Annotated in this window: 50 protein-coding genes and 1 pseudogene (1 of these 51 running past the window's edge); 16 read left to right on the top strand and 35 right to left on the bottom strand. The window is 43.7% G+C overall.

Annotation, left to right across the window (positions count from 1 at the left end):
• From pknB to BK127_RS17525, 15 genes are all read right to left on the bottom strand, one after another.
• Positions 1-1,798 carry the 5' portion of a Stk1 family PASTA domain-containing Ser/Thr kinase gene (gene pknB, locus BK127_RS17595; RefSeq protein ID WP_076232596.1) on the bottom strand. Its footprint begins 500 nt before the window's first position, so 1,798 of the gene's 2,298 nt are visible here — the first part of the coding sequence; it begins with the start codon at positions 1,796-1,798; the stop codon falls past the left edge of the window.
• 6 nt (positions 1,799-1,804) lie between these two features.
• Complete coding sequence (locus BK127_RS17590; RefSeq protein ID WP_076232594.1) at positions 1,805-2,587, bottom strand: Stp1/IreP family PP2C-type Ser/Thr phosphatase; 783 nt, start codon at positions 2,585-2,587, stop codon at positions 1,805-1,807.
• Positions 2,588-2,595: 8 nt separating this feature from the next.
• A complete protein-coding gene (gene rlmN, locus BK127_RS17585) occupies positions 2,596-3,678 on the bottom strand; it encodes a dual-specificity RNA methyltransferase RlmN (protein ID WP_076232592.1) in 1,083 nt (360 codons plus the stop codon).
• Between the two features lie 88 nt (positions 3,679-3,766).
• Positions 3,767-5,131: a 16S rRNA (cytosine(967)-C(5))-methyltransferase RsmB gene (gene rsmB / locus BK127_RS17580; RefSeq protein ID WP_076233006.1), complete on the bottom strand. Its 1,365-nt coding sequence runs from the start codon at positions 5,129-5,131 to the stop codon at positions 3,767-3,769.
• 149 nt (positions 5,132-5,280) lie between these two features.
• A complete protein-coding gene (gene fmt / locus BK127_RS17575; protein ID WP_076232590.1) occupies positions 5,281-6,216 on the bottom strand; it encodes a methionyl-tRNA formyltransferase in 936 nt (311 codons plus the stop codon).
• Positions 6,213-6,692: a peptide deformylase gene (gene def / locus BK127_RS17570; protein WP_076232587.1), complete on the bottom strand. Its 480-nt coding sequence runs from the start codon at positions 6,690-6,692 to the stop codon at positions 6,213-6,215. Before def ends, fmt begins: the two co-directional genes overlap by 4 nt.
• A gap of 92 nt (positions 6,693-6,784) precedes the next feature.
• Positions 6,785-9,295, bottom strand: a complete 2,511-nt coding sequence (priA, locus tag BK127_RS17565) for a primosomal protein N' (RefSeq protein ID WP_076232585.1) — start codon at positions 9,293-9,295, stop codon at positions 6,785-6,787.
• A complete protein-coding gene (coaBC, locus tag BK127_RS17560; protein ID WP_076232583.1) occupies positions 9,295-10,506 on the bottom strand; it encodes a bifunctional phosphopantothenoylcysteine decarboxylase/phosphopantothenate--cysteine ligase CoaBC in 1,212 nt (403 codons plus the stop codon). The genes priA and coaBC overlap by 1 nt, the downstream gene beginning before the upstream one ends.
• 66 nt (positions 10,507-10,572) lie before the next feature.
• Complete coding sequence (gene rpoZ, locus BK127_RS17555) at positions 10,573-10,779, bottom strand: DNA-directed RNA polymerase subunit omega (RefSeq protein ID WP_076232580.1); 207 nt, start codon at positions 10,777-10,779, stop codon at positions 10,573-10,575.
• Between the two features lies 1 nt (position 10,780).
• Positions 10,781-11,401: a guanylate kinase gene (gmk, locus tag BK127_RS17550; RefSeq protein WP_076232578.1), complete on the bottom strand. Its 621-nt coding sequence runs from the start codon at positions 11,399-11,401 to the stop codon at positions 10,781-10,783.
• Positions 11,391-11,651 carry an extracellular matrix/biofilm regulator RemA gene (remA, locus tag BK127_RS17545; protein WP_009672664.1) on the bottom strand — a complete coding sequence of 87 codons (261 nt, stop codon included), beginning with the start codon at positions 11,649-11,651 and terminating at the stop codon, positions 11,391-11,393. Before remA ends, gmk begins: the two co-directional genes overlap by 11 nt.
• A 105-nt stretch (positions 11,652-11,756) precedes the next feature.
• Positions 11,757-12,638: a YicC/YloC family endoribonuclease gene (locus BK127_RS17540; protein WP_076232575.1), complete on the bottom strand. Its 882-nt coding sequence runs from the start codon at positions 12,636-12,638 to the stop codon at positions 11,757-11,759.
• A 37-nt stretch (positions 12,639-12,675) separates the two neighbouring features.
• Entirely contained in the window at positions 12,676-14,604 is a 1,929-nt protein-coding gene (locus tag BK127_RS17535) for a bifunctional homocysteine S-methyltransferase/methylenetetrahydrofolate reductase (protein ID WP_076232572.1), read from the bottom strand.
• A 65-nt stretch (positions 14,605-14,669) separates the two neighbouring features.
• Complete coding sequence (gene dapF, locus BK127_RS17530; protein ID WP_076232570.1) at positions 14,670-15,512, bottom strand: diaminopimelate epimerase; 843 nt, start codon at positions 15,510-15,512, stop codon at positions 14,670-14,672.
• 170 nt (positions 15,513-15,682) lie between these two features.
• Positions 15,683-18,469 carry a calcium-translocating P-type ATPase, SERCA-type gene (locus BK127_RS17525; RefSeq protein WP_076232567.1) on the bottom strand — a complete coding sequence of 929 codons (2,787 nt, stop codon included), beginning with the start codon at positions 18,467-18,469 and terminating at the stop codon, positions 15,683-15,685.
• A 423-nt stretch (positions 18,470-18,892) separates the two neighbouring features.
• On the opposite strand from BK127_RS17525, the gene BK127_RS17520 reads away from it, so the two are divergent.
• On the top strand, positions 18,893-20,707 hold the full coding sequence (locus BK127_RS17520; RefSeq protein WP_076232565.1) for an Rqc2 family fibronectin-binding protein: 1,815 nt from the start codon (positions 18,893-18,895) through the stop codon (positions 20,705-20,707).
• Between the two features lie 214 nt (positions 20,708-20,921).
• Here BK127_RS17520 and galU read toward each other — a convergent pair whose 3' ends face one another.
• The 5 genes from galU to BK127_RS17495 form a co-directional block, all read right to left on the bottom strand.
• Positions 20,922-21,800, bottom strand: a complete 879-nt coding sequence (galU, locus tag BK127_RS17515) for a UTP--glucose-1-phosphate uridylyltransferase GalU (RefSeq protein WP_076232562.1) — start codon at positions 21,798-21,800, stop codon at positions 20,922-20,924.
• A gap of 35 nt (positions 21,801-21,835) precedes the next feature.
• Positions 21,836-22,681, bottom strand: a complete 846-nt coding sequence (locus tag BK127_RS17510; RefSeq protein ID WP_076232559.1) for a PHP domain-containing protein — start codon at positions 22,679-22,681, stop codon at positions 21,836-21,838.
• An 85-nt stretch (positions 22,682-22,766) separates the two neighbouring features.
• On the bottom strand, positions 22,767-23,678 hold the full coding sequence (locus tag BK127_RS17505; RefSeq protein ID WP_076232557.1) for a selenium metabolism-associated LysR family transcriptional regulator: 912 nt from the start codon (positions 23,676-23,678) through the stop codon (positions 22,767-22,769).
• Between the two features lie 95 nt (positions 23,679-23,773).
• Positions 23,774-24,208 (bottom strand): hypothetical protein, encoded by a 435-nt coding sequence (locus BK127_RS17500; protein ID WP_076232555.1) that lies wholly within the window; start codon positions 24,206-24,208, stop codon positions 23,774-23,776.
• A 229-nt stretch (positions 24,209-24,437) separates the two neighbouring features.
• Positions 24,438-24,704: a YlbG family protein gene (locus BK127_RS17495; protein ID WP_076233005.1), complete on the bottom strand. Its 267-nt coding sequence runs from the start codon at positions 24,702-24,704 to the stop codon at positions 24,438-24,440.
• A gap of 46 nt (positions 24,705-24,750) precedes the next feature.
• Between BK127_RS17495 and BK127_RS17490 the strand changes: the two genes are divergently transcribed.
• Entirely contained in the window at positions 24,751-25,764 is a 1,014-nt protein-coding gene (locus BK127_RS17490; protein ID WP_076232552.1) for an asparaginase, read from the top strand.
• A gap of 59 nt (positions 25,765-25,823) precedes the next feature.
• Here the strand turns inward: BK127_RS17490 and BK127_RS17485 are convergent, their stop codons facing one another.
• The 3 genes from BK127_RS17485 to BK127_RS17475 all read right to left on the bottom strand — a co-directional run bounded on the left by BK127_RS17485 (position 25,824) and on the right by BK127_RS17475 (position 29,901).
• Positions 25,824-26,285, bottom strand: a complete 462-nt coding sequence (locus tag BK127_RS17485; protein ID WP_076233004.1) for a YlbF/YmcA family competence regulator — start codon at positions 26,283-26,285, stop codon at positions 25,824-25,826.
• A 77-nt stretch (positions 26,286-26,362) separates the two neighbouring features.
• The gene (locus BK127_RS17480) at positions 26,363-28,207 is read right to left on the bottom strand and encodes a helicase-associated domain-containing protein (protein ID WP_076232549.1); all 1,845 of its coding nucleotides are present in this window, start codon (positions 28,205-28,207) and stop codon (positions 26,363-26,365) included.
• The gene (locus tag BK127_RS17475) at positions 28,204-29,901 is read right to left on the bottom strand and encodes a DNA repair helicase XPB (RefSeq protein WP_076232546.1); all 1,698 of its coding nucleotides are present in this window, start codon (positions 29,899-29,901) and stop codon (positions 28,204-28,206) included. Before BK127_RS17475 ends, BK127_RS17480 begins: the two co-directional genes overlap by 4 nt.
• Positions 29,902-30,179: 278 nt before the next feature.
• Between BK127_RS17475 and BK127_RS17470 the strand changes: the two genes are divergently transcribed.
• The 8 genes from BK127_RS17470 (at position 30,180) to BK127_RS17440 (ending at position 38,494) form a co-directional block, all read left to right on the top strand.
• A complete protein-coding gene (locus tag BK127_RS17470) occupies positions 30,180-30,392 on the top strand; it encodes a thermonuclease family protein (protein WP_076232543.1) in 213 nt (70 codons plus the stop codon).
• Positions 30,393-30,655: 263 nt separating this feature from the next.
• Complete coding sequence (locus BK127_RS17465) at positions 30,656-30,901, top strand: hypothetical protein (RefSeq protein ID WP_076232541.1); 246 nt, start codon at positions 30,656-30,658, stop codon at positions 30,899-30,901.
• Between the two features lie 82 nt (positions 30,902-30,983).
• Positions 30,984-32,240 carry a site-specific integrase gene (locus BK127_RS17460; protein WP_256711357.1) on the top strand — a complete coding sequence of 419 codons (1,257 nt, stop codon included), beginning with the start codon at positions 30,984-30,986 and terminating at the stop codon, positions 32,238-32,240.
• A gap of 15 nt (positions 32,241-32,255) precedes the next feature.
• Positions 32,256-34,952, top strand: coding sequence for a helix-turn-helix domain-containing protein (locus tag BK127_RS17455; RefSeq protein ID WP_076232539.1), 2,697 nt, complete (start codon positions 32,256-32,258; stop codon positions 34,950-34,952).
• Positions 34,953-34,966: 14 nt separating this feature from the next.
• A complete protein-coding gene (locus tag BK127_RS17450; RefSeq protein WP_076232537.1) occupies positions 34,967-36,604 on the top strand; it encodes a hypothetical protein in 1,638 nt (545 codons plus the stop codon).
• Positions 36,579-37,322, top strand: coding sequence for a hypothetical protein (locus tag BK127_RS17445; RefSeq protein ID WP_076232535.1), 744 nt, complete (start codon positions 36,579-36,581; stop codon positions 37,320-37,322). Before BK127_RS17450 ends, BK127_RS17445 begins: the two co-directional genes overlap by 26 nt.
• Before the next feature lie 156 nt (positions 37,323-37,478).
• On the top strand, positions 37,479-37,655 hold the full coding sequence (locus BK127_RS43740) for a hypothetical protein (RefSeq protein ID WP_179097523.1): 177 nt from the start codon (positions 37,479-37,481) through the stop codon (positions 37,653-37,655).
• A gap of 146 nt (positions 37,656-37,801) precedes the next feature.
• Positions 37,802-38,494: a thermonuclease family protein gene (locus BK127_RS17440; protein WP_076232532.1), complete on the top strand. Its 693-nt coding sequence runs from the start codon at positions 37,802-37,804 to the stop codon at positions 38,492-38,494.
• Positions 38,495-38,621: 127 nt separating this feature from the next.
• Here the strand turns inward: BK127_RS17440 and BK127_RS44820 are convergent, their stop codons facing one another.
• From BK127_RS44820 to BK127_RS17390, 11 genes are all read right to left on the bottom strand, one after another.
• On the bottom strand, positions 38,622-39,638 hold the full coding sequence (locus BK127_RS44820) for a hypothetical protein (protein WP_256711356.1): 1,017 nt from the start codon (positions 39,636-39,638) through the stop codon (positions 38,622-38,624).
• 473 nt (positions 39,639-40,111) lie between these two features.
• Positions 40,112-40,771: a nuclease-related domain-containing protein gene (locus tag BK127_RS17430; protein WP_076232529.1), complete on the bottom strand. Its 660-nt coding sequence runs from the start codon at positions 40,769-40,771 to the stop codon at positions 40,112-40,114.
• Positions 40,772-40,910: 139 nt separating this feature from the next.
• Positions 40,911-41,072, bottom strand: coding sequence for a hypothetical protein (locus BK127_RS43735; RefSeq protein ID WP_179097522.1), 162 nt, complete (start codon positions 41,070-41,072; stop codon positions 40,911-40,913).
• Complete coding sequence (locus BK127_RS17425; RefSeq protein ID WP_144026490.1) at positions 41,069-41,692, bottom strand: hypothetical protein; 624 nt, start codon at positions 41,690-41,692, stop codon at positions 41,069-41,071. Before BK127_RS17425 ends, BK127_RS43735 begins: the two co-directional genes overlap by 4 nt.
• A 104-nt stretch (positions 41,693-41,796) precedes the next feature.
• Positions 41,797-42,096, bottom strand: a complete 300-nt coding sequence (locus BK127_RS17420; protein WP_179097521.1) for a hypothetical protein — start codon at positions 42,094-42,096, stop codon at positions 41,797-41,799.
• Positions 42,097-42,221: 125 nt separating this feature from the next.
• Positions 42,222-45,272, bottom strand: a complete 3,051-nt coding sequence (locus tag BK127_RS17415) for a type I restriction endonuclease subunit R (protein WP_256711355.1) — start codon at positions 45,270-45,272, stop codon at positions 42,222-42,224.
• Positions 45,265-46,473, bottom strand: coding sequence for a restriction endonuclease subunit S (locus tag BK127_RS17410; protein ID WP_179097520.1), 1,209 nt, complete (start codon positions 46,471-46,473; stop codon positions 45,265-45,267). Before BK127_RS17410 ends, BK127_RS17415 begins: the two co-directional genes overlap by 8 nt.
• Positions 46,474-46,490: 17 nt before the next feature.
• Positions 46,491-48,050, bottom strand: coding sequence for a type I restriction-modification system subunit M (locus BK127_RS17405; RefSeq protein ID WP_076232516.1), 1,560 nt, complete (start codon positions 48,048-48,050; stop codon positions 46,491-46,493).
• 634 nt (positions 48,051-48,684) lie between these two features.
• The gene (locus BK127_RS17400) at positions 48,685-49,440 is read right to left on the bottom strand and encodes a hypothetical protein (RefSeq protein ID WP_076232513.1); all 756 of its coding nucleotides are present in this window, start codon (positions 49,438-49,440) and stop codon (positions 48,685-48,687) included.
• Between the two features lie 591 nt (positions 49,441-50,031).
• Positions 50,032-50,223, bottom strand: a complete 192-nt coding sequence (locus BK127_RS17395; RefSeq protein ID WP_076232511.1) for a hypothetical protein — start codon at positions 50,221-50,223, stop codon at positions 50,032-50,034.
• Positions 50,224-50,484: 261 nt separating this feature from the next.
• Positions 50,485-50,847 (bottom strand): helix-turn-helix domain-containing protein, encoded by a 363-nt coding sequence (locus tag BK127_RS17390; protein WP_076232509.1) that lies wholly within the window; start codon positions 50,845-50,847, stop codon positions 50,485-50,487.
• Positions 50,848-50,979: 132 nt separating this feature from the next.
• Between BK127_RS17390 and BK127_RS17385 the strand changes: the two genes are divergently transcribed.
• The 6 genes from BK127_RS17385 (at position 50,980) to BK127_RS17360 (ending at position 55,768) form a co-directional block, all read left to right on the top strand.
• Entirely contained in the window at positions 50,980-51,459 is a 480-nt protein-coding gene (locus BK127_RS17385; protein ID WP_076232506.1) for a DUF6042 family protein, read from the top strand.
• Between the two features lie 33 nt (positions 51,460-51,492).
• Complete coding sequence (locus BK127_RS17380; protein ID WP_076232504.1) at positions 51,493-52,488, top strand: DGQHR domain-containing protein; 996 nt, start codon at positions 51,493-51,495, stop codon at positions 52,486-52,488.
• A gap of 277 nt (positions 52,489-52,765) precedes the next feature.
• On the top strand, positions 52,766-53,023 hold the full coding sequence (locus tag BK127_RS17375; protein WP_076232502.1) for an HTH domain-containing protein: 258 nt from the start codon (positions 52,766-52,768) through the stop codon (positions 53,021-53,023).
• The gene (locus BK127_RS17370) at positions 52,984-53,577 is read left to right on the top strand and encodes an IS3 family transposase (protein WP_083689386.1); all 594 of its coding nucleotides are present in this window, start codon (positions 52,984-52,986) and stop codon (positions 53,575-53,577) included. Before BK127_RS17375 ends, BK127_RS17370 begins: the two co-directional genes overlap by 40 nt.
• Positions 53,578-53,968: 391 nt before the next feature.
• Positions 53,969-54,844, top strand: coding sequence for a GyrI-like domain-containing protein (locus tag BK127_RS17365; protein WP_076232498.1), 876 nt, complete (start codon positions 53,969-53,971; stop codon positions 54,842-54,844).
• Positions 54,845-54,877: 33 nt separating this feature from the next.
• The gene (locus tag BK127_RS17360) at positions 54,878-55,768 is read left to right on the top strand and encodes an alpha/beta hydrolase family protein (RefSeq protein WP_076232495.1); all 891 of its coding nucleotides are present in this window, start codon (positions 54,878-54,880) and stop codon (positions 55,766-55,768) included.
• A gap of 289 nt (positions 55,769-56,057) precedes the next feature.
• Here the strand turns inward: BK127_RS17360 and BK127_RS17355 are convergent.
• A pseudogene (locus BK127_RS17355) lies at positions 56,058-57,278 on the bottom strand (IS110 family RNA-guided transposase).
• Positions 57,279-57,671 lie beyond the last annotated feature (393 nt).

Raw genomic sequence — 57,671 nt, 5'->3', positions numbered from 1 at the left:
CATCGGTCAAATTAATCTTGACCGTGCTCGCTTTCCCTTCGACAGCTGGCTTATACGGAATTTTAATGGTCATAGGACCCGCATTCTCAGGAAAACCTGAGGAAATAATCAATTGGGTGATCTCCGAACCCGGAGAAACCTCTTCATCATGCTCATAAGGGAACTGTCTGACAACTCTGCCTTTGGGCTGTTTATAGCTCGCTTCCGTCGTCACATTACTGGCTGCCAGCTTCAGCTTGTTAGCCGTAATCCAGGCTCTTGCTGCCTCCTCGGTTAAACCGATCAGGTCTTTCATCTTGAACGTTTCTTTGCCCTTGCTTATGACCAGTTTTACATTTACCTTCAGTGGATCGATCTGTTCATTAGATACCGGCGTCTGCTGTAGTACAGTTCCAGGGTCCTTTTCTTCAAATTGCTGCTCCACGGCAATTCGTTCTTGATTAATACCCATTGCCATTAAAGCTGTTTTGGCATCTGCTAAATTGGAGCTAACCAGATTAGGCATCTTCTGCAATTCAATACCTTTACTTACATGCAGTGTAATTTTGCTATTTATTAATTTTTTCATATTGCTGGAACTTTGGCTGATAACGACATCTTTGGGAACATCTTTGGAATCTTCCCTAATAACATCATTATCCAACTGAGCATCCTTTAGCATCTGTTGGGCTTCTGCCAGAGGCTTGCCTACTACATTAGGCACCATAACCTCTTGAACCTTCATACTGGCCTTGACATACCCCACCATATACCACATACCGCCCAATAATCCGATCAAGACAACTATCCAAATGACAGGCTTGACCCATACTCGTTTCTTTTTTTCATTGTATGAAGAATCCGCCTTGGAATAGCCCTCATCATCATCTTCTTCATTCATGGGTACATATTGACCCGGACGTATGGCTGGTATCACTCTTGTTTTTTCCTCATCCAGCTCATCAATATCTTTGAAAATCAGCTTGGCTTCATTCCGTCTATGCGGAAGCAAGCAGCTTTCCAGATCCTCAAGCATTTGGCTGGCTGAGCTATAACGATCGGATGGATCTTTACGTACTGCACGTAAGATCACATTTTCCACACTTTGCGGAATTAATGGATTAACGAGGCGTGGATCCTCTACATTTTCCTGCAGATGCTTGAGGGCTACGCTAATCGGGCTTTCTCCGATAAAAGGCAGCTTTCCGGTCAACATCTGATACATGACAATTCCAAGTGAATACAGGTCTGATTGCTCCCCTGTAAAGGTTCCCTTCGCATGCTCAGGGGAAAAATAATGAACAGAGCCCATGACGGAGCCTGTTTGTGTAATGGTAGACGAGGTAACAGCACGCGCGATTCCAAAATCCGTAACCTTCACCCTGCCATTTTTGCCGATAAGTATATTATGAGGTTTGATATCACGATGAATGATTTGATTATGATGGGCGTGCTCAAGAGCTTCACAAATTTGGCTGGCTATTCGAATCGCTTCCTCCACCTGAAGCGGAGCTTTATCTTTGATCAGATCGTTTAGCGTTGTACCTTCAATGTATTCCATCACAATATAATGGATTTCTTCCTCTTGTCCCACATCATAAATACTAACGATATTCGAGTGTGATAATGAAGCCGCTGCCTGTGCTTCCCGACGGAACCTTTCAATAAATTCCTCATCATGCACATATTGCAGACGGAGTATTTTAACGGCAACGTGCCGGTGCAGCAAAATATCCAGAGCCTTGTATACGATGGCCATTCCGCCTCCGCCTACGCGATCCAGAATTTCGTAACGGCCTCCCAGCTGCTTGCCCTTCATTCATCATCACCTCTTTTCATCATTAACATCATCTGCCGCTTTCTGGGTATCGGACTCATTACTGACAAGCACCACAGTAATGTTATCATCCCCGCCTGCTGTCAAAGCTTCATTAACAAGCTGCTGAGCAATTTCCTCCAACGATCCCGCTTCCTGCTGGATGGGCGCTACAATCTGCTCGCTGCTGATCAAGCTGCTAAGCCCGTCACTGCATAATAACAAAGTGTCTCCATGCTGCCAGCTCAGGTCCTGAATATCGATCTCAATCGTCGATTCTGTACCAAGTGCACGCGTTAACACGTTTCGACGCGGATGATGTCCGGCTTCTTCCCGTGTAATCTGACCGCTTTTCACAAGAACGTTGACCAAAGAATGGTCCTCTGTCAGCTGTTCAATCCCACTCTGGTTAATCCGATACACTCGACTGTCGCCGACGTGCCCGATCACAACCGTATCCTCGTCAGCCATAGCTACCACAACCGTGGTTCCCATGCCGTGGTAGTTTTCTCGTTGAGAGGCGAACTCAAAAATTTTCTCGTTAGCAAGCTCCACAGCATCTTTAAGGCATGATTTGCGTTCATGTACAGACGCCTCAGCCGCTAAGGACTGCAGGTGCTGGTGAATAATATCTACAGCCATCTGACTGGCAATATCACCAGCCTGATGTCCTCCCATACCATCCGCCAAAATAGCAAGCGCAACCCCATTTATATCCTCTTGAACAACCGCCCGGTCCTCATTAACCAAACGAACGCGTCCAACGTCTGTTAAAGCAGCTGTTTTTAACATCTTTCGCTTCACCTCGCACCTGACTCCATATGCTTCGCCCGCAATTGTCCGCAAGCCGCCGCGATATCGCTGCCTTGCTCTCTACGTATTGTGGCGTTAACCTTGTTTCGTTCCAAAATACGTTGAAACGTAAAGATATCATCCCTCGGAGTTCGTACATAATCACGCTCCGTTACAAAGTTGACAGGAATTAAATTCACGTGAGCCATGGGAAACGACTTAAGTACCTGTGCGAGTTCTTCTGCATGCTCTGGCTGATCATTGACTCCACCCATCAAGGCATATTCGAATGTAATCCGCCGTCCCGTCTTGGCTACATAGTATTGACAGGCTTCAATCAATTGAGCAAAAGGGAACCTCCGATTAACCGGCATCAGCTTCGAGCGGAGCGTATCGTTAGGTGCATGGATCGAAATCGCCAGATTTACCTGTGTTTGTTCATCAGCAAAACGATAAATATTCGGTACGATACCGCTCGTTGACACGGTAATGTGCCGCTGACCGATATTCAAGCCTTTGGGATGGATCATCACCTTCAAAAAGGTCATCATGGCGTCATAATTTTCAAATGGCTCGCCAATTCCCATAATAACGATACTGCTGACCCGTTCACCCGTTGCATCCAGCAGCTGTTGGGATTTCACAACCTGAGCAATGATCTCACCCGGTGTCAGATTCCGCTTTAATCCCGTCAGTGTTGATGCACAAAAGGTACAACCGATGCGACAGCCCACTTGGGTTGTCACACAAACACTGTTACCGTAGCTGTGCTTCATGATGACCGTTTCGATGGCATTTTTATCGGACAGCTCGAATAGAAATTTGACTGTACCATCCTTTGACGCATACTTGGCCACCTCGGTCATCGTCACAAAATCAAAATGCTGGCTGAGTTTATCCCGCAGCGTTTTCGGTAAATTGGACATTTCTTCGAAGCTTGAAATTCTTTTCACATAGAGCCAGTCAAAAATTTGTCCCGCACGAAATCCAGGCTCACCGTTCAATTTAATCCACTCTTGCCATTCCTCAAGACTTAAATCATATACATAAGGCTTGGTTCCGGCTTGTTTATCTCGATCTATTAATTTCATCCATCATCACGACCTGTTTGGTTAATTCGTGCTTGATTAAAGTACACAAACACGGCACATAGTTTTAATTTTAACATAGTTCCAGAACTTACGCTCGTTTCCGGAGCCTTGCAATAAAAAAACCATCCGATAAATGCTCATAAGGATAAATTTCGATCGGTTTGGGCAGATCCCACTCGAAATTAGGGTGATTGTCCAGAAACTCCCGAACCTGGCCTTCATTTTCGTTATATTCCAAAGTACATGTGCTGTAAATGAGTATGCCCCCGACTTTTAGCAAAGGATGAATGCTATTCAAAAGCTCTTTCTGGATCAGGCAAACCTCGTCTAAATCCTGTTCACGCTTATTCCACTTCATATCCGGCTTACGACGGATTACCCCTAGTCCAGAGCAAGGCGCGTCGAGCAAAATACGATCAAAGCTTTCTTGGGCCCAATGCTGCGGCAAATCCCGGGCATCGGAAACCAATGTATGCACTGAAGTTAATCCTAACCGTGTCGCCTGATCACGGATCAGCTTTTCTTTATGCTCGTGAATATCACAAGCCCATATTTCTCCATGGTTGCCCATTTTTTCTGCTATATGAGCCGTTTTGCCGCCAGGAGCTGCACAACAATCCAGAATTCTCTCGCCCGGCTTAGGCTGAAGCGTTTCGGCTACCAGCATGGAGCTCTCGTCCTGAACGGAAAACAGTCCGGCTTCATACCAAGGCGTCAAAGCCATATTGCCGCCGTTTTTGACCAAAATTCCATCGTCAGCAAGCTCCGAAGGAGCTGCGTCCACTCCTGCTTCATTCAGTATAATGATCAATTCATTCCGGCTCAGCTTCATCGTATTCGTGCGAATACTGACATGCGGTGGTTTGTTATTGGCTTCACAAAGCAATTCTGTTCGGGCTTCACCGATTTGATCCATCCAGCGTTTAACCATCCATTGTGGATGCGAGTGTGTCAAAGCAATACGTTCTACAGCAGGCAGATCGGCTGGAATCTGCAAGGTTTCTTTTTGACGAATCACGTTCCGTAGAACCCCGTTGACCATGCCGGAAATACCTGTATGACCCTTTTTTTTGGCCAAATTGACTGCTTCGTTCACTATAGCATGATCTGGTACCCTATCCAGGTAAAGCATTTGGTAAAAGCTTAGCCTTAGCAAGCTTCGAACCCAGGGTTCCAGTTTGGCGAGACCTTTGGCAACAAAACGATTCAAAAAATAATCGATCGTATTCAACCGTTGTATGGTGCCATAGACGATTTCAGTCGTTAATCCTGCATCCTGCTTGTCCAGATGATATTGCTGTAAGATTTGATTCAGGAGCAGATTGCTGTAGGAACGATCCTGTTCCGTACGTACCAACACCTCAAGCGCAGCCTCCCGAGCACTGCCTTTGGTCTTTGCTGTGCTTGTCTTGACTTGAGATTTTTTTGCAGATTGAGGATGCGTACCCGACATCTTTGAATGATGTTGGTTTGTATTCGAATTGCTTGTGCCACGATTGTTTCTCTTCGGTTTACCAGCATTTCCACTGCCGTTGTTCGTATGATCAAAACTTTGCTCCAATTGTTGTAGCCCCCATTATTAGATACCCTTAGCTACCGAGCTTACACAAACACAGTACCAACCACAAGTCGGCCACCAAGCACGAATTGCGCTGCCTGCATCGCCTTCTTGCCAGCTGGCTGCAGCTCTGTAATCGTCAATATACCAGTGCCTGTAGCCACCTGTATACCCTGCTCACTAATAGCAACAACCGTACCAGGTGTATTCGCAACCTCTGACTGATTAGGCTTGTCGCAGGACCAGATTTTCAAAACCTCTCCGTTCCATGTCGTATAAGCACCCGGTCTTGGATTTAGACCACGCACCTGATTCCATAAGGAGATAGCAGGTCTGCTCCAATCGATTCGCTCTTGTTCCCTGCTTACATTCGGTGAATAGACCGCTGCCTCATGATTTTGGGCAACGGCCTGAATACGACCAGCAAGCAGATCAGGTAATGTATCCAGAAGTAGTTGAGCACCTGCAGCACTCAACTTATTAAACATAGTGCCTGTCGTATCCGAATCCCTAATAGCAAGCTCGACGCTGCTGATCATGTCTCCGGTATCCAAGCCTTCTGCCATATACATAATCGTCACACCTGTAGACGTGTCTCCATTCATCACGGCATGATGAATGGGAGCCCCACCACGATAACGTGGCAGCAGCGAAGCATGAATATTGATGCAGCCGAGCCGCGGAATCGCGAGTACTGACTTTGGCAATATTTGTCCGTAGGCGGCTGTCACGATCAAATCAGGCTGAAGCTCCCGCAGTTCCTCCACCGACTCAGGTCGGCGCAGCTTTTCCGGTTGCAAGACTGGAATCCCATGCTTGATGGCCTCTTCTTTAACCGGAGTTGGCGTTAACAGCCGCTTCCTCCCAACCGGACGATCCGGCTGGGTAACCACCCCAACGACTTCAATCGCTGAATAGTTGACCAAAACTTGTAAAGCAGGCACGGCAAATTCGGGTGTGCCCATGAAAACGATTCTCATACTTCACCGCCCTGAGGCTCGTTACGATACATCTTTTCCGCTAAATCCGTGTATAATACCCCATTAAGGTGATCCACTTCATGCAGGATGCAGCGTGCCAGCAATTCCGTCCCCTCTACAACAATTTCTTTGCCGTCACGATCCAGGCCTTTGACCACGACTCGCATCGCGCGGCGAACATCTCCATTCATGCCAGGAATGCTCAAGCAGCCTTCGGACCCGAACTGCTCGCCTTCCTCTTCAATCACTTCTGGATTAATCAATTCAATCAAGCCCTGCTCATTGCCGACATCCATCACAATAACCCGCTTTAAGATACCGATCTGCGGCGCGGCCAAACCGACGCCTTGGGCATCATACATCGTATCAGCCATATCCTTGAGCAGCTTATGAATGTTAGGAGTAATTTTCTTAACTGGCTTGCATATTTCGCGCAGCACAGGGTCTGGATCTTTTACAATTAATTTAATGGCCATTGGATGAGCACACCTTTCGTTAATAGGGATAACCAATTTATATGGATTTTTCATCCAATTAGAAGACGGAATCAACTGCAGCGTATGTTGAATCACATCAACACCTGCGGATCCACATCTATACTGATCGTCAGCTTATGCTGCTTTACTACATCACCAAGTGTGGCCGCTGCTTGCTGAACAAGTCCCGCTATCGAAACTTCTTCACGATATTTTACCATGCATTGAAACCGATATCTATCCTTGATTCTCGAAATAGGTGAAGCTACCGGTCCAAGAATATCAATGGGCGTAGGCGCCATAGACTTGGCGAGCTCTTTCAATTTGGCAGCTAACGTCTCTGCCGAGCGCATGAGCAGTGGTATCTGTTCATGTGATAACGTTATTAGTATAAGTCTATGAAAAGGCGGATAATCATGGAATTTACGAAAAGTCATCTCTTTTTCCATAAAACTTTTATAATCATGATTGCTGGCACTAATTATACTATAATGCTCCGGCGTGTAGGTCTGAATAAAGACTTCACCTGGCAGCTCATGCCGTCCAGCACGTCCACCTACCTGAGTCATAAGCTGGAAGGTCCGTTCCGCTGCGCGAAAATCCGGTAAATTCAGTACCGTGTCCGCTGCCAGAGCACCAACCAGTGTAACCTGCGGAAAATCGAGGCCCTTGGCCACCATTTGTGTCCCAAGCAGCACATCCGCCTGCTGATTTCGAAAAAGAGTTAGCCATTTCTCATGAGAGCCCTTCTCCGTCGTCGTATCCACATCCATCCGAATCACACGAATGCCAGGGAACAGCTTGCCCAATTCTTCTTCTACTCGTTGGGTTCCGGTGCCAAAATGACGTATATGCTCGCTTCCACAGCTTGGACAAGTCGTCGCTTCACGTTCTGTGTACCCACAATAGTGGCAGCGCAGCGTTCGAGCGGACTGGTGATAAGTTAATGAAATATCACAGTGAGGACAACCTGCGACGAACCCACAGCTGCGGCACATCACAAATGTCGCATATCCGCGACGATTCAGCAGCAGTACAATCTGCTCTTTCTTTTCCAACCGGTCTTCGATCGCTTTATGTAAGCCGCGGCTGAACATCGATCGGTTGCCCTTGCTTAGCTCCTCACGCATATCAACAATGTGAACTTTAGGCAAAGGCCGCCCTTCAACCCGCTCTTTCATCGTTAAAAGCTCAATCGGTGCACGACCATCAGGTGTGTCCTGGGCCGCTTCGGGCAATGTGCCGTACATACTCTCAAGCGATGGAGTGGCAGAACCCAATATAACAACGGCTCCATGCTGCTTAGCTCTTGCTATAGAAACATCACGTGCGTGATATTTCGGACTTTCTTCTTGCTTGTAAGAGGATTCGTGCTCCTCGTCAATAATAACCAAACCAATCTTGGTAAATGGAGCAAAGATGGCAGAGCGGGCACCGATCACGACACTGACCTGCTTGAGCATGATTTTGCGCCACTCATCATAGCGCTCACCTTGTGACAGGCGACTGTGCAGCACTGCGACTTGATTGCCAAAACGGCCTTTGAACCGCTCGACCATCTGAGGTGTTAAAGAAATTTCCGGTACCAGCACAATGGCCTCTCTGTCTTGATCCAGACAGGTTTGAATCGACTGCAGGTAAACCTCAGTTTTCCCGCTTCCTGTCACCCCGTGCAGCAAGAATACCTGATGATTCCGCTCGTGAACAGCTTCGGAAATTCGATTAAATACTTGGCTCTGTTCCGGTGTTAAGATCAGCGGCTTGGTACGCGGAAAATTCCTTTCTGCATACGGGTCCCGAAAAACCTCAACTTCCTTAATCGTGAGATAATCCTTGTCCGCCAAGCTTTTGACCGTACTGGCGCTAATCCCCAGCTCATTAAGCAGATCCGTCAGCTTGATCGGATAATGCTGTTCCGCCAAGTACAGCAGCACTTCCTTCTGCTTCATGGATCTGGCTGCAAGCAGCTCAGCCCACTGTCTCAGCTGCTCCGGCTGCCCGGATGGAAAAACCGTGAGTACCTTTTTTGCTGACATCCGGTCTTTAATCATCTGTACTTCAACGAGCTGGCCTTGCGTGATCATCTGCTTAATCAGGCCGCCCTGATCCGTGTATTTTTCTAATAAAGCCCCAATCTCTACTGAGCCCTTATCGCGGATAAAAGCAGCGATTTCTTCCTGAATCGGCAGCAGCATCGTACGCTGACCTTGTAAAAGCAAATTACCATAATCCCCATTTGTATGAAAATCGCTCACCTTGACATGCCGTTCGTACTTGGCTTTCAAGGCACCTGGAATCATCGCCTGCAGCGCTGTAATTTCGTGACAAAGATAGGTTTTGCTTACCCACTGAGCGAGCTCCACCAAGTCGGGAGTTAATGGAGGATACAAGTCCATTACCTCTGAAATCGGCTTTAATTTCGCTGGATCAAAGTCCGGACGACCATGCAGCTCAACGACAAATCCCTGAAGCTTTCTTGGGCCAAAAGGGACGCCTACCCGACTTCCAATCGCAACCCACTCCCGCATCGATTCGGGTATCAGGTAATCAAAACCGCGGTTTGTGTGCTTGGATGGAACATCCACAATAACTTTTGCATACATCAGCGCGATTCTGCTCCTTTCGCCATCCGTTCTGCTATTCGTAACAACAGCTCACGTGCCACACCAAGCTTACTCATGAGCGGTAAAATATCGACCAAGCCAGCCGCATCATAAATTCTTACTACATTCGTATCCGTGCCAAAGCCTGCACCCTCCTGCGTAACATCGTTAGCGACAATCAAATCACAATGCTTCCGTCGCAGCTTATCCAGGGCGTGCTCTTCAACATTTTCGGTTTCCGCTGCAAATCCAACGATAAACTGCTTCGTTTTACGTTGACCGATAGTTTGTAAAATATCTGTATTTTTAATCAGAGTTAAAGTCATTTCTTCCGACTTTTTCTTGATCTTTTGTTGTGCACGCTCCAAAGGACGATAATCGGCAACCGCAGCTGCTTTAATAATCACATCGGAATCGTCAAACCGCTCCATGACGGCTTCCAGCATATCCTGTGCAGATTCAACTTTCACAACACGTATGCCTGAGGGGACAGGTACGGACGTTTTGCCCGCGATCAGCGTGACATCAGCACCCATGCTCTGAGCTACTTCCGCGAGGGCTATGCCCATTTTACCGGATGAATCATTCGTTAAATATCGCACAGGATCTATACGCTCCACGGTACCACCAGCTGTGATTACCATTTTCTTGCCTTCAAGTATTTTTTTTTCGCTAAAAAATCGAATAATGGCTGCAACTATATGCTCAGGTTCTTCTAATCTTCCCTTGCCTACATAACCACAAGCCAACTGGCCCGTACCTGGCTCAATAAACTGTACTCCACGAGCAGCAAGCACATCCAAATTGGACTGAACTGCAGGATGTGCATACATGTGAACATTCATTGCAGGAGCTATCCACACCGGTGCCATCGTTGCCAGCAATGTCGTGCTCAGCATATCGTCAGCAAGCCCATGGGCCATTTTGGCAATGATGTTAGCTGTTGCGGGGGCAACGATGATTAAATCTGCGCGATCTGCCAGATCAATATGGGAAACGACCGATGCATCTTTTTCATCGAATGTGTCAATAATAACGTCGTGTCGGGATAAGGTTTGAAAGGTCAAAGGTGCAATAAATTTGACTGCCGATTCCGTCATAATGACACGAACATCCGCTCCCGCCTGAACCAGCTTGCTGCAAATAGCAGCTGCCTTATAGGCTGCAATGCCTCCACTGACACCTAAAATAATCGTTTTACCCTGCAGCATAACCGATCCCTCCCCATTTATCGAGAAAAAAATAACAACCACAAGGGTTGTCGTTTAAAATGTTCCTTAGGTTTCTTTATACAGCTTCTCGTAAGAAATCAAATCTTCATAAATTTCTTCAAGTGCAAGACCTACCTGCTTGTAGGACTTTTTGTTACGAATTTCCGATTTAGCACCATCACGCAACATTCTTGCCCGCTTGGATGCCGCTACTACCAAGGAATACTTACTATCCACTTTCTCTAAAAGCTCATCAATCGAAGGATACAACATGTTATTTCACCTCAACCATCCACTGTTTTATTTTACTGAATACTCGATCCTTGCGACAGTGCTCGGCTACAATAATCGATTGAATACGCGAACAGGCATTTTCCACCTTATCGTTTACAATCGCATAGTCATAATAATCCATTAAACGGAATTCGTCCATAGCTACCGACATCCGACTCCTTATCGATTCCTCGGATTCGGTACCGCGGCCAACAATTCGGCTTTCCAATTCATCTAATGAAGGAGGAAGCAAAAATATGAATACGCCTTGAGGAAATTTTTGTTTAACTTGAAGCGCACCCTGCACTTCGATCTCAAGAATAATATCTTTACCGGAATTTAACGTTTCTTCCACAAACTGACGTGGGGTTCCATAGTAATTGCCTACATATTCCGCCCATTCCAGTATTTGATCGGTATCGATCAACTTCTTAAATTGTTCCCTAGTTTTGAAGAAATAATTCACACCATCCACTTCGCCCTCTCGAGGAACGCGAGTTGTAGCGGATACAGAGTATACCAGGTCAGGCGCACAGCCGCGCAAAGCTTTACAAACAGTTCCTTTGCCCACGCCAGAAGGCCCCGATAATACGATTAATATTCCTTTTTCCTTACTCGTCATGATCATCGTCCTTATTGGAAAGTCGATGGGCCACCGTCTCGGGCTGCACCGCAGATAAAATAACATGGTCGCTATCCGTAATGATAACCGCCCGTGTACGACGTCCATAGGTTGCGTCGATCAGCATATGCCGGTCGCGTGCTTCCTGAATAATTCTTTTGATTGGCGCCGATTCCGGACTAACAATGGAAATGATTCGGTTGGCAGACACAATGTTCCCGAAGCCAATATTGATAAGTTTGATAGCCATCTGGTTTCCTCCCACAAGCTTTGCTTTAGCAAAGCTACTTCGTAAGCACTTGATTATTAAACTTGCTCTCCTATGGAAAGCTGCTAACTGAGCATTAGCATATGACTACTCTATATTTTGAATCTGCTCTCTCAATTTTTCCATTTCAGCCTTCATCTCCACAACTATCGTGGTGAGTTCTGCATGATTCGCTTTCGATCCGATCGTATTCACTTCCCGATTCATTTCTTGCAGGAGGAAATCAAACTTTCTGCCGATCGGTTCTGACTCGCTTATAAGCTGAACGCATTGCTGAATATGGCTTTGCAAACGCACTAATTCTTCATCAATATTGGAACGATCCGCTAATAACGCCACTTCCATAGCCATGCGTGCTTCGTCCATTATTGGCTGCTGCTGCATCTCCTGAATTCGAGTACGAAGCTTGTGTGCATAATGGTGTACCACCTGCGGAGCCAACTTCTGCGATTGTCCCAAATAACGATTCATGGTATCGATCCGCTGTTCGATATCCACACATAAATGGGCACCTTCGGATTCACGCATCTGGGTGAGTTTCAGAACTGCCGCTTCTGCGCAAGTCAGTAATTCACTTTGAAACTCTTCATCCGTTACTAGAGCAGCTTCCTTGAAGGTAATCAAATCTGGAATAGACATATAATCCCGTACATCCATTGATGATTTCAAACCGAATCTTGTCACAAGCTGTTCAGCTGCTGCCTGATAGGCTTCCACTAGCTGCCAGTTCAGCTCTACCGTACGAGATGCCTCGACACTTCGCTCAATCGTCACAAACAAATCAGCTCTGCCGCGCTTCAAATGCTGCTGCACGGTTTTTTTGAGCAAATCCTCATATTTCATGTATTCTCGAGGGATTCGCACGTTGACCTCGCAATAGCGATGATTCACCGATTTCAGATCCATTTGCACGATATATCCGGCAAACCGACAGCTTGCTTGTCCGAACCCGGTCATACTTTTCATCAAGCTGTTCACATCCATTAGCTTATTTTAATTCATTTTGCTAGAGGGTACAAGTGGAAATCGCGCTTTCTGATTTCTCCCATACATATTTCGTCAGATCTGCTGTCATCTCATAGGATAAGAAAGGAGTCATCAAATATATTCCGTTAAAGTACGGCATCGCCGCATCCAAAAGCTCCTTCGCGATTTGCACGCCCATCGCCCGACCCGCTTCACCCTTCAAGTCGCTCATACGCTGACGCACGTTATCCGACAATTGAATCCCTGGAACCTCATTATGCAAATACTCTGCATTACCGCCGCTTGCAAGCGGCATGATACCGAGAAAAATCGGGATATTCAAATGCTTGGTAGTCTCATATATTCGCTCAATCAGCTTGGCATCATAAACCGGCTGCGTCATGATATAATCGGCACCTGCTTCGATTTTCCGTTCCAGACGCTGCACGGCCTTCTCCAAATATTTAACATTGGGATTAAAAGCTGCTCCAACAATAAAATTCGCCTTCTTCTTCAGCTGCTTACCTGAGAAAGCTACTCCTTCGTTCAACTGCTTGATCATTCGAATGATTTCAAAAGAAGTCAAATCGTAGACGGAGCTGGAGCCAGGAAGATCGCCAAAACGTGCCGGATCTCCAGTCACAGCCAACACATGGTCGATACCCAGAGCATGCAGCCCCATCATGTGCGATTGTGTACCAATCATGTTGCGGTCACGACATGCGATATGAATAAGAGGCCGTAGTCCGGTCTGCTCTTTCACCAGGTAGCCCAACGCCAAGTTGCTCATCCGTGTAACAGCCAATGAATTGTCAGCCATCGTCAAGGCATCAATACGCGCTTCCTTCAACGCATGTGCACCCTTCATGAATTTATCAATATCCAGATCACGAGGAGGATCCAGTTCAACAATAACGGTATGACGCTGTTTGACCAATTCAATGATATTCGGTTCAGCAGCAGGCGGTAATCCAGCAGTATCATTAGCTGCCGTAGACACCGATTCAGTAATCGATTCGACTGAAGCACCCTTTGCAACAGTTGGTAAGCCTGTATCCCTTATATCGGACTGCAGTTTGTCAATACGTGATGGGTCCGGCTTGTAGCCATTCAATGCTTTCGCCATAAAAGCGATATGCTCAGGTGTCGTCCCGCAGCAGCCACCGATGATTCTCGCACCCAAATCAGCAAACTTCAAAGCCGTCTCGGCAAAATATTCAGGTGTGGCTGCAAAAGTAAAGCGACCATCAACATAATCGGCGATTCCTGCATTCGGAAATACAGAATATGGAAGTTCAGGTCCAGACGCCGCAGCTTTTTCCAAGGAACGTAATAACCCATTGGGACCGCTGCGGCAGTTAAATCCAACCACGTCGGCTCCATAGTGTTTGAGTTTGGCAAAGGCTTCGTTCAGCAGAATACCATCCTCGGTAGTCCCTGCACCTTCAGTTGCAAACTGACAAATTACTGGAATATTGCTGAGCTTGCGTATGATTTTCAAAGCCAGCAGCATTTCTTCCAGATCCAGAAAGGATTCCAGCAGCAAACCATCCACCTGTGTATCCAGAAGAACCTCGATTTGTTGACGCAAATCTTCTTTAAGCTTGGTTGTACGCACATTTTTGCGCTTACCCGCACGGATAGATCCCATCGCCCCAACGACATAAGCATCGCTGCCCACCGCTCTGCGTGCTAATTCCACACCAGCACGGTTGATAGCTTCTACTTCCTGCTCCAAGCCGTATTTGGACAGCTTCTCACGGTTTGCCGAAAATGTATTCGTTTCGATCACGCGCGCGCCTGCCTCATAATAACGGCGATGCACATCGGCGATAACCTCCGGTTTGAGCAGATTCAACTCCTCATACGAAATCCCGACCGGAAATCCCATCTGATATAAAAATGTCCCCATCGCTCCATCACCGACCAAAATATCCTGATGGAGTGCTTCCCTTAAGTCAAGCTTCATTTGCTTTTGTCCGCCCTTTCCACTAAGCTGCGATCCTTCTATATTACTATCATCCGTTTATACATTTATATAGATAAGTTGCCTTCATAAACCTGCTCTGCAGGTCCTGTCATATATACATGATTGTCGGCCGAACTCCATTCAATGAACAAGTCGCCGCCTTTTAAGGAAACCGTCGCTGAACGATCCGATACTTCGTTTAACACCGAAGCTACCAGTGATGCACAAGCTCCGGTACCACAAGCTAGCGTGGGGCCTGCTCCACGTTCCCATACGCGCATATCTATCGCATTGCGAGCCTTGACTGTTGTAAATTCTACATTCACACGTCGCGGAAACATCGGATGCTTTTCCAGCTTTGGCCCCCACTCAGCCAAATCAAATCCCACTGCATCATCAACATAGATTACACAATGAGGATTGCCCATCGAAACGGCAGTGAAATGAAACTCTTGTCCATCCACCTCAATCGGCTGATTGAGCACCTGTTCCTGATCCAGTGCAGTAGGAATTAAGGCACCCTGCAGGATTGGCTCACCCATATCGACTCGCACCGCCGTTACTTTACCTTCAACTACAGTGAGCTGCACCTGCTGTGCGCCTGCCCCGACCGTCTCAACGGTTAATTCAGTTGCTGAGGCATCCATCATGCCATGTTCATAAATATATTTGGCAACACAACGAATAGCATTACCACACTGCTCGGACTCCGAACCGTCAGAATTGATGATCCTCATCTGATAGTCGGCGATTTTTGAAGGAAGTATATATACAAGCCCGTCTGCTCCTATACCAAAAAAACGACTGCACAAACGGATTGCAAGCTCATTTGCATCGACAGGAAGCTCTTGCTGACCTGCAACGACAATGAAATCATTCCCAAGTCCATGCATTTTTGTGAAATTCATAGCCGCTCCCTACTTTCTAACCTGATCCCTATAGTGTTGATAGCCATTATCATAACGCAAAATGACAGGTATGCATAGTTTTTTGACAAAATTCCGCTTACTATTAATGTACAAAATACGAAATGCCGAGACCTGGAATTTAACCCCAGGCCTCAGCACGAATCAAAATATTAACGAATAACAGGTTTTGTCGTTCCATAACGAATGGGCTTGCGTTTGGACGGCTTGCTCATCAAGCTGCCAAATCCCATTAGGAAAGTTGGAATTCCAGCAAATATGAGGACGACGATCCAATCCTTAATATTCAGTGGAACGGTTTTAAAGATAGGCTGTAAGGGCTCAATGTACAGCACTGCCAGCATCAGCAGTAATGAGGACAGCACTGCCAGAACCAGATAACGGTTTTGCAGCGGATTGCGATGAAAGATGGAGCGTGAACTGCGACAATCAAATACATGAATCAGCTGCGCCATAACCAATGTGGCAAAAGCAACCGTCTGCGCTTTAATCAATGTTGACGCGTCATCATGCAGCCCCTGCTGCAAAGCAATCAGAAATGCAGCCAAGGTGCAAACACCGATCAGCATACCTCGAGAAATAATTTTCCAGCCCAGCCTCCGAGCGAAAATACTTTCACGTGCACCACGCGGCTTCTGCTGCATTAAATCTTTTTCGGCTTGATCGACTCCAAGTGCCATGGCCGGAAGTCCATCTGTAACCAGATTAACCCATAAAATCTGGATCGGAACGAGCGGCAGCGGCAAGCCTGCCATCATAGCTAAAAACATCGTCATGATCTCGCCGACATTAGATGCCAGCAAATACCGGATAAACTTGCGGATATTTTCGTAAATGCCGCGCCCTTCCTCAATAGCGGATACAATAGAGGCAAAATTATCGTCACTTAACACGAGCGATGCCGCTTCCTTAGATACATCGGTTCCACTAATTCCCATCGCAATTCCGATGTCTGCCGCTTTAATGGCCGGAGCATCATTAACACCGTCCCCCGTCATCGCGACCACATGGCCTTGTCGCTGCAAGGATTTGACTATCCGCAGCTTATGCTCTGGGGAAACTCTTGCATAGACGCTTGTGTCCTCGACCAACTTGTCGAGCTCATCATCACTTAGCATGGTTAACTGCTGTCCATTCAGGGTTAATCCGTTTGATGCTGGCATAATCCCCAGCTGCTTGGCAATCGCTTCGGCTGTTCCTTGATGATCACCAGTGATCATTACAGTTTTGATGCCAGCCTTGCGGCATTTTGTTATGGCATCCCGCACTTCCCGGCGCGGCGGGTCAATCATTCCCGTCAAACCGATGAAAACCAGACCGCTCTCAACTTCAGCTTCCTCCGTGCAGTTCTCCGTTGGCTTCAGATCACGGTAAGCAAGTCCCAGAACACGCAATGCGTTGTTGGCCATACCTTCATTGGCAGCGAGCACCTTTTGCCTAAGCGTTGGAGTAAACGGAATCACTTTATCATCCCACAATACATAGCTGCACTGCATGATAAGCACATCCGGAGCACCCTTGGTGCAAGCCATACGCCCTCCCTGATGCTCCACGAGCACAGACATTCGTTTACGCTCGGAATCAAATGGAAATTCGCTGGTGCGGTTGAACAAACCAGATAAGGAAGGAACGGTCAGTCCTGCTTTGGCTCCCAGTACGATAAGTGCGCCTTCCGTTGGATCCCCCTGCAGACTCCATACACTTTTCGCATCTTCCATCGTCTGCTTTTTGCGCTTCGTCACTTCTGTCTGCTCTGAGAGCTGTGCATTGTTACACAAAACAGATACTTGCAGCAGCTTTCGCAGCATCAAATGGTTGCGCACATCAACACGTTCGCCTTTCAGCTTGATATCCCCCTGCGGTTCATAACCTTCGCCTGTTACCTCAAGAATATCTCCACCCAGCCATAAATGGGTAACGGTCATTTTGTTTTGTGTCAAAGTTCCTGTTTTATCCGAGCAGATCACGGAAGCACAGCCCAACGTCTCAACAGAAGGCAGCTTGCGAACGATCGCCTTGCGCTGTATCATCCGCTGAACTCCCATAGCCAGCGCGATCGTTACAATTGCCGGAAGTCCTTCCGGAATCGCTGCTACCGCCAAACTTACTCCTGCCAAAAACATGCTGTAAGGCTCTTGTCCATGCAGAATACCAGCTACTACAACCAGAAGGGTTAGCACCAATGCAACAATAATCAATATTTTCCCAAGCTGCTCCAAACGATGCTGCAGTGGCGTTTCGGTCGATTCTGTATTTTGGATAAGATCGGCAATTTTGCCCATTTCCGTTTGCATCCCGGTTCGAATAACTACAGCCCTGGCTGTTCCACGTGTGACCATTGTACCCATGAATCCCAGATTACGCTGATCGCCAAGCGAAACCTCTTCCCCTTTCAAAGCTTCCGTGTGCTTATTAACTGGCACCGATTCACCTGTCAACGCCGATTCTTCGGCATACAGGCTGTTCGCTTCAATAAATCGCAGATCTGCGGGAATTCGGTCTCCACTTTCAAGCAGGACTATATCTCCCGGGACCAGTTCGCGGGCTGGAATTTGCAATATCGTCTCATCACGAAGGACACGGGCGTTTGGAGCGGACAATTCTTTTAACGCCCGTAGGGAGCGCTCAGCTCGATATTCTTGAATAAAACCAAGAATGCCGTTCATAATAATGATCGCAACAATTGTAATTGCATCCAGATACTCCCCAAGCAGACCTGAAATTAAGGTTGCTCCAACGAGAACAAGCACCATAAAATCTTTAAACTGGCCCAAAAATAAAGTAATTGGAGACAGCTTGGGACCATCAGACAGTTCATTTTTGCCATTTTGCTCCAATCGCTTCTCTGCCTCTGACGAGGTCAGTCCCAGTAAGGTCTGCATGTTTTGGGCTTCCATCGTTTCCTCGCTTGTCATTTGATACCACTTCTTCTGACTCATTCCGTATTACCTCCCATAAGGTTGCTCTGATACCGCCTTGCGAAAGGCTGCAAAGCTTAATTTTCATTACAAATTCCTCATGAGTAAATGTATTCAGACAAGCTGCGAAATAGCACAAATGAAAAGTCGCTTAAGTTTTTGTTCAAAGTATGGCATGATAGAGGGTGAACTATAAGTTCATGTTCAAAAAGTCAACTTTTCAGTACCGAGAAGTTAAAGTTTTCTCAGAAAACTCGCTTCGTAAGCTGGGAAGAAGGAGGAGCGGAGTTTAGGCACACCTAAATGAGCACCGCACTTCGAGTCTTATTGCAAGATTCGATGCCGAGTGAGCCTCCTGTATAACTTATTGATCAAAAGGGGACTTTTTGAACGACCTGTATAAGTTCAATTAAAATTATAAGTACGAACGGAGTTGTAATCGATATGTCGTTAGACGGTCTCGTCGTCTATAGTTTGGTGCAAGAGCTTCAAGCCTGCGTAGGCGGCCGAATTAATAAAGTTCATATGCCCTCGGGCAACGATATCATACTGCAGCTTCGCGCTCAGGGCAGTAATCTTAAGCTGCTGTTGTCTGCTAATCCAACTTATCCCCGTGTACATCTTACGGAGAAGTCCTATTCCAACCCGCTGGACGCGCCCATGTTCTGTATGCTGCTGCGCAAGCATTGCGAAAGCGGTATTATCGAGAGCATAACACAGCCCGGTTTGGAGCGGGTCATTCACATCGGCTTGAGACAGCGCGATGAGCTTGGGGATGTGAGCATCAAAACGATCATTATTGAAATCATGGGACGGCATAGTAATATTATTTTGCTGGATCCATCGACAGATACGATCATTGACGGAATCCATCATGTAACCCCTGCGATCAGCAGTTACCGTATCATTATGCCTGGCAGCCGTTATACGGCACCTCCTGAACAGCATAAGGAGCAGCCTTTTCACATTGAACGTGACTCCTTCATTGAACTGATGACGCAGGCGCCACCTGTCCAACCCGAGCAGGACGACCCTTTCAAAGCACCTGCCAAACCTGCTCAGCTTTGGGATGATCTCACCTGGGAGCAGCGTCTTGTCGCTCGGTTTAGCGGCTTCAGTCCTTTGATAGCCAAAGAAATCGTATACCGGACTCAGCCCAAGATAACGGTTGCGCATACGCCTGTTGAGAGCGCCTCGCGTCTTTGGGAACCCTTCTTTTCGATCATTAATCAACTGGGGTCAGACAGTGGTGCACCTAATATTTGTGATCAAGAAGAAACCGGCAAAGCTTATTTTTCCGTTATTAAACTGACACATTTGCAAGGGGAAATCCAATATTATGACACAGTAAGCCAATGTCTGGAAGCCTTCTACGGAGATAAAGCCGAGCGTGATACCGTCAAACAGCGAGTGTCCGATCTACTGAAGTTTCTTCAAAATGAACGAAACAAAAATGCGAAGAAACTGGAAAAGCTGCAGGAGACGCTGAACGAGGCTCAGGACTCTGACAAATTGCGCATACTTGGCGACTTGCTGACAGCTTCCATGCATCAGATTCAGAAAGGCACTTCCGCAATTGAAGTCATCAACTATTATGATGAAGAGCAGCGAATGATCACCGTTCCACTCGATCCTCTGCTCACTCCTTCGGAAAATGCACAGCGTTATTTTAAAAAGTATACCAAAAGCAAAAATAGTCTCATCGCGGTAAAAGTTCAAATGGAGCAGACTCACGAGGAAATCCTCTACTTGGACAGCTTACTGCAGCAGCTGGGTACTGCCTCACTCAGCGATATTGCCGAAATCCGTGATGAACTTATTGAGCAAGGATACATTCGCAACCGTAGTAAAAAAACACGCAAAAAGAAGCAAAATCAGCGACCTCTGCTGTCTTGCTTTATGTCCAGTGAAGGTATACCCATCTATGTCGGGAAAAATAATACGCAGAACGAGTACTTAACGAATCGGTTGGCCCAGTCCGCAGATACCTGGTTGCATACGAAGGATATTCCCGGCTCTCATGTTGTTATTCGCAGCATACAGTTCGGGGATGCAACCCTACATGAGGCCGCCCAGCTCGCCGCTTATTTTAGCCAAGCCAAGGCCTCCAGTCAGGTGCCAGTCGATTATACGATGATCAAGCATGTCCGCAAGCCAAGCGGTGCCAAACCTGGATTTGTGATTTATGATCATCAGAAAACTTTATTCATCACACCTGATGCTGATGGGATCAAACAGCTGCCTGTGAGTATAAAATAGTTCGCGCACCCTCCCAAACCCTCCCTATAGGGAGGGCCCCAAAGGGCGCCGCCCTCTGGACTCCCTCTCTGTGTGCGGACTGTAGTGTTCTCGGGGCGCTTTTCGTCCCTGCGGGACACGCTGGACTACGGTGTATTTCGGGTGGGTGTGGCTTTTGTGGGATTGAGACGCATCGTCCCTACGGGACTCGCTTGGTGCTACTTTAGACACTTTATTAAGAATGCCAGGTGCTTGTTAGTTTTTGCAGATATGCCTTTAAGGCGTCTTGAAGGTCTTCGCGCTGAAGTGCGATTTCGATGGTTGCTTCGAGATATCCCAGCTTATCTCCGACGTCATAACGTCTGCCTTGGACCGGGCAGATGACCATAGGGCTCTGGCTGTTCAGTATGCGCAGCGCATCGGTCAGTTGGATCTCGCCGTTTCTGCCAGGCTCACAATTTTCCAGTATGCCGAAAATCTCTGGTTGAATGATATATCTGCCTATGACAGCCAGGTTCGATGGTGCATGGCCACGGTCCGGCTTTTCGACCAAATCCTCGATATACCGATAATAAGGGTGGACCACAGAGGAAGGTGAAACGATTCCATATTTGTCCACATCCTCCCACGGTACCTCCGATACAGCAATGATAGATGTCTCCGTATGCTCATACAGCTCGATCATTTGCTGCAAGAACGGCGGCTCTGCCTGAATAATATCGTCGCCAAGCAGCACGGCAAACGGTTCATTGCCTATAAATTTACGTGCGCACAATACGGCATGCCCGAGACCAAGCGGCTGCTTTTGGCGAATATAATGAACATCGGCAAGGTTCGACACATCCTGCACGAGCTTTAATAGCTCTAGATTCCCTTTTTCCTCCAGCATCATTTCCAGCTCAACGGATTTGTCAAAATGATCCTCAATCGCTCTTTTATTACGACCAGTAACTATCATAATATCTTCAATGCCGGAGGCAATCGCTTCTTCAACAATATATTGAATCGCCGGTTTATCGACGATCGGTAGCATTTCTTTGGGCTGGGCTTTGGTAGCAGGTAAAAAACGGGTTCCCAAACCTGCGGCTGGTATAATTGCTTTACGTATTTTCATCCTAATCCTCCTGAACTTCTACCTTGCTCCTCTATTCACAGCTTTTGTTTAGCCTCAATAAGCTGTTGAACCACAGATATTTCGATTTTTTTGGAGCCTATAGGAGAATGGAATACAACTCCGCCTCGCTCACCATGAAAATCCGATCCTGCCGTCACAATCAGCTGATACTGCTTGGCGATAGACAAATAATGCTGCTCTTGCTCGACTGTATGATCCGCATGGTATACCTCGATGCCCGCTAAACCGCTTTCGACCAGCTCACCGATTAATTGATCCTGCCCATACAGACCAGGATGGGCAAGCACGGGAACCCCTCCAGCATCACGGATCCATCCAATTGCAGTTGCAGGTTCAATCCGCGGCGGATTGACATAGGCGGCACCATCTTTTCCGAGAAATCGATCAAATGCTTCAGCAATAGAGCTAACATGTCCCTTGCGCAGCATTGCATCGGCGATATGTGGCCTGCCAAGTGTTTCATCGACTTTTTTCGATGCTTGCAGAGACGCACGCACCTCTTCCATCGTGAGTGGAACACCGAGTTCATTCAGCTTCTCAAGCATCATCTCGTTCCGTTTGTCCCGAACACTCCTCAGATTCGCCAATCGCTCCAGAAACAGTTCATTTTCGTAATCTATCCAATACCCAAGAACATGGATATCTTCGCCGCCAGCTATCGTGCTGATCTCCACGCCAGGGACAACCTGAATTCCATATTGCTCACCAGCAGCTATCGCTTCCTTAAGCCCAGCTACTGTATCGTGATCGGTTATCGCTATAGCCCCGAGTCCTGCCGCTACAGCAAGCCGTACATTTTCAGCTGCTGGCTGCATCCCATCCGATGCCAAAGTGTGACTGTGCAAATCCGCGTATACCATGTGAACCCTCTTTTCCTGATTGGATTGTTATATGCATTTGGATAATCCAGAATATCCCATTCTATGCTATTCGGTCAACCTGTCCCTAAAGCCATTGACTCAAATCCCGTTCGCGCAAAAAGGTCAAGAAGGTAACCGCCGATATCGGCAAAATGGTTGAATTCAGATAAATCGCATGAAAGCTGCGTGTAAAGCAAACGCCTTCGATTTTCTTTACGACTAATACACCCAGTGCCGCTTCATGCTTGAGAGAGGATTGGGACAATATAGAGATACCAAGATCAGCTTCTACAGCCGATTTAACAGCGCCGGTACTGCCAAGCTCCATAACGATCTTCATATCGCCCGGGTCACAGCCTGCACGTGCAAGCTCTTCCTCCATAACTGTTCTTGTGCCCGAGCCCTGCTCTCTTAATATAAATGGATACTTCAGCATCTCTTCTAGCGTAACGACTGGCATGTCAGCTAAAGGATGGTCCTTTGGAACAATAAGCATCAATTCATCATTCATCACAGCTTCCACATGTACATCAGGGTGATGTACCTCTGCTTCCACAATACCAAAGTTCAATTGGTGGTTCAGCACTTCATCAAGTATTTGTCTCGTATTGATGACCTTCATGCTAATCGATATGTTCGGGTATTCCTTTCCAAAAGGCCCGAGCAAGCGAGGCAATATATATTCCCCTACAGTCATACTCGCTCCTAAGTGAAGCCTTCCTTCCAGCATATGCGTAAATTTGGACATACTGATGTCCGTTTCTTTTATTAAGTCAATACTCCGCTTGGCAAATGGCAGTAAGGTTCTGCCTGCTTCCGAGAGTTCAATCTTTTTCGTGGAACGGTGAAACAGCTTCGTACCAAAATAATCCTCTAACGATTGCACCTGCATCGTAACAGCAGGCTGGGTCATGTGAAGGGCTTGTGCCGCATAAGAAAAACTGCCTTTCTCCGCGACGGTATAAAAAATATGAAGCTGATGAAAATTAAGTGCCATGATCTGCGTACCTCCAACATGCTTTGGTAGACCTATTATAGCAAATAAAAAAAGAGCATGCTGCATCCGCGCAGAATACTCTTTGTAATTATTCATTATCGGCGTTTTCGACTGTTTTTGATCAATGTCATTCGACGTGAATGACGCAGCCATGAGTAATACGATTTCAAATCTCTGAGCTCAATCGTTTCAGACATACGTCCAAGAAAAGTTACAATGACCATCCGATGCAGCTTGGGACCAGTCTCACTAAGGTTCTCCATCTCTGTGAATTCAGCGATTAACACCAAATCGTCATCCACAAGATAAGCATCTTCGCCATTCTTGTAATAAGACTTGATCTGACCCGCTTTTAAGCGGTTCCATAAAAAAGCACAAATATCTTCAAAACCCGTTTTTTCATGCTCAACGCGGTCATTCCAACGGATTTGGGCATGATTCGTGATAACGATATCCGTGATGCTTTTGTTACCTAATGAAACAAAAAACGGTTCACAACCATTTGATCGTTCTATCGTTCTATCTCTCATAAATCACAACCCCCCACCCATGAAATTAGTTCTTTAAACCTATGTACACAAAAGCGTTTCTACTTATTCTACATTACTGGAGAACGATTGACAAATTAATTATTCTTTAGTTAAATCTTGTAAACTTGATACTTCACAGCAAAAAAAGCCCCTGGCATCAGAAGCTTTTCCCCCAAAAATGTATATAATAAACTAATATACCTCATTATATAAACAAATTACATACCACTTACAGGGTATAAAAGCTTGATTTATCAGCCCCGTTGTTACTATACTCGGTTTGAATTTCATTTCGGTAGGACCGTTCAACTTTTTTGACAAAAGCCAGTTTTTGCAACTGCTTCATCGTTTCCTCCAGCTTGCTCGCATGGACATACATGGCTGCATAATGTAACCTTTTGGAAATAAAATGCACACTTCCATAACGCTCCAAATGCTTATTCGCTGCTTTGAGATCTGTCACCCAAACAATAAGACCGCTTCGATCGGTTAACATCAGCATTACCTACTTTCTATAGAGTCAAATGAAAGGATGATTGACTGTGGACAACGGAAAATTGAATATTCACATCGTACGCGGTACGCTGACGGAAAGTCGGCACATCGTTCATCTCGCTGTGATGGATATCAACCGCAAGCTGATTGTCTCCGCGGGAGATTCCACTTTGTATACTTTTGCACGTTCAACTGCCAAGCTGCTCCAGGCTATTCCACTGCTGGAAGCTGGTGGAGCAGAGCGCTTACATCTTGATGATAAACAAATCACCTTATTATGCGCTTCCCACAATGGCGAGGATGAACACGCCAGATTGGTTGATCATACCCTGCATCAGCTGGATCTTGATGAATCCGCATTGTGCTGCGGGGTTCATGAACCGTTTCATGAACCTACAGCAGAACGTTTAAAGCAGGCCAACCAGCCACCCACTCCACTGCGCAATAATTGCTCAGGAAAGCATACAGGAATGCTGGCGTTAGCTCAAATAATGGGGGTGTCCAATCAATCCTATATAGAGATCAATCACCCTGTCCAGCAGCGCATGCTTCACGTTATCGCGGACATGAGCAGAATGATGCCAGAGCAGATAACTCTGGGCACAGACGGCTGTGGCGTTCCCGTATTTGCAATGCCTCTGGAAGCATTGGCATTTGCCTATGCGCAGCTGGGGGACCCTGTAAATCAGAGTGCCTCCCGCAGTGAAGCTTGCAACCGTATCATCGGGGCCATATCCAGAGAGCCTTATTATATCGCAGGGAGTGATCGATTCGACACTCGACTGATTGAGGTCACTAATGGACGTATCATTGGAAAAATGGGCGCTGAGGGCTTGTTCGCCCTCACCATACCCGAGAAGAGCTGGGGAATTGCGCTCAAGATTGAAGATGGTACCATACGAGCACTTTATCCAGCTGTCATGGAAACGTTAATTCAACTAAATCTGCTGCAGGAGCAGGAAATCGTGGCCTTGCATTCTTTTCATCGTCCAGCTATTAAGAACTGTCACGATCAAATCGTAGGCAGCATCCAACCGAATGCCCTGCTAAAATGGCATTAGGATTGAACCTCTCAAACGGAAAAAACGTGTATCATCTCTGATTCCTTAAATACTATGAATTAGCTGCAGCCTCCGCTGCAGCTTCCTCCTGTAGAGCAACTACCTGTTGAACAACTACCACCGCTTGTAAGCGGATCATTACTGGGTACTTTGATCGTATCCGAAACACTGTGCGCTATCGTTTGCGATATGGAATACAATAAATTGTCGAGTCTCTCCTCAGCTAGCTTAAACCTTCTAACGGACTCCAGGCTATCTAACTGATTTTGAATTTCCTGTACCTGACCCAATGCGGCATGGTAATCAGGATGAAAATGCCCAAATCTTTGGCACTCCTCAAACAACTCTTTCTTCTTGTCAAACTGACGTACCAATCCGCTTACCTGTGTATCCTGATCAATCCGCTGCTTCCAATATAGAAACTCCGCTGTCTCAGCGGAACTTTTTATCATGTCCCCCAAATCATACGCCTGCATGAGAATAGCAGACATGTCCAAGGTTTGCGCTTCTGTTACTGCCATCATCGCACCTGCCTTTTCGAATGTTTATGATTGTTGTACTCCCTACTATCATAACACACAAAAGGCCCTTATGCAGATCAATATTTCTCGTATATTCCTGGTACTATGATCCGCATTTCTTCACAATCACTGAAAAACAAGTTAATTTCATTTCCATGTGGCACCTCAAAGCCCGTTATCTTCCAGCTCGCATCAACTTCCTGAAGCGTTCTTGGAATGATTACTCGATCTATCCCGTTACCGCGGATCTGAAGCGATGTTTTCCATTCCATAGCCTTCAGCGTGATCTCCCTCCGGGTACTCGAATGGTATGTTCGATATTCCTTCATCCAAGCCGCTGGAACCGCACGAAGCTCTGGATACAGCTCTGCTAATGAGGGCATCTGAAGCTCCATTTCCAATTGGATAAAAGAATGGCGTGAATCCAGAAACCCTGTTCTATGGGCAAACTGTGGGTATACATCCATCTCAGGCGTGGCTAACTCCGATGTGTCCATTATTATGTCCTTATCGATTTCAAACACACCTGCCTTAAATCCAAGCTCTCCCGCCCACTGGTCTATTGTAAATTGCACATGTTCTGGAATACCATCAGCGGAATGTCGTTCAAGAAACGCAAGAATGTATTCGACTCGTCGCCCCGTTTGGATACCACGCTGTAAGCTCTTCTTGGTTATATGATAAAGGGACATTGAGTCCGTATATCGATGATCAGCCACGGCTGATAGCTCCCAGCGTACGGCAAACCCGACATTGGGCGGAACCAGCACTTCAAAGTCCGGCTGAATATACAAATATGGTTCCGACTCATCCTTGTTAACGACCGCAGCCAGAGGATGTTGACTCCAACGATAACAATGTGCCTGTTCCTGCCTACTAACGCCTTTTTCCAGCCAGCCGAACGCCAGTAATGGATCAAGCCAACCTACTTCTAATTGCTCCACAAGCATTTCATCATGGAGAACTGAGTTTAGCGGTATAACTTCACAATCCTTTAGCCATCTTAAAATATCATCTCCACTTATCCATTCCTCATTCGGCAGACGCTCCAACCAAAGAACTGCATGCTGCAGCCACGACTCTGCGGGGAACATCAGCTCCTTCCATAACAGGTACAGTCGTTTATTTTGCTCTGCTTCACTTGTGCACAGCCAGCGTCTGGTCTCCTCAGCCTGAAGCACAAGCTCCTCGTCCTGCTGCCGGACAATTTGCAGCCTGATCATGAAATCCAATATAACCGCAATTGATTCACTATACACATTCATATAAGCATACTTAATTCCGCATGCTTTGAATGTATCATCATTGAGGGGAAGCAGTTCTTTCCATTTATGCAAGGTTCTTTTGGACAATGTTCCGCTTTTCGTCAGTTTCATTTCATTCTGGCTCATACATACCATTGATTGAAATACATTGTGGACAAGCCCCGTTCCACCTTGATCTGTCAGCTCGATATCTTTATCTTTCATTCGTTCTTTTCTCATGGGTGCAAGATGTTCATCACCATTCTCAGATAACCTTTCTTGATCAGGATTCCACATAATCTGCTGCCACATCGCCAGCCCATCACGAGCCATAATGTACAGCTGCTCTCCCCACGATTTACGGAATGCGTATAGAAATCCCTTTTCAACAAGCAGCAGCAGCCCAACCCGAGCTTCAGCTCCAGACATTAAAGAATGCGTAATCCGCTCAAGCTTGGGCCAATCAAAGGGCTCACAGCCTACATGGGTGACAAGCAGCTGCAGCAGGCGGCGTTCCCTTTCGGACAAATGCCCGTATATCGACTTCATGATTTCGATATCGCTCCAAATGGTTACAAGTTGGTATCCTTGCTGAATCCATGGTGTATAAATGCGTTCGGTCTCCAGCTTTTTTATAAAACCCGGCTCCATTCGACCCAGATAATAAGATTGGTTCATAATCGAACGACCTCGGACTGCACGGATTGCCAGGACTGAATCCGGTAACGATACCCCTGCTCGACCAAAAACAACTGACGGTTCAGCGCGTAATCCTGCTCTTTGGTGTTATCTGAAACAATCGAGTAAAAAAAAGCCTCATTCCTATTTGCTTTGGGACGTAAAATCCGACCAAGCCGCTGCGCCTCCTCCTGCCGCGAGCCGAAACTGCCCGAAATTTGGATCGCAACCGCTGCATCCGGCAAATCGACAGCAAAGTTAGCCACCTTCGATACAATAAGAACCCTTATCTTACCATTTCTAAACTTTTCAAACAGCTCCTCACGTCTTTCCTGAGAAATCTCACCGTAAATCAAAGGAACCTGCAGGACATCAGATATTTGCTTGAGCTGTTCGATATATTGCCCGATAATAAGGACCTGTTCGGTCGAATGCCTCTTTAATAGTTCTTGAATAACGTCATATTTGGCGCTGTTCATGCTGGCCAATCTCATTTGCTGCCTCGGCCCTGAGACATCATAGCGTACCCTCTCGGCCTCAGTTAGCTCTACACGGATTTCAGAACAGTTTACAGATGCAATCCAGCCCTTGCCCTCCAGTTCCTTCCAAGGCATGTCGTATCGCTTGGGACCTACAAGTGAGAACACATCCTCTTCTCTGCCATCCTCCCGAATGAGGGTAGCTGTCAGCCCAAGCCTTCTTGTCGCTTGAATATTTGCAGTAACACGAAAGACAGGAGCCGGCAGCAGATGAACCTCATCATAGACGATCAATCCCCAGTCACGTTTATTGAACAGATCCATATGCACAAACAAATCATCCTTAGACTTCCGGTAAGTTAAAATTTGATAGGTGGCAATTGTAATCGGCCGAACCTGCTTGATCAAACCGCTATATTCCCCAACCATATCCTCCGTCACGTTCGTTTTATCTAGAATTTCCCGCTTCCATTGCTTGACCGATGTACTATTCGTCGTAAGAATCAAGGTAGCGCAATTAAGCTTACCCATTGCTGCAATACCTATGAGTGTCTTGCCCGCCCCGCAAGGCAGCACCAGCACGCCGCTTCCTCCAAGCGTACTACCCTCCTGGTAAAAGGAATCGACAGCAACCTGCTGGTAATCCCGCAATTCAAAAGACTGACCCTGTTGAGTGGAATGCTTTAGATTTATGGGCAGTTCTTCGCCACGAGAATAACCAGCCAAGTCCTGTACAGGGTAACCCAGCTTGATTAATTCCTGCTTCAGTACGCCCCGAAATGTCGAAGAGAATCGCAGTGTTCGCGAATCAATCTGACACAGACCATAGGAGCGAAGTGATCTATACGACACCATTTCTTTAATAGCATCCACATCATCAGAAACTAACAGCAGGTCCTCGCCCAAACTTTCTATCCGCACTAACCCGTAACGTTCAACGAATCTCCGAATATCCTGCTTAACATGCACAGATACGCCGAATTTTGCATACTTCTCCAGAAACTCAACGATTTCCGCTGTCGTCATCCCGGCCGCTGCCGCATTCCATAGAGATAGCGCAGACATCCGGTAGGTGTGAATCGCTCCTGGAGTCTTCACCAAATCGGCAAACCGGGTCAACACAATTCGGACCTGTTCCGAATCAGGATGACGTGCTTCAAGAAGCACCGTAAAATCGTTTTGCACAACTAGCGGCTTTTTCGAATCTATCTTCATGTGTTCCCTCCTAAGGGTTTTCCTTCGGAAAGCCCACTTCGTAAGCATCTACTGGGCTTCCTCCGGAAAGCCAGCTACGCAAGCGTCTATCGGGCTTTCAGCAGGAAAGTTTATACTGCTTTTACGTCCATCTGGCTTTCGTTTGCAAAGCCTATCTCATCTAGTATGAAAAAAAAGGGAATAAAATAAACATCTTTTCTCTTTACAAGCAATTTCTTCAGGCTCTACAATGAGGAACAGAGCAGAATTAGATAAATACGAGCTGCATAGGGGGACTCATGAGACAACGATCAATCATACTGGCTCTATTACTTTGTTTTATCCTCATCACAGGATGCCAGCAGCAAGAGCAAGCGGCCTCTTCCAAGCAAAATCGTCAGCAAGTTAAAATCGAACGCGTGGTTGATGGCGATACACTGGAGATTCAGCTGAACGGCAAGAAAGAGAAATTAAGACTGATTGGCATCGACACGCCCGAGTTATTTCCATAAAATTGAACATAATTATTTTGTACATAATCAATAATGAACATTTTAATATAAACACCAGAGAATTCAAGTATCTCTGGTGTTTTCCCTTTTCAATCACTCTTGTATGTATTGTACAAAAATATTAGAAATGATATTATGGAAAAAGATAGGTGTAGATTAATATTTTTATATACTGAACTGTACATAAACACATGTGATTTCACCTGAAATACACCTGTATACAACAACAGATAAATAATGATTGTTTCAAGGAGGGACGTATCTTGGACAAGCGAACAGCTATAACCATGAATTATCAGATTGCAACGTTAAATTATCCCACTATTGAAAGTATTAATTTACTATTGCCTCTAACTTACCTCAGAATATTGGAACTATTGCTTCTACTTCGACAATACAACAAACCGATTAAATCACCTTATAATTTTTTAAAGATAGCTGTTGAAGAAAATTGGACACCAGAGAGTATACCAAAGCCAATTAATCAAAAAGTACAAAACATTAAATAACGTTTTTATGAAAAAAAGGGGTACACTCCCAATGAAGCTCGGTTGAAAGCATTACAAAACCAACCCCAACTGGAGGATTTAGGTGACAATTGAAACAGACGACTCTAAAATAATTTCTTTTGTTCAGAATGGCCAGGATATCAAATTCATTATTAAATCAGTTTGGGTTGATTGGATGAAAATGAAGAACGGCGAAGAGATTAAGAAGAAATTTTGTGTGGTTTGCGTGAAGAATTCCTCTGGATTAGAGGTTATTCACCCATTATCTGATTTTATTCTAAGCAACTGGAGTGGAAGAAATTACAACACTCAAAGGAAACATGCAGTAAACATTGTAGCTTTTCTAAATTACCTACTAGAATACAGAAGAAATCTTAACATTAAATCATTAACCGAGCTTGAATTTAAGCAGGGTAATTATTATCTAAATGAATTGACAAAAAAGTGTTTAGATAGGGGTACCGTTGTATCTTACGAAAGAACTCTGACACACTTTTATCTTTATCTATCAAGAAAAGAATGTACAAAACACATTTCAGAAAAAAACTTTGTAAAAAAAACAAATCACCGCGGCGGTTTTTATTATGAATCCCCTTTTAATGTTGAATATCCAAGTAGACGTATTTCTGATATTGAACATTATTTCCCTCCACAATATTTGCCGCTTTTGTTTGAGATTGCAATCTCCGTTGCACAGCCAATAGTTCTAGGATTGTATTTACAAATTTTCGGAGGGCTTCGTGTTGGTGAAGTAGTTAATATCAAGCGTTCAGAAATTAAACGAAAAGTTGCAAATGGCGATATTTTGATAAAGGTAAGAACTAATAACCTGAGAACTGATCTGAATGACACGGCTGGTACAAACGAGGTTAAAACGCAACGTTCGCAGAAAGCATTTCAAATTTATGATTGGTTTGACACTTTATATAAAGACCATATTGCAATATACAAAGATTCTGATGGTTCTGGAGCATTGTTTGTAAATAGAGATGGCAAAGCAATGACAGATAGAAGTTACCGCCAATATTTCGATAAATTGAAAAGAGAGTTTATCCATTCTTTGCGCGAAGACTTCGGTGTTGAAGGAAAAATTTTGGCTAATCATTTAAGTGCCATGAAATGGTCAACCCATATCGGTAGAGGAACTTTTACAAATCTAGTTGCCGAACATGCAGATAATCCATTTGAAATTGCTGAAAGTCGTGGTGATAAAGATTTAGCCATTGCTTTAACCTATTTATCCAGAACTGGACGTTATCGAAAGAAACTAGAGACTCAACTCCAAAGTATGCATGAAAACTATATTCCAAGATTGGTTGAAAATCAGAAAGATCAATGAAGGAGTAACTACATTTTGACATTCAAAGATAATGATGAATTTATATCGGTAAGAGAATTAGCTAAATTAATATACGCATCTGATATCAGCGTTTATCAACTTATTAGAGAAGGAAATTTAAAAACAGGTATATTTACTACAAACGGTACCATTCTTGTGTCCAAGTCTGCTGTTCCTAAAATCAAGCAAGAACTTGGATTGCCCGAAAATTTTCACCCTTATGATTACTATACTACCGAAGATCTAGCAACTCTCTTTGATGTTCATAGAACCACTCCAAACAAATGGATACATAAAGGAATTATTAGCAATGCAATTCTTTGGATGGGTCAGCATTATGTTCCAAAAACAGAATTAGAAAAACTCAAAAAAACTCTTGGTTATAATGATGATTATGATCCTCAAAAACATTTTTCACTCGAACGAATGGCTGAAATTATATCACAGCCTACAGTTACGAGTAAAACCCTCTCTAAGTGGGTTACAAGAGGAATAATAACAGAGTATATAACACATCTGGGGCTATATTACCTTACCGAAGAATCAGTTTCAATGATAACATTTGGGGTCCCTGATGATTATGTTACCATTGAGGAAGCTGCAACAAGATTTTCTGCTTCAACTAATTTGATAAAACAATGGGCTAGGGATGGAAAATTAAAGGGGGAATTGTTCAGAGATGGTGCTAATAATAATAGGCAAAAACTTTTTATTCACAAAGACTCGATCGTCAGTTTCCTACACAGTATTATTGCAATTGAACGCATAAGTACAGATCCAACTAACCTTACGATCGAAGAAACCTGCAAAAGATTAAACCTTCATAAAGCTACCGTAAGGCGTTTTATACGTAATGGAATTTTTCCAAACGCTTTTAAGTTAAATAAGATGTACTTGATATATATAAACGATATCTTACATTATGAAAACCAACTTGCAGAAGAAAAAAATAAACATTACGGTAAGGTAGAAGCAATTCAAGACATCGATAAAAAAATTAACGTTATTCCAATTCCTACATATCTAAAAGTAACGAAGCAACATTACCTCAATTATTGTAAAATTCAAGTTAATAAAGCGCGCGGGAACGCTTCATTACCCCAACGATTGATGTATGAGCTTAGTTCAACTTTCAAACTGATCATAGCAGCTTTGCCAAATCAAATAGAGAAATTGACGGATAATAATCGAAATGAAATAGTGAAAAATGATGAGATACCAACACATTATCGAAAAAGGTTCCTGCATTTTTACCGTTACTGCTCCGGATTCTTAGATATGGCTTCAAAAACAGATATTTTTATTACAAAAAAGGATAAAGATCAAGAGATTAAAGATATTTACACTCCTGAAATGTATGAAAAGTATATAAACCATGTAAAACAAGTAAAAGTACACATTCCTTATGCAATTAAAGGCAAGAGTTATTGTCATATGTGGTTGTATACAATAATGCTACTAACGGATGCGTGGAGACCTACAGATATCGTAACTCAATTACCACATATTGATATCGAGGAAATTGGTATTACTCAATATAATTGGTTTGAAAACAATTCAATCTCCCCGATACAATGTCAAAAAATTATTTCTCAAGTTTATCTGAAAACAAAAAATTTAGAGGTAAGTAAGACTGGAGCGTTACTTAATTTTATTGTTCAACCAGATATGGTGGAATGCATGGCGACAGCTTTGGTGATATCGGAATTACATCGGCGCGAATACAAAGATGAAGTACTATTGAGAACATTTCTTGTTGGGCGACCGCCAAATGTATCTTCACCTAATAAAAAGCATTTGAACTTCTTTAACCAATGCTCTGAACTCAGAGAATTCAGCGCTCATAAACTAATTAGAAGCACAATGACATATTTATTTTACTCTACTGTCGAAGATGACGGCGAAAATGCTGAAATTGCAATCGAATTATTGCAACGAATGAGGTCACATGAGTCACCGAACACCGCAGCAATTTATGTATCACTCACAAATAAAGACGGATCAATTAACAGAGTATCGTTAAACTTATTTAAACGTGGACACTTCGGTTGGCTGTACAATTATCTTATATCAACTGTATTTGAAAAACATAATATATCAACTAACCTGGAAGAGCGAACAAAAATAATTCAAGAGCTAAGAAACGAAATGACTCCAACAGAAGTTGAAAATTGGGCAATGTACTTCGCTACAAATGTTATTGGCACATTAATCTCAAAAAAAACACTTGATACCACAACCACAGAAACTTTTCCGAAAACATTAGAAGATTGGGTTTTATACGTAAAACGGAATATGAAGAAAAAGAAATCAATTGTACTTGAATTGACGAAAGTGCCAGAAGACATTCTCATAAGCCTATTAAAAAAAATCTTCAGAGGTGAACTGCCAGCAAAAACAGAGCATGGGCAGTGTTTAACGTATCCAGAATGTAGTAAACCTAAACTAACCTCTTGCTTCTCATGTGAATACTTTATACCGCAATCTTTCGTACTATATGAGGGTGTCAACGAGTTTCGACGATTGATAGAGTCAATAAAAAACAGCAAATATGACGCTATTATTGAAAGGGATTCTGAATTCATCAAAAATATACTCGTAATTTTTCAGGAAGCGATGGAAACTTTCGGTTATCAATATGTTGAAGGATTTATCACTAAAAAAGAGATTAACGAGATGATATTAGATGTTGTGGAGAATTTACGTCTTTAGTATAGGGGGCCCAGATGCAAATCCGAAAAACCGTTGCCAACTTAAATGAAATCCATAGGATAGACGTTATGGAAGAGGTAATTTTTAACAAAGAAGACATGCAATCTTTTCTCCAAGCATTCCAATCATTAAAAAACATAGAATTATTAAGTGCTGATTCTTTCGATGACATTATTTGGTATTTTCCTTGCGATGTTTATTTAAAAGATTTCAAATTTGAATTTAATGTTGAAATATATCGTAATATTAATCTCGCTTTAAAGGAATATGTCTTGATCAAAAGAATTTCCGGAACTACGGCAGCTGTACTTTATCAACATCTTAACGTACTCAAAAAAGTTATCCTCCTTACAGAAGGATTAATCAACATTGCTGAACTTAAGAATCATTTTGCAAATATATCAAAAGAAAAAGCATGGTTTGATGCAAGAATTATAAAGACATTCGTTGAATTTTTTAAACCGCCTCTATATAGCGCACTTCTTGAAATTTGCACAAATGTCCCTAAACAAAAGTATGGTAATCGAGAGTTACCTGATTTCCAAGATGTGTTGCTTTTTGACGATATCATTGAACGTTTTTTCACAAGCTTTGATATTGAACAAACCATGCCCTATCTGCCAATTATGATATGGTGGAAACTAACAAATATAATACCTTTACGACCATACGATTTTTTTATATTAAAAAAAGATTGCCTTGAGGTCAAACAGGACAATTCATATTGGTTAAAATTGAATAGATCAAAGAATCGTGTCTATTCTCCCGAGATGAAATCATTAATTCCAGACACTATTCAAATTGATAACATGATGTATGATTTGATTTCTAATCATAAGTTCCGATTAGAACAATTGGGAATAGAATCGGAGTTTCTATTACCTTACGAATACTACAATCATTTTTTAAAGGTTAAGAAAAAATCAAATAACGACGTTAGGATTGGTCATCATCAATTTGCTAAACTATTAAAGAGATTTTATGAGAATATAGTCCGAGGACTGTATAACGAGGAAATTGACAAAATTACAGCTGGAGACACTCGACACTTTGCAATCATCAATATGTTTCTTCAAGGATTTAATGCGTTGTCTATTGCTAGAATGGCTGGACATGAAAAGCTAGAACAACAGAGAGATTATTTTTCACACGCCACTCATTTCGCACAATCCTATATATATCATATGGCCCAACAACGGCTTTTGGAAGGGAAAATTTGCAAACCCTTTTCTTCTGGGATCATCGGGTGGAGACGTGAGGTAGTTGATAAAGGCAGAATTACGACGATAACCGATCAAAGGAAGGTTGAATATGGCTTTTGTAATGACCGCGATATAGACTTTCCCAAAAACTGTGCTGAAGATTGCCGCGTCTGTCCTCTATATATATTTAAACCCGCCATAAATCAATATGAAGATGGAATTCATTGGTTACAAAACTATTCCAGTTTACTCGACCAGAAAATTGCTGAAACGCTTGAGTTCATGCAACATATAAGTAAAACATTGAATAAAGCGATACGCAGATCCGCACCTGAATCAACTCTGAAGTATCTTGGTAGTAAATTAAGCACTTTTATGGAGAATAAATCGATTATTGATTCAAAATTAATGGAGTTGAAAATGTATGAGGAAGAAAGCAAGCAAAATTAATTCAAACAAAGAGAAGAAAATAGTGACCAGTTCTAAAGGACCTGGTAGGAATAAAAATAAAACTGATGAGGATTTAAAACAAATCGCTTTAGATGTAAAAAACAAATACAATGGTAGAAGGCTAACATATTTGTTTTTAGAATCAGAAACAGGCATCGGAAGGCAAATATGGAGTAGACGAATGGCAGAAACAATCAAGGAATTAAATTCTCCACCTCCGAGACAAATCGAACTTATGGATTCCGATGAAGTATATTTTCCGAATATCCAGCATTTGTTTGATGTTTATGGTAATAATCCAAAGAAAATTATCCAAGAGTTACAATGTGTTCAAGATACATTCTATGAATTATACGATAAGTATACTTTTTATAAAAGAGAAATGGATAAAATGAAGGATTATAAAACTGAATTGGAAAGTAAGATAAATAAATTAAGCGAAGCCAACTATTATAAACAACGTTATTACAGCATCGTGGTTTCCAGTACATTTCCACATCTTAGAACTGAATTAGGCATCACCGATAATTTGCTTGCCTTTGATAAGAATATTAAGCAAAACACGAGTTTAACCAATCTTGATGTGTTCTTTATGAATAATGAAAACGAAGCAGCAGTAACTTCTGAACCCTTATCCAAAAAGCGAGAAAATAATTTATCTATTCTAAAAAAGTTGGCACCAGATGTTTTGGGTTCTGATGACACACTAGACGAGTAATGAATACTGTCTATAACGCATTTTATTATTCTTTTTAGGATTTTTTAGGCACTGGAGGTAATACCCGTACTAAAGACACCAAAAAGGGTTTATATCGCCATTTAAAATCTTTAGACAACATACAGTTCACCGTTTCTTCAGACTGGAGTGATTGACATGGAAATAGTTTCCGAAGTATTTGAATCAATGATAATAAAAATAGAAAAATGGGATCAGTGTATAGCCGCAGACGTATCAGGTGCAAAACTTACTTTCTCCTTTATACCTTCAGGATTAGGCAAAGTTGCCAAAGTACATTGCAGCAATTGTAATAGAGACAATGGATATTACTGAAGATTGGGGCTAGTTTAGTTATCCGTGAAAATGTGGTATAACGGAGTAACAAATTCGAGAAAATTTATTTAGGATACGTATGTACTATTCCATTAATTAAAAAACGCCTTGAAAACTGCATCGGCGGAAATAATAGAGGAGTTATGATGAAGTATCATTTTCTATACATTTTGCTCATTGCCATCCTCCTGACAGGTTGTTCAAAAGATGGCAATCAAACATCTCTCAATAGTGATGTTTTTGTTGCTCAAATTATCAGCAAATATCCTCAATTTAAGAATAAACAGTACGAATTTGCTACCATAAAACGCATCGTAGATGGTGACACTTATGAGACTAATTCTGGCCATAAAATCCGATTGATTGGTGTAAACACACCTGAAGTTTTTGGTGAAACGCAATATTACGGTCGTGAAGCAAGTGATTTCAGTAAAAAACGACTGGAGAACCAGACAGTGTATTTGTTTAGGGACGTGAGCGAAACGGATAGATATGGTCGAGTCCTTAGATACTTATTCATTCAAAATGATCCTGTCATGTTTAACGAAACCCTGCTTAATGAAGGCTACGCAAATACAATGAGCGTTCCTCCGGATGTTATGTTTGCAAAGAAATTTGTGGTCCTGGAACGTCAAGCACGAGAAAACCGAATAGGAATATGGGAGAAATCGGATGCTCAAGCATGCAAAAAACCTGAGATTAAAGGAAATATTAATACTCAGAAAGATAAAATTTACCATCTACCTGGAGGAAAATATTACGATCAAACGAAAGCTGAGGAAGTATTTTGCACTGAGGCCGAAGCAATTGATGCCGGTTATCGAAAATCATCTCAATAAAGCATAATGATCGCTGTTTACTACTATGAAACAATTTGATATACTCTATTTAATCCGAAAGCATCGGTCAAAAAGACCTCCAAGCGAAAGCATCGCTGGAGGTCTTTTTATGTTAAGTTATAACCCCTTATCTTATTAATCTCAAGTGATATGCTTCGTCTATAAAGGGTTTAATTTGCTCAAGATTATCTACCCATTCTAATCGTATGTATGCTTCTCCATGAGTAGCTCTCTCGTGATCCGTATCCTCATATTTATGTTTCAACAAAGCATCTAATTCCTTTTGCATTTCCTTTGCCCTCTCAGTATGATGTCTTTTTCCTAGTTGAAGGGCAAAGCAAACGTTCCGAGCCTTAGTCATGGAAGCGAATTTATAATATCCTTTACTACTGATGTAACCTATACAATCAGTCCGTATGCCAGCTTTGTATCTATCGTGATAATCCTCAACTTCATCTTTAAAATGACTCTTGTTATAAATATATTCATTAATTTCTTTTGCTAAATTTCTTGCTTTTTGTGTTTTAAATAAACTAAAAAAGTACTCCTTTGATTTACTTGGAAAGCCGACAGAATTATCATTACAAAATTGTTCAAACTGATCCAATAAGAAAGATGTTTTCACATCATTTGTGGACTTAAAGTATTCAAATTGAATGTTAAAAAACTCTTTTATTTCTTTCCAAAGGATAAGAACAGGCTGATCATCAACAATTTGTCCCTTAGCAAATGTTTTTTTATGTCCTTCTAATTGAGGGGCATACAATTGGTCTGTTCCTGTTTTTGTTTCAATAAGAATAGAAATTGAATCAGTTAATATCGCACCATCTGGTCTTGTGTTATTGTTGTATTCTGATTTTGTATCAATTAGATCCATTGTTTCAGCAATTCCTATAACTAACGCTCTTGGGGTTGTTTCTTTCAACTTTCTTCCTACTTCATAGAGGTAATTAAAGGTATGACCATTATTATTACAATCAATGAATGTTCTAATAAAATTTAACGTTAACAGGTCATTCGAGTGTTCTAAAACATTTATTAACGCTTTTTTCACATTGTTTTCAATCTGTTTAGTACCAATATTTACCCCATTGTCTTTTTTTATTTGACCGCGATAATAGTTAAAAATATTACTGTATTCCATCAACTCACACCTTTTAATTAAATACCGCAATTAGATAAGCTCTTCATTATTCTACCATTATTCGTGTGATGAATAGTAGGAGAGATTGTGAAAGAATTACTTAAGCTAAACCTACGAAATCGAAAAATTCTGACGTCCTTCACTTATGAAGTATCGCCGTTTAATCCGCCTCAATCTTTTCAACAACGATTTGAAGCTCACCCTTATACTGCTGCACTTTCCCAGTTATTTAACAATGCTGTCCCTCACTTATAAAAGGTTCCGTCGTATTCTTAAAAACACCGCAACAACGCTTCCAGAACTGTCTTAAATCGTCAAAAACTTTGTGCCATTTTGCTCATCAAATATAAATTTATGGACCACCCCTTGAACAGTCACACTTTGGCCCTCGTAACGACTAAGACCGTTAACCTGAAAAATTTGCTAACTGGTTTCCTGAGTCCTCTGCTGAATAAACACAACAATTCCAGCAATTAAGATAATAGCTTGAAGTGTACCGAAAAGAGAGAGGTTGTATGATTTTCGAACATCAGTGATGGCCGGAGCTGTTTGAGTAGATACTGACACTCTGCCTTACTCTCTCTAATACCAATTTCACTGATCTTTTGATCAAGTTCCTGGAATTTCGATTCAATTTCCAATTTCAAAATGCTTGATTCGGAAGCGACTTGTTCCCTGAACTGCACGATCTTTAGATTGCCGTCGATTGCATTTTTCGGCATCGATCTTTGGAATTTCGCGGCCGCACGTACTCTTCCCACCAATCCAGTCTCCATTTCGTCTACTGTCATATGGTGTTTCCAGTAATCCGGTTCCCCTTGTAAATGGCGGGATTCTTCTTCAATCTCTTTGCGAGTAAATCCGGCATGTATTACGAGATACCCAATCGGTGCTTTTCCGTTGAAGTAATGAGGAAACTCTCTCTCCAAAAAGTGCAAAAGCCCTTCGACATGCGTTTTTGCTTGCTGAATGGAATTAATCGTAATATCATTTCGGTACATAATCAGCCCATTCAAATGCGCATTCTTAATAGACCCAATCGAGTAATTTTTCACTTCAACGATTCGTATACCGTATTGTGGAGACAGTATAAGGAGGTCGGGTTCATACTTTCCAATCTTTGTGAATACCATGACGGTTGTATCCTCAGGAAGAAAGCCTATTAACTTCTGAGTAACATAACCTCTCCTAATTGTCCCTTTCGTTGATTAGGAGTAACAATGTGGTTTCGGGTTAGCGGTTTACCTATGTAAATAGCCATGAAGTTTCCCCCTAAAGCCTTCTAAAATCAACCAAACGTGCTGCTATAAATTTCATGCTCAAAAGTAGCATCATTTCTTCGCTGACGTGTTCTTGAGTGTGCTTGTCGAGATGCTCTGCCTCGCAAATATTCGTAACTGTCCCCATAATGATATTAACTGTTCCCTTGCTCATGGACGCATCACATTCCATGGGATTAATTCTATTAATGTATCTACGCCAGATGTACCAAATGGGAACACATTCTCCTTGCGAATGGATGCAAGATTGACGTATCCTATCGGATCCAATACATCCGGCCAACTCGTATCATGCCATTTATAAAGAAACAACCTTCCACCATCTGTAGTCACAATTCGGGTACAATTCTTAAGCGGTAGTGACTCGATGTAGGCTTTGGCTTGTTTATACGCCGGCTCCAGCGAGGATCCTCTGCCTTTAGTTTCGCAAACCATAGTACAGTTGTCGTAGTCCTTTTCTGATACTGGTGGCCGATTAAAAAAAGCAATATCTACCCTGTTCCATTCAATTGGCATTAACTGCTCGGACCATCCCAGACCAAGCATCAAAGGTGTAATCATATGTGCAACGATTTCAAGTTCCGAAGGACGCTTCCGGTCTGCCTGGTTTTCATACCATTTGGAAAGTCGCCGAATCCGTTCCATGGCCTGAACAACCCGTTCTACCGAGTCATTTGCCAAGCCCGCTGCGAATAACTCTTCGCCAATATCTCTGGACGATAGCTCTCTGGCATCAAGTTTCGGTAGGAGCTTCAATTCTCTATTTGGGAACATGACTCCTTGGAGTAATGCCCTGATTCTTTCTTCATGTACCCTTGTGAATGTTCTTTGCTGTTTGTAGTTATCGAACAAATTCTTTATAACAGTTTGCTCAGGGATCAAGAGGGAAACAAGACTTTCCTCCCATTGAACTCGGCGACAATGTCCGAATCCCACCCTAACACATCACCAAAAGATTCATCCCACTGGTACTCATCATTTGGTGGATCCGGGATCTTGCCAATGGCAATCACACGCTTCCCTTTACGAAGCAGTACAACGTCCCCAGAGATCGGTCCGGAATGAAAGTTTGCAATTTGATCAACGATACCTTTTTCAACATTGCTTACATAATAGCGATCTTTACCTTCACCAAAATGACCCAGTCCACCAGGACTAATCAGCATGACATCGTGCATTAGAAAAAGATTAGAACAATCCCTTGCGCCATCTCCCGCGGCAACCTGCCAAATTCTCATTTTTATACCCCACTATTGTTATTCAAATTGAAAGATCCGTAGGTTCTCGCCTACGGAATTCCATTTTAGGCCTCTATCGGCCAGCCCTTATACTTCTCTTTTGCCTGATTTACAATCGCATTGGTCAAGAACCGCAGTTGCTCACCTTTGATCTGTTCCCGTATAAGCACCAGTTTCACCGCATTGCTTACTTTCGCCAGCACATCCTGTCGGTGCGAATTTGTCCAGTCGATCTGAAATTCCTTTTTCATAGCGGTGACCACTTTTCGGATCAAGCCCGCAATAAAGTCATTGGAGAACGCATCATTGCCCATGTTCTCGATAATGTAGTAGAATGCCATTTCCTCATCGGACAGCCCGAGTGCCTCTTTTTTCTTCCGTTCCTCGTCTATCTTCTTCTTTGCCTCGACCATCATTTGCGCAACAGCGGTCGCTGTGATGACGCGGTTATGATAATCGTTGATCGTCTTTTCCAGCAATTCGCTTAATGCTTTGCCAAGTGTATTCTTTTGCTTGACTAGGTAGAAAACCTCATCTTCGAGCAACTTCTGAAGCAGTTTCAGCCTCAGATCAACATGAGGTTTTTGCTCGAAATCAGCTAGGAACGATTCATCCAAGATCGAAATATCCGGTTTCTCCAGGCCGGCCTTCTCGAAGAGATCGACAGCCTCTTCCCGGGCGCCGATGCTGCGGTCGATTAGTTTCTTCAGTTCTTCCGCGATGTTTTTCGGTTTTCCCTCGCTCCCGCCGGTAATCTTAAACTTTTTGATTTGGATTGCAGTGATTTCATAGAGCAATACTTCATTTGAATGCGTCAAAACGATCGGCAAGTGTTTGACGAGTTGATACGCCTTATCCAACTTGGCTTGATCGTTCAGATACACATTCTCATCCGGCCCCATTAAATAGCCGACAAAATCGGCGATCCAGTCTTCGCGCTCCACTTTCGGTTTTGACCGCCAATTGGTTACGTCGATGCCCGGCGGAACAAAGGCGCGAACGGATTCAAGTGCCTTGAAAAAGATCGGTACCGCTTCCTCCTCGATGTCACTGGCTGGCTTCCCTTTGCCTCCACCTTGTGTGTATTTATGCGTCGCCTCTTTAAGTGCTTCGGCGATGCCAATATAATCGATGACTACCCCGCCCATTTTGCCGGGATACACCCGGTTAACACGAGCAATCGCCTGAATAAGACCGTGACCTTTGATCGGCTTGTCAACATACAGGTACGTCAGTGGCGGAATGTCTGTGCCTGTGAGCCACATGTCTCTTACAATAACAAACTTGAGTGGATCATCCGGATCGCGCAGTTTTGCCTTTACGCTTTCCTGTTCTTCCTTGGACTTAATGTGAGAAAAATTGCTCCCTAGTTGCTTCTCACGCCAAGACGGCGGATCCTTGTCAATGTCTCCCGTCATGACTATCTCAATCGGCGGGCACCCATCGATCACTCGCATTTTTTCATATAGCGCCGCACAAATCTCGCGACTCATACAGACGATCATCCCCTTTGCCTCGAGGGAAGCCGCCTTTGCAAAGTGCGAAACAATATCCTTTGCCAGCGTCTCAATCCGCTCGGACGTGCCAACCACCTTCTCCAGGGCGGCCCATTTGGCTCGCTGTTCTTCCCATTTCCCATCACCAACCTGGCTGATAATTTGCTTGAATTCATCGTCGAGTTGTGCGTTTTCCAGGTCGAGTGGAATGAGACGCGACTCGTAGTAAATGCGAAGTGTTGCACCGTCAAGCGTGGCCTGCTGCATGTCGTAGATGTGGATCACATTTCCGAACAACTCAAACGTGTTCCGGTCCGCGAACGTGATCGGCGTACCGGTGAACCCGACGTGTGAGGCATTCGGCAAAGCACGACGGAGATTGCCAGCAAACCCGTCGAAACTGTACTGAGTGCGGTGTGCTTCGTCGGAGATCACGACGATGTTTCGGCGTTCGGAGCAGACCGGAAACTCGCCTTCGCCGTCTTTCAACCGGAATTTCTCGATTGTCGAGAAGATGATTTGTCCCGCCTCGTTGCGTAACAGTTCGCGCAGTTCATTGGCATTTTCAGCATGATGAACATTTCCGACAAGTGAAGCGCCTTGCAAAAACGTCTCATGCAATTGCCCGTCGAGATCTGCCCGGTCCACTTGGATGACAATCGTAGGATTGTCCATCTCCGGATGCCGCGACAATATTCCCGAGAAAAAGAGCATGGATAGCGACTTGCCTGAGCCGGTAGCATGCCAAAGGACCCCAATCCTCCGGTCTCCTTCCGGTCTGGTTGCGCGAACGGCGTGTTCGACGGAAAACTGGACACCGAAGAACTGATGATACTTTGCAGCAATTTTGATGGCTTCCTTATTGCCATCCTTCATAAAAACGATGAAATTACGGATGTAAGCGAGCAGTCTCTCCTTCGGAAACATGCCTTGGATCATCGTCCGCATCGAGTTCGTGATCTGGTTATCTACTTCTTTGCCATCAATGGATTTCCATGCACTGTAGTACTCGTAAGGCGCTCCGGGGATGCCGTGGAGTGTCATAATTCCATCAGAGATGACCGAAAAGGCGTTGTAGTTGAACAACTGCGAGATGTCGTAGGTGTAATTGGTAATCTGGTTGTATGCGTACTCAATTGTCGCCTGTTCGCTGTACGGACTTTTCAGTTCAAAAACGACTAGCGGCAGACCGTTGATGAAAATGATCAGGTCCGGTCGCCGCGCCATTTTCCCCTCAATGGAAAGTTGGTTAACCACAAGGAAGTCGTTGGCAAGCAGATTATCCCAATTGATTGGATAGACGTGGTGAAAGACTTGTTTGCCCTCTTCCTCGCATGAAAAATCAATGCCCTTCGCGAGCATCTCGTGGAACCGCTGATTGCGCTGTAGGAGCGTCACCCCGTCCGGATCGGCAAAGCGGGACGCAAGCGCAGGAAGGTGCTCGTCTGGAATTGCCGGGTACGTTCTCTTCAGGAAAGCTTCTAACCGGTCACGAAGCACAACATCGTTCAGTGAAGTGCGGCTGAACAAGTTCATCGCATGGAGGTACTCATAACCGATTCCCTTGAGCCGCTCAATTGTGGTTTCCTCGAAATCCGTCTCGTACAATCCGTTAGCCAACTGACAGCACCACCTTGGTATGTTCTTCGGCCGCATTCACCTCGATTTCTCCTGACAGGAGCCGGGGGAGCAGGAAATCACGAATTCTTTGCAGTTCATTATTTTCAATCATATTTTCTTGCATCTGCGAGATCAACGGGGCAACCTTCTCATCAAACGATTTCAGTACTTCTTTAGCAGGGACGTATACAGTCGCTCTCGCAAAGACATCTGGTCTAACCGCTGGGTAAGCACTACCATCAGCGTTACTCGTTAGGTAGTCAACAAACTCATTTGTCGTTACATGGCAATACAAATATGAGGCCGGTATTGCTTTCGGAGTTAATACTACAAACCCTGTTGAAGCAACTGTATTTACAGCAGGTTTATGGATGTATAAGTAAGACTTTCGGTTCGGTCTTACTGTGGACCATATTGTGTCCCCAGCCTGAACGAGTCTTTTGGCCCTTGAGGGTGCGCCTTTTACCGGATAGTTAGTAGTTCCATCAAGAACCCCAGTACCAACCGAAGAGATGTCAATATATTCAATTTTGTCGTATGGATAATTCCTTCCAAGGCTCTTCTCATTGATCATAACAACTTCCCCGAGCTGCTTCACTGCCCAATCTTTAGGGACGATATTTCCATCAACGGTCTCCATGTATTCCCCATCCTGAAACGGCCCAAAATCCACAAACCAATGCTTATATAGAGTCATCGCCATCTGTTCAAGAGTCTCGTTCATTCGGCGATTGAGTGCGATCTTATCGTCGAATGACCCGAGGATGTCTACAATTTTCAATTGCTTCTCTAATGATGGTAACTCCCAAGACCAATTATAGATCTGTTCTTTAGATACATTTGGAAAGGTTGAACCAGTTGCCGATTGCAAAATAGATTCGAGAGACTCATAAATTAGGTATTCAATCAAACGTGTATGTTTCGTTGAATACTTGCTTCTAAAACTAGCAAGTCCTCGCCCAATTGCTACCTGTTGATCAGTGTAGTTCATTCGCCCAACCGTTGAACCACGCACACAGAAAAGTAAATCACCCGTTCGTGCTATCTTCTTTGGATTTGTTGTATATTGAACAGGATTTGGATACCTAAAGCCGAATTCAGTAGGACCATTCAATAATGGCATTCCTCTTCCTTCGCTATTACAGTCACTCCCCGGAGGACTCTGACCCATAAGAACTTCAGCGATATCCAAAATGGTCATTCGAGTGCTGGACATATTTACAACAACCCTTCTAAATTCTGAATAATCTGTTGCTGTAACCTATTGGACTCGGCAAATTGTTCCTGTAATCGCCCAGATAGTTCTAGCATCCTTTCTTCAAAAGGAACATCATCCGTTTCCTCTGCACCAGTTCCCACAAAAATTCCTGGCGATAACTTATAGTCATTACCTCGAATCTCTTCAATCGTCGCAGTTTTGCAAAAGCCGTCAACGCCTTCAAACTTTCCATCTGCACTACGGAAAGCATGATAAACAGCAGCAATCTCCTCAATATCCTCTTGCGTCAACGCTCTTTGCTTTCGGCTCACGGTAATACCCTTCTTCCGCGCATCAATGAACAGAACCTCGTTTTTGCGCGTGCGGAAGTCCTTATCCCCATTCCTGTTTTTGCTCAAGAAGAACAGGCAGCATGGAATTCCTGTCGTGAAGAACAACTTTTCTGGCAATTGCACGATGCAATCGACGAACCCCTCATCCACCAACTTCTGACGAACATCTTTCTCGCCGGAATTGTTCGTCGTCATTGCACCGTTAGCCATGACGAAGCCGGTCGTACCCCCATCTTTCAAGTGATACAGGAAGTGCTGCATCCACATATAATTCGCGTTGCTGTCGGTGACGGCCTTGTCGTAATCGGTGATAAGACGGGGGTCGTTTTTCTGGATTTTCTCCGCTCCCCACTGCTTCATGTTGAACGGCGGGTTGGCGATGACGAAATCAAACTTCACGTCCTTATATTTATCGTCGAGCAACGAGTCACCGAGACGAATGTTGGCGTTTATGCCGTGCATGAGCACGTTCATTTTACCAAGGCGTACCGTAAGATCAACGCTCTCTTGACCGTAGAATGAAAGAGCCTGCTCATTATGTGCATAGCGCTGGGATTGCACGAACATTCCTCCAGATCCGCAGGCTGGGTCCAATACTGTGCCGGTTTCTGGCTCCAACATGGTAACGAGCAGTTGAACAATGGAGCTAGGCGTAAAGAACATGCCCCCACGGTTACCCTCGCTGGAGGCAAAATTGCCAATAAAGTATTCAAACACACGACCCAAAACATCCACCGAATCTTGACTGGAAGAACTGAACGTATCCCGAGAGAAAATCTCGATCAGGGATGCTAAGTTTTCGATTGGCAGGTTTGTCGATTGATAGATGCGCGGCAATACGCCGACCAAATCCACGTTCTCCGCTTCAATCAATTTCATGGCGCTGTCTAGGATCTCTTTGATGTTCGGCTGTTTGGCATTTTTGACAATGAACGACCAGTGCGCATCTTCGGGGAGCACATACACACGTTCAGCAATATATTGGTCACGGTCGTTCAGAATTTCCAGCCGCATTTCTTCGTCTTCAAAATACATCGAACAATGGGGATTGCTTAATTGTCGCTCCAATTCTTTGCGACGCTTGTCATAGCGTAGAGATAAATAGCGTAAAAATATAAGCGGAAGGACGATGTGCTTATAGTCCGCAGGGGCGAGAGTCGCCCTCATCCGGTTGGCAGCCTCAAATAGGTCCTTCTCAAAATTGATGTCTGCTTTTACTGAAGCCATACTAAAATAATTCCCCCTGAAGTCGTATCGTAGATTTGTGTTGTATTTATCATCCATAATAACAATGCAGGATGACAACATGATGTCATCGAACATGCATTCGAATTGTACAATGAGTGAACGATTAAGAGTAGCATTCATTTCTAGATTGCTTGATAAAGCAAAACGCTACAGCTACAGCATATTTCGGCCATTCCATTTACCGCTATGATCAGCCTCAATATACGCCTAGGTGCCTTTCAATGATAAGGCAAGGTTTATTCGTTGGTACGTGACTTATGGACTACTTATAAATTCTTCGAGAACCGTCAAGAATCCTGCCTTCTCCCATAAATGACCTGAAATATCTTGATATCCCGATAAATACTTAAACAGTTTTGGACTGACCTGATAAAAGAAACAGCAGCGATTATAGGACACGAAAATAAAATCCTAGACTACCACTGAATGACGCGGCCTAAAAACTAGAGTGGATTGAATAATTATAGCGCCAGTTATTAATCGGGATTTGATTCGGCGGGATAGTATTTTGACCATACAGAGAAATCGGAAGAGTTTTATCGAAGGCGAAACGGTTATAATTTGGCCGCTACTTTGGAGATATTGTAAGCGAAGATGGAGAAGGATAGCTGATTTAGCTATCCTTCTCTTTGTATAGATCTTTGTTCTCACCGATTTGGTTGATGATGAGATGCGGTGTTCCGAGTCTTACAGCTATTCGTCCGTCGTCATCTACAAAAAATACCTGATTCTCTGGCGCATCCGCTGGGATATGGATCGCTTCTTTGTAGTGAAACCCAACATTGCGGAGGTTTGAAAATTCAAGCTTACCATATTCTTTGAGCTCATGGAGAATGTTGGTCGCGTCGGTCATCGTCCGGTAGAAGTCGTCGTTGTAAATCAGGAATATGACGGCGACATCGATTGCTGTGTTTTGCTTTGGATTCACAATAAAATATGGTTTATTAAAGCCGATTGTAATTTGATATCGCCCGGTTTCGAAGTCCTTATAGAAGTTGATCGCAATGTTTTCCAACATGGTTAGCCGCTCTTTGTCATATCCGAAAGCCTTTTGTTTATTTTGTGGTTCCGGGGCAAAGCTGAGATTGCTGATTTGACAGTCAAAGCCGATATTATTATGATGCTCGACGATATATCCCGCTTTTTTGGACTCGGTAAGCGCTTCTTCACCGTACCAGTGAGCCATAACTATCTGATGGAGAGACATTTTTAGCTTGGATGAATATATGTACCTGCCATTTGAAACGGTCCATTTCACAGCTCTGATTTTCTCAAAAAGCTTCTTATCGTAATCGGTGAAGCCAAGCTTATTGACATTTTCAAATTTGAAGTAAATCTTATCTTCGGTATGGGTAATTTCAACTGCCATACTATTCTCCTTTGCAAAAAGAAAGTGGTTTATCCCTCTTTGTCTTGTTTATCATACTTTATTTTCAACTCCATCGTATCTTCAATATAACATAAATATTAATATTACAGAGCGAACTCGATTTGCTGCCACCGAGGAAACGCCATCAAATACTACATCAAAGACACAAACCTGTGACCGTGCTTTTTGATAAGCCGCTAACCGATTACATCGTGCCAACCAGCTGGCTCTGTAACATTTTTTTGCAGTCTACAACTTTATTTCCATCAGATAAGGGCCGCGTCTCGGTGATTGCCGATGTCGGGGATCACGAATGCCTCTAACCCATAAGCACCAAATATGTATTCGTGAAACAAATTGGATCAATATTTGCATATCCAGGATGAACCCATGAGGGATGGTGGGTTCCCCGAAGGATAAAATCGAAAAAGATACCATATATAAGCAAATACTAAATAAGAAATGAAACATTTGCGCTGTGGAAGTAAAAATGAATGCGCTGTGGAAAAGAGGGGAGTTGTAGTGGTTTCGAATGGGGAGCTTCTTGGTGTCCTCCGGCTTCTCGCGCTTCATTTGCGGCCCTGCAATTCGCTACAAACGCAAAGAAGGATTTAGCTTCATGTGACCACCCCCGTATAACCAGATCTGTTCTGCTTCCCCTAGAAGCATCGTAATAAACAATCGATCCAGTTCAATTAAAAACGTAGCCTTGTCCATTTCATCTAGATAGAACGACTCTTTTCCATGGACTAACACATATCCTAATAATTCAGTCCAAGTCATAAGGATCCACTCCTTTCTGGATATCTTTCAAGACTATCTATCCCAAGCATCACAACTTGGGGGGAGAGAATGGACTCCTATCAATCGCTTTTATACATCTTAAACTATATTCATGTTCTAAAAGATCCATATCATCAACGGCAAACGACTAGTTCCTTTTTCGGCCGTTTAACTTACTTGGATAACCAATGTATCGCTAACCATTAAGATAATGAAACAACTAAGAGATTTTGCGAGGCTTTTCTGATAAGTACAACGTATTTACTTAATTCTTTTCATCTCAATCGATTTGAATATCTCTTTTGTAATTTGATTAATCATTTTTACATCTTCAATGTGTTTTGTTTTTAACAACTCTACATGATCTTTAATAATTAAATCAAACTCGCTGCTTGAATCTTTATATTCGATGGCCTTGTATTCGAATAAATCTGTTGGCTCAATGCTTAAAGCTTCCATTATTTTTTCCAAGGATTCTATAGAGATATTTCGAACTCCCCTTTCAACATCCCCCAAATATGTATGTTGAACATTGGCCTTTTGGCTTAATTCCTTCTGAGTAAGCCCCTTAATTTTTCTTTGATCTCTAATTTTTTCACCAATAATAACCTTTAGGTTTGACATAATACACCTCGGTTGTCAATTTATAATAACACTATAAGTGTTCCTTGTTTGTTGTAAAATAAACTTATAAGTGGTATATTTGTTTTATTGAGTCATGTTCAATCTTCAAAGGGAGGAGGGTAACTAACAAATATGAATCATGGTAAAATCACCGTGAAATTATTGTCTAATTTAAATATGATTCCATCTGGACATTGTGTAGTACCTAGTAGTATTAGTGAGAATGGTTGGGCTGGTTGGCTACCAATTATTAATATGATTACCCTACCTCAGATTAGTTACTGTATTGGAATGAATTTTTCTAAGAATGAAATAATTGAATATATCATCAGCAAAGATGACCACCAATGGTTTTGGAACTTTGAGCATTGTGAAACCGACTTTTCTAACCTCAAAGAATCACAACAATACCTTTTGTTTGATGCAAGAGAACGGTCAGTTAAAGAACGGTTGGAAAAAAATGGGTTAACTTACCCCAGTGATATGCAAGACGTGATAAGTTTATTTATTTCTTTAGGACTAATATTAGAATATCTTGATGATGATCAAGTCCTTCGACTAGATCTTTTGATCCGTCCATTTCCTAAGGTATCCTCTGTACTAAAGTATTGATTTAACCAATTATATCACAGGAGCGAATACAGCATGAATAACACACTTCCAAGCCAAATTGTGATTGAAAACGTAATACAATGCAAGATGCGCGGAAAAGTAGCATACCAAAGTCATTTATCAGCTTCAATTTCTATGAATCTTACCTATGTTAAACCTTTTGATGACCCTTCGGTTAAAGGATATCAACGCCCAGTCGATCCTAAAAGATGTAGTGATTTTGCAATATACTTATCCAAAGGTGAAGACGCTTTATTTACACCGATTTTGCTAAACGCAGGAGGCAATTGGGAGTTTTCTGTTTATGATAAACAAAGGCCAGCTTTTGGACGTTTAATCTGTAAAGGAAAAGCCTCACTAATGGATGGTCAACATCGTCTGGGTGGCATAAAGCGTTATATCCAAGAAACAAATTCAGAGATTATTATTCCTTTTCTTGCTTTTCATTGCCTTGATGAAGATGAAGAAATTAGACTTTTTGACACAATAAACACAAAAGCAAAAGGAATTGGAACATCACTTAGCAAATATTTAAGGAGAGATACTGACGATATTAGTTGGATGGCAACGGAACTTTTAGTTAGACAAGAAAGTCCCTTTTACCATATTGGTAGCATAATCGGAAAAAGAAATAAAGGACGCCACGTGACCCTACAAAATCTCTATCGCACTTTATACCTTTTGAATAAAGATCCTAAAATCATTATCTTTTCTAAAGAAGAAAAGCTAACAATGGCGTTACAGTACTTTAACAATATTAAGGAGACGTTCTCACATGAATGGCTAGACTACAGTGGTTACCGATTAACGCATATCGTATGTCTAGATGCACTTTCAATTGCTGGTTCTGAAGTTCTTTCCAAATGTACTACCGAAAGTAAAAGACAGTTTGATTATAATGGAATTACGAAGGCTATAAAGAAAATAAGCAAAATAGACTGGTCAATTAACGGGCCATTAAAATATTTAAAAGGTATGAGCGGCTCAAAGAGTTTAGCTACGGAACTAAAAGATCATATGCTCTCATAATTCGAGTAGATAGGGGCGTTTAGAGACCGAAAGCACTTATTTAAGTATTTTCAAAAAATTGTAAAATTGTCTCATCTAAACAACCCTCTCACGGAGGAGCCGAAAAGTAGCAAACGCAGATGTGTTTCTGTATGGACTTGGCTACCCAATAATAAAAAGGAGAAGAACGGGAATCTTTTAGTACACTGGTACCCATAGTCTGGACACTTTGAAAAAGTGTTCAGACTGTGGGTATCTTTTTTTGTATACTAGAGTAAGCACCGGAGGGGATTACATCATGTCTAAGAAAATCTTTAGCGAAAAAGAACGAAAGCATTTATCAACGAATAAATACGTTGTCAAGGCAAGCACGAAATCAATAATCTATGCCGATGAATTTAAGCAGTTGTTTATCGACCTTTACATGTCAGGAAAGACTCCTAAAGAAATCTTTGAAGCTAATGGATTTGATGTCAGCGTAATTGGAATGAAGCGAGTTGAACAAAGCGCAAACCGTTGGAAGAAAGCATACGGAAAAGACGGATCATTGGACTAGCCGACTCCCGCAAGGAAGCTTCTGGACGTCCCCTAAAGCGTGAACTAACGCAGGATGAAGTGATTGCAAGACAGGAAGCAAGAATTAGACTCCTTGAGTCTCAGGTGGAATTGTTAAAAAAGCTAGACTCGAAAGAAAGGTTGCTGGTAGCAAAGGGAAAGAACCTAAGTAAGAATAAGTTATTTGAGCTGATTAAAGAGACTGTGGGTCAGGGTGTAGGACGCACGACTCGTTACCTTTGCGATTTACTTCATGTATCTCGCTCGGGATACTATAACTACATACAAGCTGTTGATACCCGCAAAGAGCGGTCTCTTTCGGATGTGAAAGCCGGAGAACTGATCAAGAAAGCATTCCATAGGAAAGGCTTCAAAAAGGGTTCTCGTTCAATTAAGATGACGCTTGAGAACGAATTTGGTGTGATCTACAACCTGAAGAGAATCCGCAGGCTTATGAAGAAATTCGACCTCGTATGTCCTCATAGAAAACCCAATCCCTACAAACGTATGGCAAAGGCGACTCAAGAACATCGAACGCTTCCCAATAGCCTTTAATAGAACATTGATAGCCCAACACCCTACAAATTGGAAATTAAATAACTTCCAATTTACGGTGATGGGCTTATTTACTCTTTCCTAAGCACTACACTACATTAGACTCAATAAAGTTGTAGACTAAGAAAATAAAGATGTAGACCAGGAAAATAAAGTCTTAGACTAACGATGCATCATTAACCGAGGGACGGGCAGATTTGTTTAAAACCAGCGAGACTGAGCAATTGCCAGAGGTCGCTCTTTTGGCGAACCGAAGAGTGTGGCTGATCAGGAAACTATCTACGATTGGAAAGTAGTGTTAGCTGTTGAGTAAAGTAAAATTCCGCAAAAAATATCAAAACAGAGCGTTCCATCTGTCGTAAAGTGAGTATATCGATATGGAGGCATTAAAGTGGATTATAAGGATTTGGTAATCAAGGCCATTACCTATATTGAGGATCATCTGACCGATGAGAGCTTAAGCACCAAGGTTATGGAGGCTGCGGGCTATTCGCCGTACCATTTTCACCGGATCTTCCTATCGGTTACGAGAAACTCCGTCTCGGAGTACATACGCAAGCGGAGATTGACACAAGCAGCATACGATTTATTTTATACCAACCAAAGGATCATAGATATTGCCATCTTGTACCGGTTCGAGTCTCAGGAATCCTTCACCCGAGCCTTTTGGAAAATGTTCTCCATCTCGCCTGGACAATTTCGAAAGCAAAGGGACATGAAGGACACGCTGTTCCGGGCAATGGAGAAGCTTCCGTTGGATGAAGTGGGGCTACAGCATTTGAATAAGAGCGTCTCCCTCGTGCCAGCTTTTGTCTGCCTGAATAAGCTGAATCTGGTCGGCATGTCAATACCGGGTGTCAATTCGGACGAGGTCGGAAAGCTATGGCGGAGCTTTAGGCAGCGTTTGTTTGAAATTGAGCGAAAGCCGGATACGGAAGACATATTTTATGCGGTCATTGAACTTACAGGTAGGCAATGGGAAATCACTTATATCGCTTGTGTCGAGGTGGCTAGCGAGGAGAGTGTAGTTCCCTTGGGAATGGTCGCTAAGCTGCTCCCAGTGGTAACTTATGCGGTTTTTACTCATAAGGGGACATTATCGAGACTCAACGATACGTTCCAGTACATTTATGAAACGTGGTTACCCCAGTCAGGCAGCGTTCGTGCGAATTGCCCGGAGTTTGTGCGTTACGACCATCGATATCTAGGTCCGATGAACGAGGATTCGGTATTAGACATATATATTCCCGTTGGCTCGCCATATTAGGAGCATGTAGCTCAAGGAGAGGAAGAGATCAAGATGAACAAAATAGAAGACATTGTTGAAGTATATGCAGGTTGCTGCGAGGTACAAATTACCGACAACGCATTGAGGGTGACCGTTCCCATGATCGTGATGTATCCGACAGATGCACCGGAACAGACTGATAGGATAGGGCCGTACTCGTTGGAGGTGGCCAGAGACGCAGCGCCGCTGGATGGAAAATTTAGGCTAGTCCTCATTTCACACGGTACAGGCGGTTCACCGCTTGTGTACCGGTCGCTCGCTCGGCATTTGGCGCGCAGCGGCTTTATCGTTGGCCTGCTCGAACATCCATTCAATAACCGCAACGATAATAATTTGGAAGGTACTGTCCAAAACCTCACCTATCGCCCCCGGCACCTTCGCATGGCAGCCGACTGGTTTTTTGAAGATGAGAGGTTTAAGGGGCTTCTCCAGCCGGGAGGCCATTCGGTCATCGGGCATTCCATGGGGGGCTACACCGCGCTTGCAGCAGCTGGCGGCATCCCGACCTCCTTCCCTACTGAGAGCCCGGATGGGAAGCCGCAGCAGATCGATGTTCCTTATGATTCACGCATCCGGTCCCTGATTTTGCTAGCCCCGGCGTCCGTTTGGTTCCGTAATGAGGGAGCATTAAGCAACGTTCGGCTCCCCATTCTCATGTTGGATGCCGAGCAAGACCCTTACACACCTCCTTTTCACGCGCAGATCATCATGAATAGTGTTGCTGAACCGCAAATGATTCGCTATCGGACGGTGGAGAATGCCGGACATTATTCCTTCCTGACTCCTTTCCCAGCTGAGATGATTTCACCAGCCTTTCCCCCCTCGCAAGACCCGCCCGGCTTTGATCGCGTGCAATTTCACGAAACGCTGAAGGCTGAAATAGTAGAGTTTCTGTTGACTTAACATTAGGAACAATCACTTTCCGTCGAAATCAAATGTTAACTGAGAGTTCGATTAACTAATCGTTACGCTAACTGGGGAATGTTAGTTCAATAACAGGCTGAAACAGCAGCGGCAGTCTAAGACTTTATTTTCACGTCTTAGTCCGCCGCTGCTTACTTTATTGGAACAGTCTATCCTGAAAATATCCTTCAACGAAAGATCTTAAAATGACAATAGGAAAGTGACCCTCAAACCAGAGCGAAATGGCCGGGGCTGCCGATAAAGGATTAAATAAAATACTCCAAAAAAATTAGGAAACGGCAATATCAACCGTTACTGAGACGCCTAAAGACTCAAGCTTTCGTATAGATTGCTTGATGATCACGTCACGTTTTCTTTCCTCATAGTAGGTGGGACCCAGTTCCATATAAGGTTGCTTTCGCTTGAGGATGTAGTAGGTCATAGACAAAATGCTGTGCGCTACGGCAACCGTAGCTCGATTAGCTCCCCGGCGTGCCGCAATTCGATGATATTGACTGGATAGATAAGTGCCCTTCGTTCGAGCTGCAGCTTTTGCAGCTTCGACGAGCGTACTCCGCAGCTTTTTATTCCCTTTGCGTGTTTTTCCCGAGATTCGTTTTCCGGCGCTTTCATTCTGACCCGGACACAGTCCTGCCCATGAGCACAAGTGGGCGGCAGATGGGTATTGATTCATATCCAGACCAATTTCGGCCGCGATCGTTTCTGCCGTCCGTCTTCCCACACCGGGAATGGTGTCAAGGAGTTCCAAGTCTTCCTCAAAAGGGAGCATGCGCTTCTTGATCTCTTCATCCAGCCTACTCATTTCTTCATCTAAATAATCGATGTGCCGTAGTTGGGCACCCAGCATGAGTTTCTGATGAGGACCCATCAAGCCGTTCCATGCACGTTTTAAATCCGCTTTCTTGCTTTTCAGCTTTCGTTTCGCCAGTTCGGACAAGGTGCCGGGATCCGTTTCGCCAGCAATCATCGCTTCAATCATGGCGCGTCCCGACTTTCCCAGCACATTGCTGGCAACGGACGAGAGCTTGATATTGGCCCCTTCCAGCACTTTTTGAATGCGGCTTACTTCTCGCGCACGCTCTTCAATAAGGCTTCGGCGGTACCGGATCAATTCCCTTAATTCACGTTGTTCTCGTTTAGGGATGTAACTGCCTTTCAAAAGGCCATGGCGCAGTAACCCGGCAATCCATTCCGCATCTTTCACATCCGTCTTACGTCCAGGAACATTCTTGATGTGCTGAGCGTTCACCACTAGAGCTTCAATGCCTTCGAGCTCTAGTAGATTTTAAATGGGCTTCCAGTAGACTCCTGTGCTTTCCATGGCAGCGTGAGAGCAACCTCTGTCTTTGATCCAGTCGGCGAGAAGGATCAAATCATCGGTCATGGTTTCAAACGTACGGATTTCTTTGCCTTTCGGTGTGATGGCGCAGGCAACGATGTTCTTTTTGTGAACGTCAAGCCCGCATACATGACTGTAAACGACGTCCATCCAAGACACTCTCCTTACGGCATGTCAAATTGAAGGGGCTGGTGCAATAACCGCATATGGTTATTCTATCCTGCGTGCTTCCGAAATGGAGCAACATTCTGTGGTGCACCTGGTCGTTGAGGTCAGTCTAAAACTCGGGCTCGAGGCACCATTGACTGCCGACCTCCCTTCGCCAGCCGTAAGTCAATTATATCGCAAACGTCCATTTTCATCATCTGATGGTGCCGCGTTAGCGGCATGGGCGTCTAAAACTTATTTTGCGAAGGCTGCCAAATTAATAATTGAAAAACCACATTAGATCAACAACTCCAGTCTATATAGAACGCAACTAAGAAATTAACAAGTCGCCAAATGGGGTAATTATATAAAAAACCCCGAGGTGGCGATGAAGAT

It is taken from the genome of Paenibacillus sp. FSL H7-0331 (assembly GCF_001956045.1).
Note: the sequence above shows the minus strand (reverse complement) of the source record. Positions and strands in the feature narration are given on the sequence as shown.

Excerpts from the sequence above, each read along its gene's own strand:
- galU (WP_076232562.1), bottom strand. The coding sequence starts at position 21,800 with ATGAAAATACGTAAAGCAATTATACCAGCCGCAGGTTTGGGAACCCGT.
- fmt (WP_076232590.1), bottom strand. The coding sequence starts at position 6,216 with ATGAGAATCGTTTTCATGGGCACACCCGAATTTGCCGTGCCTGCTTTA.
- BK127_RS17410 (WP_179097520.1), bottom strand. The coding sequence starts at position 46,473 with ATGACCATTTTGGATATCGCTGAAGTTCTTATGGGTCAGAGTCCTCCG.
- remA (WP_009672664.1), bottom strand. The coding sequence starts at position 11,651 with ATGGCTATCAAACTTATCAATATTGGCTTCGGGAACATTGTGTCTGCC.
- BK127_RS17525 (WP_076232567.1), bottom strand. The coding sequence starts at position 18,469 with ATGAGTCAGAAGAAGTGGTATCAAATGACAAGCGAGGAAACGATGGAA.
- rlmN (WP_076232592.1), bottom strand. The coding sequence starts at position 3,678 with ATGAAATTAATAGATCGAGATAAACAAGCCGGAACCAAGCCTTATGTA.
- BK127_RS17485 (WP_076233004.1), bottom strand. The coding sequence starts at position 26,285 with ATGGCAGTAACAGAAGCGCAAACCTTGGACATGTCTGCTATTCTCATG.
- BK127_RS43735 (WP_179097522.1), bottom strand. The coding sequence starts at position 41,072 with ATGAGCAAGGGAACAGTTAATATCATTATGGGGACAGTTACGAATATT.
- BK127_RS17390 (WP_076232509.1), bottom strand. The coding sequence starts at position 50,847 with ATGTCAAACCTAAAGGTTATTATTGGTGAAAAAATTAGAGATCAAAGA.
- BK127_RS17400 (WP_076232513.1), bottom strand. The coding sequence starts at position 49,440 with ATGGCAGTTGAAATTACCCATACCGAAGATAAGATTTACTTCAAATTT.
- def (WP_076232587.1), bottom strand. The coding sequence starts at position 6,692 with ATGGCCATTAAATTAATTGTAAAAGATCCAGACCCTGTGCTGCGCGAA.
- BK127_RS17395 (WP_076232511.1), bottom strand. The coding sequence starts at position 50,223 with ATGACTTGGACTGAATTATTAGGATATGTGTTAGTCCATGGAAAAGAG.
- BK127_RS17440 (WP_076232532.1), top strand. The coding sequence starts at position 37,802 with ATGAAGTATCATTTTCTATACATTTTGCTCATTGCCATCCTCCTGACA.
- BK127_RS17380 (WP_076232504.1), top strand. The coding sequence starts at position 51,493 with ATGAATAACACACTTCCAAGCCAAATTGTGATTGAAAACGTAATACAA.
- BK127_RS17450 (WP_076232537.1), top strand. The coding sequence starts at position 34,967 with ATGCAAATCCGAAAAACCGTTGCCAACTTAAATGAAATCCATAGGATA.
- BK127_RS17500 (WP_076232555.1), bottom strand. The coding sequence starts at position 24,208 with ATGAGAGATAGAACGATAGAACGATCAAATGGTTGTGAACCGTTTTTT.
- BK127_RS17480 (WP_076232549.1), bottom strand. The coding sequence starts at position 28,207 with ATGAACCAATCTTATTATCTGGGTCGAATGGAGCCGGGTTTTATAAAA.
- BK127_RS17510 (WP_076232559.1), bottom strand. The coding sequence starts at position 22,681 with ATGGTATACGCGGATTTGCACAGTCACACTTTGGCATCGGATGGGATG.
- BK127_RS17420 (WP_179097521.1), bottom strand. The coding sequence starts at position 42,096 with ATGCACGATGTCATGCTGATTAGTCCTGGTGGACTGGGTCATTTTGGT.
- coaBC (WP_076232583.1), bottom strand. The coding sequence starts at position 10,506 with ATGCTGCAGGGTAAAACGATTATTTTAGGTGTCAGTGGAGGCATTGCA.
- BK127_RS43740 (WP_179097523.1), top strand. The coding sequence starts at position 37,479 with ATGGAAATAGTTTCCGAAGTATTTGAATCAATGATAATAAAAATAGAA.
- rsmB (WP_076233006.1), bottom strand. The coding sequence starts at position 5,131 with ATGTCGGGTACGCATCCTCAATCTGCAAAAAAATCTCAAGTCAAGACA.
- BK127_RS17385 (WP_076232506.1), top strand. The coding sequence starts at position 50,980 with ATGAATCATGGTAAAATCACCGTGAAATTATTGTCTAATTTAAATATG.
- BK127_RS17495 (WP_076233005.1), bottom strand. The coding sequence starts at position 24,704 with ATGTTAACCGATCGAAGCGGTCTTATTGTTTGGGTGACAGATCTCAAA.
- BK127_RS17425 (WP_144026490.1), bottom strand. The coding sequence starts at position 41,692 with ATGTTCCCAAATAGAGAATTGAAGCTCCTACCGAAACTTGATGCCAGA.
- BK127_RS17360 (WP_076232495.1), top strand. The coding sequence starts at position 54,878 with ATGAACAAAATAGAAGACATTGTTGAAGTATATGCAGGTTGCTGCGAG.
- BK127_RS17475 (WP_076232546.1), bottom strand. The coding sequence starts at position 29,901 with ATGAAGATAGATTCGAAAAAGCCGCTAGTTGTGCAAAACGATTTTACG.
- BK127_RS17520 (WP_076232565.1), top strand. The coding sequence starts at position 18,893 with ATGTCGTTAGACGGTCTCGTCGTCTATAGTTTGGTGCAAGAGCTTCAA.
- BK127_RS17405 (WP_076232516.1), bottom strand. The coding sequence starts at position 48,050 with ATGGCTTCAGTAAAAGCAGACATCAATTTTGAGAAGGACCTATTTGAG.
- BK127_RS17445 (WP_076232535.1), top strand. The coding sequence starts at position 36,579 with ATGAGGAAGAAAGCAAGCAAAATTAATTCAAACAAAGAGAAGAAAATA.
- BK127_RS44820 (WP_256711356.1), bottom strand. The coding sequence starts at position 39,638 with ATGGAATACAGTAATATTTTTAACTATTATCGCGGTCAAATAAAAAAA.
- gmk (WP_076232578.1), bottom strand. The coding sequence starts at position 11,401 with ATGACGAGTAAGGAAAAAGGAATATTAATCGTATTATCGGGGCCTTCT.
- dapF (WP_076232570.1), bottom strand. The coding sequence starts at position 15,512 with ATGAATTTCACAAAAATGCATGGACTTGGGAATGATTTCATTGTCGTT.
- BK127_RS17535 (WP_076232572.1), bottom strand. The coding sequence starts at position 14,604 with ATGAAGCTTGACTTAAGGGAAGCACTCCATCAGGATATTTTGGTCGGT.
- BK127_RS17375 (WP_076232502.1), top strand. The coding sequence starts at position 52,766 with ATGTCTAAGAAAATCTTTAGCGAAAAAGAACGAAAGCATTTATCAACG.
- rpoZ (WP_076232580.1), bottom strand. The coding sequence starts at position 10,779 with ATGTTGTATCCTTCGATTGATGAGCTTTTAGAGAAAGTGGATAGTAAG.
- BK127_RS17505 (WP_076232557.1), bottom strand. The coding sequence starts at position 23,678 with ATGGCACTTAATTTTCATCAGCTTCATATTTTTTATACCGTCGCGGAG.
- BK127_RS17590 (WP_076232594.1), bottom strand. The coding sequence starts at position 2,587 with ATGTTAAAAACAGCTGCTTTAACAGACGTTGGACGCGTTCGTTTGGTT.
- priA (WP_076232585.1), bottom strand. The coding sequence starts at position 9,295 with ATGTATGCAAAAGTTATTGTGGATGTTCCATCCAAGCACACAAACCGC.
- BK127_RS17470 (WP_076232543.1), top strand. The coding sequence starts at position 30,180 with ATGAGACAACGATCAATCATACTGGCTCTATTACTTTGTTTTATCCTC.
- BK127_RS17430 (WP_076232529.1), bottom strand. The coding sequence starts at position 40,771 with ATGGTATTCACAAAGATTGGAAAGTATGAACCCGACCTCCTTATACTG.